Origin of the sequence: Mesorhizobium sp. M0062 (assembly GCF_040323125.1) — a bacterium.
Classification (GTDB): Bacteria; Pseudomonadota; Alphaproteobacteria; order Rhizobiales; family Rhizobiaceae; genus Mesorhizobium.
This window is the reverse complement of the sequence record NZ_JAMYUO010000019.1, coordinates 57,672-111,914: the sequence shown is the minus strand read 5'-3', so window position 1 is coordinate 111,914 and position 54,243 is coordinate 57,672. Positions and strand designations below refer to the sequence as shown.

The window sequence follows — 54,243 nt, the reverse complement described above, 5'->3', positions numbered from 1 at the left end:
CCACTGGAACTTCTTCCTATGGGAGCGCATATAAGGGCCAACGTGGATTTAACTCATTTTCCAGGGCAGGACGCATGCGCGACCCCTATGAGGTGCTGGGCGTGGCCAAGAACGCATCGGCCAAGGACATAAAATCGGCCTACCGCAAGCTCGCCAAGAAGTATCATCCGGACCAGAATCCGAATGATCCAAAGGCCAAGGACCGTTTTGCCGCCGCCAATCAGGCCTATGAGGTCGTCGGCGACGAGAAGAACCGTGCGGCCTTCGACCGCGGCGAGATCGACGCCGACGGCAAGCCGAAATTCCAGGGCTTCGAGGGCGCGGCCGGTGGCGGCGATCCGTTCGGTGGCTTCCGCCGCCAGCAGGGCGCCGGCGGCTCGCGCTTCGAATTCCGTTCGGGCCGCCCGGGCGGCGATCCTTTCGACGGCAACAGCGACATCTTCAGCCAGATCTTTGGCGACGCTTTTTCCGGTGCGCGCGGCGCTGGCGCCGGCGACCGCCGCCAGCAGGCGACAGCCGCCGATCTCAACGTCACGCTCGACGTCACCATCGAGGAGATAGCGACCGCCGAAAAGGTGACGGCGATGTTCCCCGACGGCCGCAAGATCGCGGTCAAGCTGCCGGTCTATGTCGAGGATGGCCAGACCATCCGGCTGAAGGGCCAGGGCGAGCAGGGGCCGGGACAGCCGGGCGATGCGCTGGTCAAGATCCGTATCCGCAGGCACCCGCGCTACCGCATCGAAGGCCGTGACCTGCATGCCGATCTGGAGGTAGCGTTGGCCGACGCGGTGCTGGGCGCCAAGGTGCCGGTCGACACGCCGACCGGCAGGCTGGCGGTCAACATTCCGGCCTGGTCGAGTTCCGATAAGGTGCTGCGCCTGAAGGGCAGGGGCTTGCCGGAAAAGGCCGGCGGCCATGGCGATCTCTACGCCCATGTTCGCATCATGCTGCCGGAAGGCGGCGACAGCGAACTCGAAGCGCTGATGCGCAGCCGCAAAGGCTGATGCGGCTCGACTTGGCTGGCTAGCTGCCGGGCGCCGCTTCCTCCATCCGCCGGATGGTTTCGCCGAAGCGGCGCAGCGCCTGCCGCACCGGGACATGCGGGCCCTCGATCTCCAGCAGGATCATCGTCTCGCTGCCGAGGAAGGCGGCGCTGACCAGACTGGTTACTTCGGCGGCGGAGAATGGCCCGAGGCCGCCGAACCGCTGCTCCGCCTCTTGCGCCAGTCCGTCCAGCAGTTCGAACCAGCCGCGCAGGTCGCGGCGCACCGCCTTGGCGATTTCGGGGCTCGACAGGCTTGCCGCGATCATCTCGTGCAGGATCCGGACATAGCCGGACGCCAGATCATCGTCGAGGAAATCGCAAGCGCGCTCCCAGCGTTGCCACAGCGGCATCGGTGCCGCAAAGGTCTCCGCCTGGCGCTTCAGCAGGCCCTCGTTCAGATGGTCCAGCAGGGCCAGGAACAGCCGTTCCTTGGAGCCGAAATGGTAATGGATCTGGCTGAGCGGAACGCCGGCGATCTCGGCAACGCGGCGCGTCGACAGATCGGCATAACCGCCTTGATGGAGGCATAACTCGGCGGCCGAAATCAGTTCGGCGCGCGTGTCGCGCTTTTGCTTGTTCTGCGGCGGGGTAACGGCTTCGGCAGCGTCCGTCATGCGGCGTGGCTGCCGCTGTTAGCGGTGCAATCTGGGCGGATCATAGCTTCTCCTGTCCGGGGCTGGATGTCCCTCCACTCTATCTCGGTCGAGCGACCGATCAAGTTGACTCGTCAGAGAATTTATGGTTTTTGACACTGAATTCGGTCGACCGACCGAATCCTGATGCTTGCATGGAGGGGCAGTCATGGCGGGCGTAATCACCCTTATCTACGGCGTTGCCGCATACCTGATTTTTCTCGGTTCGTTTCTCTATGCGGTCGGTTTCGTCGGCAACATGGTCGTGCCGAAATCCATCGATTCCGGAGTCGCTGGAAGTCCGGTCGAAGCCGTCATCGTCAATGCGCTGCTGCTCGGCCTTTTCGCCGCCCAGCACAGCATCATGGCGCGGCCGGTTTTCAAGCGCTGGTGGACACAGATTGTCCCGCACGCGGCCGAACGCAGCACCTATGTGCTTTTGGCCAGCCTCATCCTGCTGCTGCTCTACTGGCAATGGCGGCCGATCCCCGGTCTCGTCTGGACGGTCGAGAACCCGGTCTGGGTCGCCGTCATCCATGGCGTGTTCTGGCTCGGCTGGGCGGTATTGTTGACCAGCACCTTTCTGATCAACCATTTCGAACTGTTCGGCTTGCGCCAGGTTCTCGCCGCTTTGCGCAAGAGCGAACCGGCGCCGCCCGTGTTCAGGACGCCGCTGTTCTACAAATGGGTCCGGCACCCGCTCTATGTCGGCTTTCTCCTGGCCTTCTGGGCGACGCCGTCGATGACATGGGGCCATCTTCTGTTCGCGGCGGGCAGCACCGGCTACATCCTGCTCGGCATCTTCCTCGAGGAACGCGATCTCGTCGCGATGTTTGGCGATCAGTACCGCCTCTACCGCAAGCAGGTGGGAATGCTCATTCCCTGGCGCAAAATGGCTGGATAGGGCCGATGCGGTGCCGGCCAGCCGATTCGGCTGCCCGGCCTGGGCCGTCAAGGCGCGCTGGCCGCAGTGAGGCGTTCGAATCTCACAACAACCTTATTATCCCCCATTCGTTGTCACGCCGAGTGTCTGAATTGAACGCGCGCCCCGTCTGTGCTTGATGCGCCTTTCTGCGTGTGCGATAGGCACTCCAAAGCAGAAAACCTTTCGGAGAGCGCTGACATGGCGGGTGGACAGGGCCTAATGGCCGGCAAGCGCGGGCTTATACTGGGCGTCGCCAACAACAGATCGATTGCCTACGGCATCGCCAAGGCCTGCGTCGACCATGGCGCCGAGATCGCGCTGACCTATCAGGGCGAGGCGTTCAAGAAGCGCGTCGAGCCGCTGGCTGCGGAATTGGGCGCCTTTGTCGCCGGTCATTGCGATGTCACTGATCCGGCGAGCCTCGACGACGTGTTTGCCAATGTCGCCAGGCATTGGGACGGCAAGCTCGACTTCCTCGTCCATGCCATCGCCTTTTCCGACAAGGACGAGTTGACCGGACGCTATGTCGAGACGACGCGCGACAATTTCCTGCGCACCATGGACATTTCGGTCTATTCCTTCACCACCATCGCCAAGCGCGCCGAAGCGCTGATGACCGATGGCGGCTCGCTGCTGACGCTGACCTATTATGGCGCTGAAAAGGTCATGCCGCATTACAACGTCATGGGTGTCGCCAAGGCCGCGCTGGAAGCCAGCGTGCGCTATCTCGCCGTCGACCTCGGCGGCAAGAAGATCCGCGTCAACGCCATCTCGGCCGGGCCGATCAAGACCTTGGCTGCTTCGGGCATCGGCGACTTCCGCTACATCCTCAAGTGGAACGAATACAATTCGCCGCTGAAGCAGACCGTCACCCAGGAAGAAGTCGGCGATTCCGCCGTGTATTTCCTGTCGGACCTGTCGCGTGGCGTCACCGGCGAGGTGCACCATGTCGATTCCGGCTATCACGTCGTCGGCATGAAGGCGGTCGACGCGCCGGATATTTCGACCGTCAAGGAATAGTTCTGCCGCGGTTTCCGCCTGCCTGTCCTGATTTCCGGAAGACCCGATGGTTCCGCTCGTCTACATCGTGCGCCATGGCCAGACGCAGTGGAATGCCGAGTCGCGGCTGCAGGGCCAGGCCGACACCGATCTCAACGCGCTCGGCCGCGAGCAGGCGACCCGCAATGGACGGCGGCTGGCCGAACTGATCCAGAACCCTGAGGATTTCGACTTTGTCGCCAGCCCGATGAAGCGGACGCGCGAGACGATGCAGCGGCTACGCTTGGCGATGCAACTCGATCCCGATGCCTACCGCACCGACCCGCGTCTGGTCGAGGTGCACTTTGGCGACTGGCAGGGCTTTACCTATGCCGAACTCGATGCGCGAATGCCGGGCTCGGCGAAGGCGCGACGACGCAACAAATGGAATTTCCAGCCGCCGGGCGAGGGCGCCGAAAGCTACCAGATGCTGCTCGAACGGGTGAAGCCGTGGTTCGAGGCGCTCGACCGCCAGACGGTCTGCGTCACGCATGGTGGCGTCGTGCGGACTCTGTTTCGGATGGTCGAAGGTGTTTCCGAACATGAAGCGGCAAACCTGGAAGTGCGGCAGGACCGGGTGCTCAGGCTGCAGGACGGGCGTCTGGATTGGCTTTAGGTTCGAGCAGATAAAAACAGGACGACCGTCCTGTTTATCCGGGCAGGGCTCCGCCGAGCGGCAAGACCCTGTTCGGCGTCGGTGTTACTCGGTGTCGGGCAGTTCCATGTCGGTGACGACGTTCTCGCCATTCGTCACGTCATAGGCAATGACGATATCCATGCCCGGCTTCAGCGAATCGAGATCGGTCTCGGCGTTGAGCTTGAAGGACTTGCCGTCCTCCAGCGTCAGCGTCAGCGCGTCCTTGTCGACCTTCTTGATCAGGCCTTCGGTCTGGCCGGCATAGGCGGCGGTGGAAATCAGCAACATGGCGGCAGCAGCGCCAATCAGGGTACGCATCGTCGTCCTCTTTGTCATTGCGCCTGCACGGATGGCGGCGAGCTTTCAACGGGCGGATGGAAGAGAGCAGAAACCAACCGAATGTGTCAAAACTAAAACCGCCGGATCACAGTTTGACCGCTGTGGAAAACGCCAATAGAACGCACCTTTGATCCGGTCCGCTGCCGGGCAGGGCTAAAATTCATGTCTCACAACACGTTCGGCCATCTGTTCCGCGTCACCACCTGGGGCGAAAGCCATGGCCCGTCGCTCGGCTGTGTCGTCGACGGCTGCCCGCCCGGGATCCGCTTCACACGGGCCGAAATCCAGGCCGAACTCGACAAGCGCCGTCCCGGCCAGTCACGTTTTGTGACCCAGCGCCGCGAGCCGGACGAGGTGAAGGTGCTGTCCGGCTTCATCCTCGACGAGGACGGCGAGACGATGATCACCACCGGCACGCCGGTCTCGATGCTGATCGAGAATGTCGACCAGCGCTCCAAGGACTATGGCGAGATTGCCCGCCAGTACCGTCCCGGCCACGCCGACTACACCTATGAAGTCAAATACGGCCTGCGCGACCATCGCGGCGGCGGTCGTTCCTCGGCGCGCGAGACGGCCGCGCGTGTGGCCGCCGGCGCGCTCGCCCGTAAGGTGGTGCCCGGAATGGTGGTGCGCGGCGCGCTGGTCTCGATGGGCGAAAAATCGATCGACCGCGCCAACTGGAACTGGAATTTCATCGGTGACGTCGAAAACCCGTTCTTCACCCCCGATCCGGCCTCCGTTCCGGTCTTCACCAGCTATCTCGACGGCATCCGCAAGTCCGGCTCCTCGGTCGGCGCGGTGATCGAGATCGTCGCTGACGGCGTGCCCGCCGGCCTTGGCGCGCCGATCTACGCCAAGCTCGACCAGGACATCGCGTCCGGCCTGATGTCGATCAACGCCGTCAAGGGCGTCGAGATCGGCAACGGTTTTGAAGCCGCCCGCATTACCGGCGAACAGAATGCCGACGAGATGCGCATCGGCAATGACGGCAAGCCGGTCTTCCTGTCCAACAATGCCGGCGGCATTCTGGGCGGCATCTCGACCGGCCAGGCGATCGTCGCCCGCTTCGCCGTCAAGCCGACCTCGTCGATCCTGACGCCGCGCAAATCCATCGACAAGGACGGCAACGACGTCGACGTCATGACCAAGGGCCGCCACGATCCCTGCGTCGGCATCCGTGCCGTGCCGATCGGCGAAGCCATGGTTGCCTGTGCCGTCGCCGACCATTATCTCCGGCACCGGGGACAGACAGGCCAGGGATTAGGCAGTAGGGATTAGGCAATAGGCCAGCCCATCCTTCCTTCCCTAACTCCTACTGCCCAACCCCTATTCCCTGCGAGCGAAGCGAGCCAATGCCATACGATCAGAAGAAAATCGTCGAAGCCATCCGCGCCTTCGAGCGCGGCGAGATCGTCGTCGTCATGGACGATGACGGGCGTGAGAACGAGGGCGACCTGATCGTTGCCGCCGTGCATTGCAGCCCGGAGAAAATGGCCTTCATCATCCGTCACACCTCCGGCATCGTCTGCACGCCGATGCCGCGCGAGGAGGCCAAGCGGCTCAATCTGCAGCCGATGGTCGCCGACAATGATTCCGCCCACACCACGGCCTTTACCGTCAGCGTCGATTTCAAGCATGGCACCACCACCGGCATTTCGGCCGAGGACCGCACGCTGACCGTGCGCAACCTGGCCAACGGCAATGTCGGCGGTTCGGATTTCGTGCGGCCCGGCCACATTTTTCCACTGATCGCGAGGGAAGGCGGCGTGCTGATGCGTTCGGGCCATACCGAAGCCGCCGTCGACCTGTGCAGACTTGCCGGCCTGCCGCCGGTTGGCGTGATCTCGGAGCTGGTCAATGACGACGGCACCGTCAAGCGCGGCCCGCAGGTTGCGAGCTTTGCCGAGGAACACGGCCTCAAGCAGGTCTCGGTCGCCGACCTCATCGCCTACCGGCAGCGCAAGGAAACGCTGGTCGAACGCGTCGCCTGCTCCGAAATCGACACACTCGGCGGCAAGGCACAGGTCTTTACCTACACGCTGCCCTGGGATTCCATGCACCATGTCGCGGTCGTTTTCGGCGACATCCGTGACGGCGAGGACGTGCCGGTGCGGCTGCATTCGGAGGATGTGGTGACCGACGTGTTCGGCACCAGCCACCGGCTCGACGCCATTATGAAGGCGATGGGCGAACGCAAGCGCGGCGTCATCGTTTACCTCCGAGAGGGTTCGGTCGGCGTCGCCCATCAGGAGCGCAACCGGCCGATGAGTGCCGACCGTGAGGACCACGAAGAGGCCCGCCGCCGTGAGAACGAGTGGCGAGAAATCGGCCTCGGCGCGCAGATTCTCAAGGATCTCGGCATCTCCTCGATCAATTTGATCGCCTCGCGCGAACGCCACTATGTCGGGCTTGAGGGCTTTGGCATTCATATCGCCAAGACCGAGATTTTCTAGGGGACAGGGGGCGGTCGGATGAGCTTCGAGGCCTATCTCAATTGCTTTGAAGATGGCGAAGAGAGCTACTTCCCCACATCGATCGTCGAGGATGCCTTCGCGCCGTTCGTCACCAGGCGTGAACCTGAATTCACCTGCTGGGTCGTCGCCTATGACGATGCGTCGTCGGCCGACCTCTATCTCAATTTCGACCCCGGCGATGCCTCGCGATGTTCAGGCTTCACCGTCGCGCGGCCGCCCGACGATCCGCGCCTCTACGAAGCGCTGTGGAAAATCCTGCGTGTCACCAGCTCGGTCGTGTATTGCGCCGGAGAATGTCCGCCGATGGTCGGGCGCGCTGAAACCATACCCCATCTGAACCCGGATATGGTTGAGACACTGGGAAGTCCTGTTGTCGTTCTCGATGGAAACGAGATCCGCAAGAGGCTTGAACAGTCGTAGGGAGCCGCGCTCCTTTGGAGAAGCTGCGTCCGATCCGCGTTCCCGACCGGACGCTTGTGCGTTTATTCCGCGGGAACGGCGGCTGCACCGCAGCCGTCCAGCTCGCAGGCGCGGGTGGCCAGGCTGCGCTGGCCCACCAACACCGTGACCAGTGCGATAGTGCCTGAAACCACCGAGACCCAGAACCCGTTCCTGGCGCCGAACTCATCCACCACCGCGCCGGCGGCAAACGAACCCAGCGCCATGCCGATGCCGATGCCGGTCATCACCCAGGTGATGCCTTCGGTCAGCATCGCTTCCGGCACGTGGCGTTCGATCAGGCCGAAGGCGGTGATGAAGGTTGGCGAGATCGCCACGCCGCTGATGAAAACGGTCAGCGCCAGCAGCGGCACCGTGTCGGCGGTGAGCGGCAGCAATGTGCCGAGCGCAACGAGGGCGACCGCGAGGGCCAACTGGCGCTGCAGCGGCGCTTTCAGGTTGAGCGCACCGACGACGAGGCCGAGCACGAACGATCCCAGCGCATAGACGCCGATGACGAGGCTGGCGGCGCCCGGCTGGCCGAGTTCCTTGGTGATCGCCACCGTGCTCACTTCCGTCGTCGCGAAGGTGGCGCCGACGAAGATCAGGGCGAAGGTGATGATCTGCACCGGCCTGAGCCGGATTGCCGAGCCGCTCGAGACATGATTCACCGGCCGCACTTGTGGTTCGGTCGAACGCTGCAGGATGAAGGCTGCCGAGCCAAGGGCGAGGAATAGCGTGCTGACCAGGACACCGGCTTCCGGGAACAGAGCGGCACTCAAGCCCACCGACAGCGATGCGCCTGCAATGTAGACGAGTTCGTCCGCCGCCGATTCGAAGGCGAATGCGGTGTTCATCTGCGGCCGGCCGCGAAAAATCTCGGTCCAGCGCGCGCGCACCATCGCCGGCATGCTGGGCATGGCGGCGGCCGCCAGTGCCGACACAAACAGCGTCCACACCGGCCAATCCTGATTGGCTGCGGCAATCAGCACCGCGAAGGCGAGCACGGTGAGGATGGTGGTCGGAACCACGATCCGCGTCTGGCCGAGGCGATCGACCAGCCGTGATATCTGCGGCGCCACGAAAGCGTTGCTCAGCGCGAACGTCGCCGAGACAGCTCCCGCCAGCCAGTATTCGCCACGTGTCTGCGACAGCATGGCCACGATGCCGATCGGCGCCATGGCGATCGGCAGCCGCGCGAGGAAGCCCGCGGCGGCAAACCCCTTGGCTCCAGGGGCACGAAAGATTTCCGAGTATGGGTTTTGCATGGCTGGTTCCTCGACAAAGGCCAATTCGACAATTACATACGGTGCGTATGAATATAGGTAGTCGATACGCCGCGTATGTCAATTGGCATACGAAGCGTATGTGAATAAGGCCAGAACCATGCACAGACCCCGCAAGGAGATGATTGCCGAAACGCGCGCCAAGCTGATCACGGCGGCCCGCCACGCTTTCGGCACGATCGGCTATGCCGACGCGTCGATGGACGACTTCACCGCCTCGGCCGGGCTGACGCGCGGTGCGCTCTATCATCATTTCGGCGACAAGAAGGGCCTGCTGCAGGCCGTCATCGCCGAAATCGATGGCGAGATGGCCGTCCGCATCCATGAGATTGCGTCGCGGGCGCCAAGCCGCTGGCAGCGTTTCGTCGACGAATGCACGACCTATATCGAGATGGCGCTGGAGCCGGAAATCCAGCGCATCATGTTTCGCGACGGTCCGGCTGTGCTCGGCGATCCGGCGCAATGGCCGAACGCCAATGCCTGCGTCGGCTCGATGACCGATCATCTGACGGCTCTGCAGCAGGAGGGGGTGGTCGTCCCCGGCGTCGACCCCGAAACCGCCGCCCGGCTGATCAACGGCGCCAGCAGCCAGGCGGCGCAGCGCATCGCCAATTCGAACGACCCCGAAGCGACGTCGAAGACCGTGGTGGCAGCCTTCCAGCAACTGCTTGAAGGGCTTCTCAAAAAACAGGGTTCGCAGCCGGCCTGAAATCTGGTCGGCCGAGACCCGGCATTTGCCGAGATTGACAATTCCCGGCCCGGGTTCATCCTCGCCGTCCATCTCTGAGGGGAGATTCGGGCGCATGTGGGATTTCGAAATCGGCAGGTCGGTGTCCATCATGATCAGGACATGGCCATTCATCGTCTTTCGCATGATCGTCTATTTCGGCATCACGCTCGCCTATATCGTGGCGACCGGCAGCGGCGCCTCGGTCGGCTATGGCGTCGGCCATATCTCCACCGATCCCGACGGGCCGCTTTCCTTTGCACTGTGGGGCGGCATCGTCGGCATCGGCATCGTTTCGATCGCGCTCTACTGGATCCGCGAATACATCCTCTACGTCGTCAAGGCCGGCCATATCGCCGTCATGGTGCATCTGATCGATGGCCGGGACGTTCCCAGTGGGCAGGACCAGATCGCCTACGCCAAGGACGTGGTGAAGGAGCGTTTCGCCGAGGCCAACATCCTTTTCGTGGTCGACCAGCTGGTCAAGGGCGCCATCCGCGCCATCACCGGCCTGATCGGCGGCATCGCCGCCTTCCTGCCCATTCCGGGCCTCGGCGGTCCGGTCGCTTTCATCAATACGGTGATCCGCCTGTCGCTGACCTATGTCGACGAGATCATCCTCGGCTACAACATCCGCATCAATTCATCATCGCCCTTCGAGACAGCCCGGCAAGGCGTCGTGCTCTACGCCCAGAACGGCAAGACCATGGTCAAGAACGCCATCTGGCTGGCGGTCATCATGTGGGGTGTGTCCTTCGTCATCTTCCTTTTGATGCTGGCGCCGGCCGCCGCCATCATGTGGTTCATTCCGGGGCAGCTCGGCGGCTGGGCCTTCGTGCTCGCCATCCTCCTTGCCTGGGCCTTCAAGGCGGCCTTCATCGAACCCTTCGCCATAGCCTGCCTGATGCAGGTCTATTTCAAGACCATCGAAGGCCAGGTGCCGAACGCCGAATGGGACCAGCGGCTGGCCGAGGGGTCGTCCAAGTTCAGGGAACTCAGGGATAAGGCGCTGGCCTCCTTCGGCGGCTCGCGCTGGACGCAGCCGGCGCCCGGGGTGTAATCCCTGTTGAACGTCGGGGCGGTGCGGCGTCAAACCATGGTCAAAGCGGCCGGGCGCGCCTATATCGGGTCATGGTCACCAGGCTCTACACCCATCCGATCTTCCTCGAACATCTGACGCCCCCCGGTCATCCGGAGCGGCCGGACCGCTTGCGCGCTATCGAGCGCGTGCTCGACGACGAGGCCTTCACCGCACTCGATCGGGTAACGGCGCCGCAAGGCGACGAGGCCACAATCCTCTACGCCCACCCCGAGGATTTCGTCGCCCGCGTCCGCGCCGCGATCCCTGAAAGCGGCATTGCCTCGATCGACGCCGACACGAGCGCCAGCCCGAAAAGCTGGCAGGCGGTGGTCACTGCCATCGGTGCGGCCAACGCTGCCGTCGACGATGTTTTCGAGGGCAGCGTTGCCAATGCCTTCGTCGCCGCGCGTCCGCCCGGCCATCATGCCGAAAAGACCACGGCCATGGGCTTTTGCCTGTTCAACACCGCGGCGATCGCGGCCCGCTACGCGCAGAAGAAACACGGCGCCGAGCGTGTCGCCATCGTCGACTGGGACGTGCATCACGGCAATGGCACGCAGGACATTTTCTGGGACGATCCCTCGGTGCTCTATTGTTCGACGCACCAGATGCCGCTCTATCCCGGCACCGGGGCTAAAAACGAAACCGGCGCCGGCAACATCGTCAACGCGCCGCTGGCGCCGCAGACCGGCTCGGACATGTTTCGCGATGCCTTGCTGTCGCGCGTCCTTCCGGCACTCGACAATTTCGCGCCCGATCTGATCATCATTTCCGCAGGCTTCGACGCTCACCATCGCGACCCGCTGGCCGAGATCAACCTCAGCGAGGACGATTTCGACTGGGCGACAGGCCAGTTGCTGGAACGCGCCGGGCGCCACAGCGGCAACCGGCTCGTCAGCCTGCTTGAGGGCGGCTACGATCTGCAGGGACTGGCATTTTCGGTCGCCGCCCATGTCGGGCGGCTGATGAAGGGGTAAAGTATGGCTGGCGAAGCAAATGAAGACGTGAAGGCGATGAGCTTCGAGCAGGCACTCGACGCGCTGGAAAAGATCGTCGATGATCTGGAACGCGGCGACGTGCCGCTCGACCAATCGATCAAGATCTATGAGCGCGGCGAGGCGCTGAAGGCCCATTGCGACCGGCTGCTGAAGGCGGCCGAAGACAAGGTCGAGAAGATCAGGCTGTCGCGTGATGGCAAACCGGTGGGAACGGAGCCGCTCGACGCGGAGTAGTGGAATGGGGCGGGCATAAAGCAGATAGGAGTTCAAGCATGTGCAGAAACATCAAGACCCTGTTCAATTTCGAGCCGCCGGCGACCCATGACGAGATCCGCGACGCCGCCCTTCAATTCGTGCGCAAACTGAGCGGAACGACGCGGCCCTCGCAGCGCAACCAGGCAGCCTTCGACCGTGCCGTCGAGGCGATCGCCGAATCGGCGCATGAATTGCTGCATTCGCTGGAAACCACGCATCATCCGCGCAATCGTGAAGAGGTGGCGGCCAAGGCAAAAGCCAAATCGGCGCTCCGCTTCGCCTGAGGACATCCAGATGAGTTTCTTCCCCGGCAAGGACCCTGAGCCTGGCGATGCCTTCGCCAGCGACCAGATCGAGCTCATGGTCATTCCAAACGCCAAGGACATTGGCGGCTTCCAGGTTCGTCGCGCTCTGCCCACGGCAAAGCGGCGGCTGGTCGGTCCCTTCATCTTCTTCGACCGCATGGGGCCGGCGATCTTGCGCGCCGGCCAGGCGATGGATGTGCGCCCGCACCCGCATATCGGGCTTTCCACCGTCACCTATCTGTTCGACGGCAATATCAGGCACCGCGATTCGCTCGGCACCGAGATGGTCATCCAGCCCGGCGACGTGAATTTGATGACCGCCGGCCGCGGCATTGTCCATTCCGAGCGCACGCCCGAAGAACTGCGCGGCGCGCCGATGTCGGTCTCCGGCCTGCAGACATGGCTGGCTTTGCCCGACGGCAAGGAGGAAGTGGCGCCGGTGTTCGAGAACACGGCCGCGCTCCTTCTGCCCGAGATCGACGCCGAAGGTGTTTCCGGCCGCGTGGTGATCGGCGATTTCCAGGGACTGCGCTCGCCGGTAAGAGCCGACACCGAGACGCTCTACGCCGATCTGAGGCTGGCGCCCGGCGCCAGCGTCAAAATTCCCGCCGACGCCGAGGAACGCGCCATCTACACGCTGGACGGCGATGTCTCAATCTCGGGCGACCGTTTTCCGGCCGAACGGCTGCTGGTGTTCCGGCCTGGCGACGAGATCGTCGTGTCGTCCGAGCGCGGCGCCCATTTCATGCTCTTCGGCGGCGCTTCGCTCGGCTCTCCGCGCCACATCTGGTGGAACTTCGTCTCGTCGTCGAAGGAACGCATCGAACAGGCCAAGCAGGAATGGAAGACGGGCCGCTTCGATATCGTTCCTGGAGATGAGGAAGAGTTCATTCCGTTACCGGACAATTAACGTCAGCATCACCCGCGTCACTGACACGCATTTACATTCGGGCGACGCAGGCATATTTCGCCATGATCGACGCGCATCATAGCTGAGCAGGCCCTTAACAGTGAACGCAACGCTGCATACGCCGCTTCTCGACAAGGTCCGCATTCCAGCCGACCTGAAGAAGCTTGACGAAAGCGAGCTGCCGCAGCTGGCCTCGGAGCTGCGCGCCGAGCTGATCGATGCCGTCTCGCATACGGGCGGGCATCTCGGCGCTGGCCTAGGTGTCGTCGAACTGACGGTGGCGCTGCACTATGTCTTCAACACGCCGGAAGACCGCGTGATCTGGGATGTCGGCCACCAGGCCTATCCACACAAGATCCTGACCGGCCGCCGCGACCGCATCCGAACGCTCAGGCAAGAAGGCGGCCTGTCCGGCTTCACCCGTCGCGCCGAGAGCGAATACGACCCGTTCGGCGCCGCGCACTCCTCGACCTCCATTTCCGCTGGCCTCGGCATGGCCATGGCGCGCGACCTCTCCGGCGGCCACAACAATGTCATTGCCGTCATCGGCGACGGCGCCATGTCTGCCGGCATGGCCTATGAAGCCATGAACAACGCCGGCGCGCTCGATGCTCGCCTGATCGTCATTCTCAACGACAACGACATGTCGATCGCGCCGCCGACCGGCGCCATGAGCGCCTATCTGGCGCGGCTTGCCTCTGGCAAGACCTATCTTGGCCTGCGCGACTTCGGCAAGAAACTGACCTCCTATCTCGGCAAGCGTGCCGATCGCGCCATCAAGCGGGCGGTCGAGCATGCGCGCGGCTACGTCACCGGCGGCACGCTGTTCGAGGAGCTTGGCTTCTACCATATCGGCCCGATCGACGGCCACAATCTCGAGCATCTGATCCCGGTGCTGAAGAACGTCCGCGACCATGCCGACGGTCCGGTGCTGATCCATGTCGTGACCCAGAAGGGCAAGGGCTACGCGCCGGCCGAGGCTGCGGCCGACAAATATCATGGCGTGAACAAGTTCGACGTCATCACCGGCGCGCAGACCAAGGCCCCGGCCAATGCGCCGGCCTACACCAAGGTGTTTGCCGAAAGCCTGGTCCAGGAAGCCCGCCTGGACGAACGTATCGTCGCCGTCACCGCCGCCATGCCGAACGGCACCGGCCTCGATTTGTTCGGCGAAGCGTTTCCGACCCGGACCTTCGATGTCGGCATTGCCGAGCAACATGCCGTGACCTTCGCCGCCGGCCTCGCCAGCGAGGGCTACAAGCCCTTCGCCGCCATCTATTCGACCTTTCTGCAGCGCGCCTACGATCAGGTCGTCCATGATGTGGCGATCCAGAAACTGCCGGTGCGTTTCCCGATCGACCGCGCCGGTTTCGTCGGCGCCGACGGCGCCACTCATTGCGGCGCCTTCGACACCACCTTCCTGGCGACGCTGCCGGGCTTCGTGGTGATGGCGGCCGCCGACGAGGCGGAGCTTCGCCACATGGTGCGCACCGCCGCCTATTATGACGAAGGCCCGATCGCCTTCCGCTATCCGCGCGGCAATGGCGTCGGCGTCGACATGCCGGAGCGCGGCTCGGTGCTCGAAATCGGCAAGGGCCGCATCGTCAGGGAAGGCACCAAGGTGGCGCTTCTGTCCTTTGGCACAAGACTGCAGGACTGTCTGCTGGCGGCCGAGGAACTCGGCGCGGCAGGGCTTTCGACGACGGTTGCGGACGCCCGTTTCGCCAAGCCGCTGGACGAGGATTTGATCCGCCGTCTCGCCCGCTCGCACGAAGTGCTGGTGACGGTGGAAGAGGGCGCTGTCGGCGGTTTCGCCAGCCACGTGCTGCAGTTCCTCGCCCATGAAGGCTTGCTGGAAAGCGGTCTGAAAGTTCGGCCGCTTGTGCTGCCGGACGAGTTCACCGACCACGCCAAGCCGGAAAAAATGTATGCCGATGCCGGGCTCGACGCGGCCGGCATCGTGCGCACCGTGTTCGTCGCGCTCGGCCATTCCGCGCGCGCGCAGCGCGCCTGAATCAAACCTCACGCCTCTGAAGCGGTTGTCGGCAGCAACCCTAACGCTGTGTTAACGCTTCCTTTTGGCGTTTTGCTTACCGTGTCTTTTGGCCGTTTTTCAACGCCCCCCTGCTAGAACGAGAGCCAGGCAGGGAGTTAAAAACAATGCGAACGCTTCTGTGCGGCGCGGCCCTTTTGGCCGTCATCGCCGCGCCGGCCATGGCCGAGACGCGCTATGACCGCAAGCTCGAACAGGCGGTGGCAGGCATCGTCGCCGGCAAGATGGGCGATATCAGGGGCGCTTTTTCCTACAAGCAGGTTCCGCAGCTTGTCGTCGTGCCGGACGCACCAGTCGTTGCTGTCGAGCGCCCGCGCAAGCAGGCTTCAGATGACGTAAGCGACGGCCTGATGCCGGCCGTTGAACGGCAGGTCTCACGGACGATCTTCTAAAACCACATATCGCGCACGCAGCGCCCATCGCGCGGCAGGTCGTCATAAGTGTCCAGCCCGTCGAAATGGTCGATCGGCAGGTCGGCGACCGCCTCCGGCGGTGCCAGCCTGACATTGACGGCGATCCGCGTGCGGCCGCTGTCGCTGCGGCGCAAACCGCGCCAGGCAAGCACACAGGCACATGTCGGGCAAAACAGTATTTCCAGCGACGGCGTCTCCTTGCCAGCGCGGGTGTAGGACTGCACAGGCCCCACAAGCCGGATACGCTCGTCGACAAAGTCATAGGCCCAGAGTGTGCCATAGCGGCGGCAAAGCGTGCAATTGCAGGCCGTGATCGGGCCGGGATCGCCTTCCAGGGTCCAGTGGGCGGCGCCGCAATGGCAGGTTCCCGTCAGCATTCGTCTTCCTCCGCATTGCCTGAGCCTCTACATCTTGCCGGACTGGCTGCGCTATTCAACCGGGCGGACTGGCTTGCGGCCCGGGTCTCGACGTCCTCCTATGCCAATGTCCTTGCCTTCGCGGCCGGCTTTCGCCATGAAGGCCGATGAACTCCCCTCTGCCAGCCAGCACACGCCAGCGGCTCGACGAATTGCTCGTCCAGCGCGGCCTGTTTGCGAGCCGCTCGCGCGCCCGCGACGCGGTCGAGCGCGGCACCGTGACGGTCGACGGCGTGGTCGCCCGCAAGCCCGGCCAGACGGTTCTGCCGCACTGTCTCATCGTCATCGACGACCCGGCGCAGGGTTATGTCTCACGCGCGGCGCTGAAGCTGATCGCCGGGCTCGACCATTTCAGTCTCGATCCCGCGGGCAGTGAAGCCCTCGATATCGGCGCCTCGACAGGCGGCTTCACCCAGGTGCTGCTCGAACGCGGCGCGGCCCATGTCACTGCCATCGATGTCGGCCACGGCCAGATGCATCCCGGTGTCTCGTCCGACCCGCGCGTCACCGTGATCGAGGGCCTCAACGCTCGCGAGCTCGCGGCTGCCGATCTCGGCGGCCGTATCCCCGATTTCATCGTCTCCGATGTCAGCTTCATCTCGTTGAAACTGGCGATGCCACCGGCGTTGGCATTGGCACGGGACGGCGCTCGTGCGGTGTTTCTGGTCAAGCCGCAATTCGAGGCCGGCCGCGAGGCGATCGGCAAGGGCGGTCTTTTGAAAGACCCTTATGACGCCGCCCGTGTGGCCGGCTTGCTGCAGGAATGGCTCGAAGGCGTCCCTGGCTGGCGTACATTGGGCTTGCACATGTCGCCGATCGAAGGCGGGGACGGCAACCGCGAATTCCTGCTTGCCGGGATCAAGGATGCCGGGACCAAGGATGCCGGGACCAAGGACCGATGAGCACGGGCTTCACCATCAAGAGACTGGGTTCGCAGGGCGACGGCGTCGCCGAGACGGAAACCGGCGAGCTGTTCATTCCCTTCACCCTGCCCGGCGAGACCGTCACCGCCGCGCGCGAGAGGGATCGCGCCATGCTGATGGCGGTATTGGAGACGTCGCCGCTGCGTATCGATCCGGCCTGCCGGCATTTCACCGAATGTGGCGGCTGCGCCGTCCAGCATCTGCAAGCCGACGCTTACCAGCAATGGAAACGCGACAAGGTCGTGCATGCCTTGAAAGGCATTGCCGGCGACATCGGCGCCCTGGTGCCGTGTGCGCCACACACACGCCGCCGCGTCGTGCTTGCCGCCAGGCGCGCCGACACAGGCATGCTGCTTGGCTTCCATCGCCATCTTTCGCCGGAAATCATCCCCATCGAGGAATGTCCGATCTCGCTGCCGGAGATCGTTGCCGCGCTCGATCGCTTGAGGTCGGTCGCCGACCTGGTTTGCGCCACCACCAAATCGTTCCGGATGGCGGTCACTGTGACGGGCTCGGGGCTCGACGTCGCTGTCTATGAGTCGGGCAAGCTGGGCGAGAACCAGCGCCGGGTCGCCTCCAACTTCATCATGGCCAATGGCTTTGCCCGGCTTTCGATCGACGACGAGATCGTCATCGAGCCGAAAAAGCCGGTGGTCATGTTCGGCACCGTCGCTGTCGCCATACCGCCTGGCGCCTTCCTGCAGGCAACGCAAGCCGCCGAACAGACGATGGCCGATCTCGTTGGCGGACATCTGAAGCGGGCCAGGAAAGTCGCGGATCTTTTCGCCGGCTGCGGCAGCTTTGCGCTTCGGCTGGCGGCCAAATCCGAAGTCCACGCGGTCGAAGGCGACGCGGCAGCCCTTTCGGCGCTCGACCGCGGATCGCGCTTCGCCACCGGCCTGAAGCGGGTAACCGGCGAACGCCGCGACCTGTTCCGGCGGCCGCTGACGTTCAAGGAGCTGAATGCTTTCGATGGCGTCGTCTTCGACCCGCCGCGCGCCGGCGCCGAGGACCAGTCGAAGCAGATCGCCCGCTCGGATGTGCCGTTCGTCGCCGCCGTCTCCTGCAATCCGGTGACGCTGGCACGCGACCTGCGCATCCTGATCGACGGCGGCTACATCTTGAAGAGCGTCACGCCCATCGACCAGTTCCTGTGGTCGCCGCATGTCGAGGCCGTGGCGCTGCTGGAGAAGCCGAAACGGCGACGTTAATCCGCCGATTTTCACAAGGCCGTGCTTGAGTTTGCCGCCCCCCGCAAGACGTAGCCGGCTGGCAAACTAGCCTTCGCGAACGCTTTCGTACCCGGCCGCTTGTGCGGCCTTGATGAACTTACGGTCGAAGGACACAAATGCTGAGCAGTGCGAGGACTTGCCCAGATGGAGCGCATCGGCGAAATCCATTCCCGTCTCGGCTAGATCGACCGCGGAAGAGACGATCGCAGCATCCTCTATCTCGACAGTGGGAAGCCCGCCGAACACCCGCAGTGCATTGACGATCGAGGCCTGATCATAACCATAGCCGCTGCGCAGCACCCACTCAGCCTCCAGGATCACCGTGACGGCGACGAAAACGGGCTGACCGTCGATCAGCCGCCGGGCTCGCGGGGACTGCTCGGGATCGTCGTTCGTCAGATACCTGACGACAACGTTGGTATCAATCGCGAGCATGGCGCCGCCGTGCTTCAGCAAGGACGGCCGCGTCCATCTCCTCCAAGGTCTTCGGTCTGCCACTGTGCGGCAGGACACCAAAGACATCTTCTGGTCGTGTCGGGGCAAAGGCAGGCGCCGGTCTCAAAAGTACACCGTCCGGTGTGTCTTCGACCTGCAGGCGCGTGCCCGCGCCCCAGTCCCTCCGTTTGCGGATAGCGCTGGGCAGGATGACTTGTCCCTTGGTCGAGACGGTCGTTATAAGCTTTTCTATTGCACCCATTGCGGTATTACCCTTGTGTAAGACAAAGGTAAGATATCCCTGTGAGGGGAACTATTCAAGCCCGCCGACGTCTCCTCGCTCAAACCCTGGTGCCGCCGACGGTCATCTGGTTCATCCTGAGATGCGGCTGGCCGACGCCGACCGGCACGCCTTGTCCGGCCTTGCCGCACATGCCGATGCCGGTGTCGAGTTTCATGTCGTTGCCGATCATCGAAACGCGGTGCATGGCGTCCGGTCCGTTGCCGATCAGCATGGCGCCCTTGATCGGCTGCGTCACCTTGCCGTTTTCGATCATGTAGGCCTCGGTGCAGCCGAACACGAACTTGCCCGAGGTGATGTCGACCTGGCCGCCGCCGAAGGATACGGCATAGATGCCGTTCTTGACCGAGGCGATGATCTCGTCCGGCTCCATGTCGCCTGCCGTCATATAGGTGTTGGTCATGCGCGGCATCGGCTGGTGCGCATAGCCTTCGCGCCGGCCGTTTCCCGTGGCTTTCATGCCCATCAGCCGGGCGTTCTGGCGGTCCTGCATGTAGCCGACAAGCTTGCCGTCCTCGATCAGCACATTGCGGGCCGAAGGCGTGCCTTCATCGTCGACGGTCAGCGAACCCCGCCGCTCCGGCATGGTGCCGTCATCGACCACGGTAACGCCCTTGGCGGCGACCTGCTGGCCGAGCAGGCCGGCAAAGGCGGAGGTCTTCTTGCGGTTGAAGTCGCCCTCCAGCCCGTGGCCGACGGCTTCGTGCAGCATCACGCCCGGCCAGCCGCTGGACAAAACGATGTCGAACGTTCCGGCCGGCGCGGGAATGGCTTCGAGATTGACCAGCGCCTGCCTGAGGGCCTCCCTGGCAGCATGCTTCCAGGCGTCCTCGACCAGGAACTCGCCGAACGCCTTGCGCCCGCCCATGCCATAGGAGCCGCTTTCCTGGCGGTCGCCGTCGCCGACGACGACGGAAACGTTGATGCGGACCAGCGGGCGGATGTCGCGCACGATCTGGCCGTCGGCGCGCACGATCTCGACATGCTGCCAGGACGCCGCGAGCGAGGCCGTCACCTGGCGCACGCGCGGGTCCTCGGCACGCAGCCATGCGTCGATCTCCTGCAACAGCTTGGCCTTGACCTCGAAGGAAGGCGAGGGGATCGGGTTCTCCTCGCCATAGAGATGGCGGTTGGTGCGCGCGGGTGCCGCGGCAAGCGTGCCGGAATAGCCGCCCTTGACGGTCGAGACCGCGTCGGCGGCGCGCAGCAGCGACGCCTCCGAAAGATCGCTGGAATGGGCGTAGCCGCTGGCCTCGCCGGCCACGGCGCGCAGGCCAAAACCCTGGTCGGTGTTGAAATTGGCGGTCTTCAGCCTGCCATTGTCGAACATCAGCGCTTCGCTCTCGCTGTATTCGAGGAACAGTTCGCCATCATCGGCGCCGTTCAGTGTGTCGGCGACGATCCGCTTGATGCGATCGTCTGAAATGTCGAATTGGCCGGTCAGGCTGTTCATGGCAGGTCCGCTCACAAGAGGAATGGTGTTGCCACGATGTAGGCGCGAAGACGCGCCTGCACAATCCGCAATGACGATCCGCAGCCGGACAGTGGAGCGCTAATGCATGTCGCCCAGAAGTGTGCCGCGGTTCTGGGATAACGACATGCATCAAACAAAGACCTAAAGCGCGTCGTATGAATCCGTTTCAGCGCGACGCGCTTTAGGGCTCTACTTCTCGTCCACGAACGATTTGATGTCGCTGGTCATGGAATCCCAGTTCGAGAACTGCTCTTCGAGGTAGGAGCGGGTAACCCCGCCCCTGAACATGACATCCATCTTGAAGTTCGACCCGTCACCCGAAAAGGCCTTCACCCAGCGGTATTTCTTGTTCCATTCATTGGCCTAGTCGGCCGTGAAGGGGTCGGTATAGCCCGAGGAGAACTGGATCGACTTGCACTTCTCATGGTTTTCGCAGCCATAGAAGTAGATGACATATTTCATGCCCTGAAGCCGGCCCGAGACCATCGGATCGCCGCCGTCGTCCTTGTCCATCTTTGCCGAGCCATAGCCTTTCGCAAGCTCGAAAATGACGGCCGGATCGGGCGCCGTGATGATTTCGGTATCCTCGGCAAAGGCGACGGAAACGGCGCCGGTCAGGATCAGACCGGTCGACAAAAGCACAGAACAAGCACGCATGATGACCCCCACAGCCAAAGATCAAACCCGTGGGAATTGTGCGTCAGGAAAGACGGTTTCGCAAGCATCAAGCTCAGGGCAGGGCGGCAAAACCGTCGGCGAAGCCCTTGAGGTCGACGGGGATGCCGATGCCTTCTTCCGGCGTCTGGAAGACGATGAAGGTGGCCGACGTCCCGGTCTTCAGCGTATCGAGCAGCGGCTTTTCGAGAATGACCTCGGCATAGCAGCCGTCCTGGAAGCAGCGCACGAAATAGGCGCGGCCGATATCCTTGCCGTCGACATTGAGGCCCAGGCCATTGGGCAGCAAAACGCCGAGCGGGGCCAGCACGCGCAGGATCTCGGCCTTGTTGTCGGCGGTGCGCAGGACGACGACGGACAGTCCCATTTCCGGGCGATCCTCGGCAACGACGTTCTGCATCATCACGCATTGTTCCGAGGTGGCGCCGGCCGGCGTGTCGCAGATGATCGACCACGCGCCATGCGTTGACTTGACCGTGCCGCTGGGCTGCGCTGCATTGGCGACGCCGGTTGCGGACGAGCCGATACCGATCAGGGCGGCGAGAAAAACGACCTTCGCCCCGCTTCTCGAAAGCCAAGCGCTTTTCGAATGCCAGGCGCTCTTCGAATGCCAGGCGTTTCTCGAAAGCCAAGAGGTCATGACGGCTCCATTGCGAATCACGGCACTTTAAGCCGCGCCAAGGCCAAGTAAAGGATAGGGCGACCGCCGGTCAGCCCCGGCAGGCGCAATAATGCGCTTTTCCCTAGCAAATTCGCCCGAATTGCGACCGTCGGGCGCATTCCGGACACAAGCCCGCATAGCCTGTCTGTCGACCACCCGCGCGGGCCACGAGGCCGTCGAAACAGCGCGGCAGCACTTGCGCGCAAAAATGCCGCACGGTTTCGCCCGCTCCTTTCTTGCGGAGGGAAATAGAGTATGGTTTGAACCACCCTTGGGACTGTCCGGGATTCCCATCCCGGCATTGTTCGATATTCTTGCGTCGCGATCGCGAGGAACCGGGAGATGAAGAGGGCGATGAGAAAATTCCCAGCAAGCGCCAAATTGATGGCAACGGCAGGCGCCGCCGCCGCATTTTTCGCCGGTGCCTCCGCCCATGCGGCCCAGCCGCAGCCGTGGGAGATGACTTTTCAGCCGCCGGCGACAGACATGATGCGGCAGATCGAGTGGTTCGGGAACTACACGATGTGGTTCGTCGTCCCGATCACTGCTTTGGTTCTGGCGCTTCTCGCCTGGTGCATCTTCAGGTTCCGCGCCAGCAAAAACCCGGTTCCGTCCAAGACCAGCCACAACACGCTGATCGAGATCATCTGGACAGTCGGGCCGGTCGTCGTCCTGCTGTTCATCGCCATTCCCTCGTTCCAACTGCTGACGGCGCAGTACACGCCGCCGGAAGAGGCCAAGCTGACCGTCAAGGTAACGGGCAATCAGTGGAACTGGGACTATGAGTACCAGACCGAGAACACGCTCTCCTTCAACTCGGCCATCCTGCAGGACGCCGACCGCGCCGCGTTCGGCAAGGAAGACCGCAAGGTCTATCCGCGCCTGCTGGCGGTCGACAACGAGCTGGTCGTGCCGGTCAACACCATGACGCGCGTCCTGGTTACCGCAGCCGACGTGATCCATTCCTTTGCCGTTCCGGCCTTCGGCATCAAGATGGACGCGGTTCCCGGCCGCACCAACGAGACGTGGTTCAAGGCGGAAAAGGAAGGCATCTATTACGGCCAATGCTCGCAGCTCTGCGGCAAGGACCATGCCTTCATGCCGATCGCCGTCCGCGTCGTATCCGACGCGCAGTACAAGACCTGGCTGGCAGCAGCCAAGACCGACCTCCCCGGCGCCAACAAGGCGCTGATGGCCGAGGTCGACGGTACCAACAAGGTAGCGGCCGCCGGCAATTGATGCCGCGGGTTAGCAAGAATTAGGGAACGGAGCCGACCATGGCAGAAGCTGCAGCTCACGACGACCACGACCACAAGCCCTATCATGGCTGGGTCCGGTGGGTGTACTCCACCAACCACAAGGACATCGGCACGCTCTACCTGATCTTCGCGATCTTCGCGGGCATCGTCGGCGGCGCGCTTTCGGTCGTCATCCGCATGGAGCTGCAGGAGCCGGGCATCCAGATCTTCACCGGTCTGGCGCAGATGGTCTATGGCATGAACGGCGATGCCGCCATCGACGGCGGCAAGAGCATGTACAACGCCTTCGGAACCGCGCACGCGCTGATCATGATCTTCTTCATGGTCATGCCGGCGCTGATCGGCGGCTTCGCCAACTGGATGGTGCCGATCATGATCGGCGCCCCCGACATGGCCTTCCCGCGCATGAACAACATTTCGTTCTGGCTGCTGCCGCCGGCCTTCCTGCTGCTCATCGCTTCGGCTTTCATGCCGAGCGCGCCCGGCGCCTATGGCGTTGGCGGCGGCTGGACGCTCTATCCGCCGCTGTCGACCTCCGGCCAGCCCGGGCCGGCCATGGATCTGGCGATCCTGTCGATCCACATTGCCGGCGCGTCCTCGATCCTCGGCGCCATCAACTTCATCACCACCATTTTCAACATGCGCGCGCCGGGCATGACGCTGCACAAGATGCCGCTATTTGCCTGGTCGGTTCTGATCACCGCCTTCCTGCTGCTATTGTCGCTTCCGGTTCTGGCCGGTGGCATCACCATGCTGCTTACCGACCGCAATTTCGGCACCACCTTCTTCGCCCCGGATGGCGGCGGCGATCCGATCCTGTTCCAGCATCTGTTCTGGTTCTTCGGTCACCCCGAAGTGTACATCCTGATCCTGCCGGGCTTCGGCATCATCAGCCACATCGTCTCGACCTTCTCGAAGAAGCCGGTGTTCGGCTATCTCGGCATGGCCTACGCCATGGTCGCGATCGGCGCCGTCGGCTTCATCGTCTGGGCGCACCACATGTACACGACCGGCCTGTCGCTCGACACGCAGCGCTATTTCGTCTTTGCCACCATGGTCATCGCCGTGCCGACAGGCGTGAAGATCTTCTCCTGGATCGCGACGATGTGGGGCGGCTCGATCTCGTTCAAGACGCCGATGCTGTGGGCGCTGGGCTTCATCTTCCTGTTCACGGTCGGCGGTGTCACCGGCGTCCAGCTCGCCAATGCGGGCCTCGACCGCTCGCTGCATGACACCTATTTCGTCATTGCCCACTTCCACTATGTGCTGTCGCTTGGCGCGGTCTTCGCCATCTTCGCCGGCTGGTACTACTGGTTCCCCAAGATGACCGGCTACATGTACTCGCCGGTGATCGCCAACACCCACTTCTGGGTCACCTTCGTCGGCGTCAATTTGATCTTCTTCCCGCAGCATTTCCTCGGCCTGGCCGGCATGCCGCGCCGCACCATCGACTATCCCGACGCGTTCGCCGGCTGGAACATGGTGTCGTCCTACGGCTCCTATATATCGGCCGTCGGCGTGGTGATCTTCCTCTATGGCGTGTTCGAGGCCTTCCAGAAGAAGCGCGTCGCCGGCGCCAATCCGTGGGGCGAGGGTGCAACGACGCTCGAATGGCAGCTGCCTTCGCCGCCGCCCTTCCACCAGTGGGAACAGCTGCCGAAGATCAAGTAAGGCAGCCCGAATACGAAACCGCCGGCCCGCCGGCGGTTTCGGCCAACGGAATGATTGGACTTATGTACGCATGGCCCTTGTCGACGACCCAATGATTGACGAAGCGGGCTTTCGCATGTCGGAAGCCACGTCGGGCGATTTCTTCGCCCTGCTGAAGCCGCGCGTCATGTCGCTGGTGGTGTTCACGGCCTTTGTCGGCATGGTCGCTGCGCCCGTGACCATCAACCCGCTGCTGGCGGTGATCGCCATCCTGGCCATTGCCATCGGCGCCGGCGCCTCTGGTGCGCTCAACATGTGGTACGACGCCGACATCGACGCAGTAATGAGCCGGACCGCCGGCCGCCCGGTACCCTCCGGCCGCATCCTGCCCGGCGAAGCCCTGAGCTTCGGCCTTGTGCTTTCGGTGCTATCGGTGATGACGCTGGGCGTGCTGGTCAACTGGCTGTCGGCGGCGCTGCTTGCCTTCACCATCTTCTTCTACGCCGTCGTCTACACGATGTGGCTGAAGCGCTCGACGCCGCAGAACATCGTCATCGGCGGTGCCGCCGGCGCCATCCCGCCGGTCATCGGCTGGGCCGCGGTGACCGGAACGGTGAGCCTGGAAAGCCTCGTCCTGTTCCTGATCATCTTCCTGTGGACGCCGCCGCACTTCTGGGCGCTGGCACTGTTCAAGTCCGACGACTACGCCAAGGCCGGCATCCCGATGATGCCGAACGTCGCCGGCCAGGCCTCGACCCGCCGCCAGATCTTTGCCTACGCCCTGATCCTGGCGCCGATCGGTGTGCTGCCCTGGGTGCTCGGTTTCACTACCGCCTTCTATGGCGTCGCATCAGTGGCTCTCGGCGCCGGCTTCGTCTGGTATGCCTGGAAAGTGCTGTGCATGACCGATAGCGACCGCGTCATGAAGCCGGCCAAGGCTCTGTTCGCCTATTCGCTGCTCTACCTCTTCGCCATCTTCGCCATTTATCTTGCCGACTGTGTCGTCGGTCGCGCTTTGGCCATCGGTGGAGCATGACCATGATCGACAAGAAGCTTGAACTGGTCACGCTGACCGAAAGCCAGAAGAAGGCGCGGCGCAACCGTTCGGCGGCGATCGGCGTCGCGCTGGCGATTCTGGTCGTCATCTTCTACGTCGCGACCATCGTGAAATTCGGCCATACCGGATGAGGCCGATGATGACCCGCCAGACCGTGATCGATCCCAGGAAGAAGAACACCAACCGCGCCGTCGCCGCCGTCTGCGTCGCCTTCTTCGGCGGCATGATCGGCATGGCCTACGCCGCGGTGCCGCTCTACAAGATGTTCTGCCAGGCTACCGGCTATGGCGGCACGACGCAGCGCGCCGAAAAGCAATATGCCGGCCGCATCCTCGACCGCGACATCACCGTGCGCTTCGACGCCAACACCAACGGCATTCCGTGGCAGTTCCAGCCGGTCGCCCGTTCGGTCACCATCAAGATCGGCGAGACCACGCAGGCGCATTACAGCGCCACCAACAAGTTCGACCGCGCCGTTACCGGCCGCGCCACCTTCAACGTGCAGCCGGAACTGGCGGGCCCCTACTTCAACAAGGTCGAGTGTTTCTGCTTCACCGACACGACGCTGAAGCCCGGCGAGACGCTGGACATGCCGGTCGTGTTCTATGTGGATCCCGATATCGTCAACGTGCCGGAACTGAAGGACTTGAAGACCATCACCCTGTCCTACACCATGTTCCCGGTCCAAAAGAACAAGCCGGTGGCGTCATCGACGCCGGACAGCAGTAGCAAAGTTTCAGATACCGAAGCAAATCTCGGGGGTTGATATGGCAGACGCGCACGCAAAACCACAACACGACTACCATCTCGTCAACCCGAGCCCGTGGCCCTTCCTGGGGTCGATAGGCGCACTGGTGACTGCAGTCGGCGGCGTCGCCCTGATGCAGTATCTCAAGAACGGCGATTTCCCGATTTTCGGCCACAACATCGCCAATCCATGGCTGTTCTTCATCGGCCTCGTCATCGTCCTCTACACGATGTTTGCCTGGTGGTCGGACACCATCAAGGAAGCGCATGAGGGCCACCACACGCGCGTCGTGTCGCTGCATCTGCGCTACGGCATGATCATGTTCATCGCTTCGGAAGTGATGTTCTTCGTTGCCTGGTTCTGGGCCTATTTCGATGCCAGCCTGTTTCCGAGCGAAGTGCAGAATTACGCCCGCACCGCTTTCACTGGTGGCGTCTGGCCGCCGAAGGGTCTCGAAGTCCTCGATCCCTTCCATCTGCCGCTCTACAACACCATCATCCTGCTTCTGTCGGGCACCACGGTGACATGGGCGCACCATTCGCTTATCCATGGCGACCGCAAGGGCCTGATCAACGGCCTGGTGCTGACCGTCGGCCTCGGCATGCTGTTCACCATGGTGCAGGCCTACGAGTACATGCACGCTCCGTTCGGCTTCAAGGATTCCATCTACGGCGCCACCTTCTTCATGGCGACCGGCTTCCATGGCTTCCACGTCATCATCGGCACCATCTTCCTGCTGGTCTGCCTGATCCGCGCCTGGAAAGGCGACTTCACGCCCAAGCAGCATTTCGGCTTCGAGGCGGCTGCCTGGTACTGGCACTTCGTCGACGTGGTCTGGCTGTTCCTGTTCGCATCGATCTACGTCTGGGGATCGGTCGGCGCGGTGATCGAAGGCCACTGACGGCTTTCACCGAACCGACAAATCAGAAGGGCGGTCGCGGCAACGCGGTCGCCTTTCTTCTTTTCGGCGCCCCATCAATGGCCAACGGATTCGGCTGGTCGGGCTGGCTGCTTCAATTGGTCGACTGGCCCGATGGCTGCATTGGGGTTACCGACTGCGACATGGACGAAATCTGGACTATGGTGCCGGATGGAACGCTGATCGAAATCGAGCCGTAAAGCATGACTATCCATGAGTGAAGATAGGGCGATCTGGCCACCCATTGAGCCGATCTCGGCCGGCCTGCACGGACGCTGCCCGCGCTGCGGCGAAGGACGGCTGTTTTCCGGCTTCCTCACCGTCGGCAAGCGCTGCAACAATTGCGGCCTCGACTATTCCTACGCCGATGCCGGCGACGGCCCGGCGGTGTTCGTCATCCTGATCATCGGCTTCATCGTCGTGGGGCTGGCGCTGTGGGTGGAGGTCACGCTGAGCCCGCCGCTCTGGCTGCATTTCATCATCTGGATACCGCTGGCCGTGGGACTGTGCCTGACGGCGCTGAGGCTGATCAAGGGGGTGCTGCTGACGCTTCAATACGCCAACAAGGCGGCCGAAGGCCGCCTGGACCAGGGGCAATGAGCGAGGCGCTGACCAAGCCCGCCGGCCGCTCGCGGCCGAAGACGGCATTGCTGCTCGGCCTCGGCCTGGTGGTGTTCGTCATCCTGCTCGGGCTTGGCACATGGCAGGTGCAGCGCCTGTACTGGAAGGAAGCCCTTCTGCAGACCATCGACCAGCGCACCCATTCAGCGCCGCAGCCGCTGGCGGACGTCGAGAAGGAATTCGCCGCCACCGGTGATGTCGACTACACGCCGGTCACCGTCAGCGGGACGTTCCTGCACTCCGGCGAGCGGCATTTCTACGCCACATGGGACGGCGACGCCGGCTTCAACGTCTATACCCCGCTGGCCCTCGACGATGGCCGCTATGTCCTGATCAACCGCGGCTTCGTTCCCTATGATGTCAAGGATGCCGCCAAGCGCCCGCAAGGGCAGGTGACCGGCAAGGTCACGGTCACCGGCCTGGCGCGCAACCCGCTGCCGGCCAAGCCGTCGATGATGCTGCCCGACAATGACGTGGCCAAGAACATCTTCTATTGGAAGGATCGTGACGTCATGGCGGCGAGTGCCGGCCTGCCGGCCGGTGCCGTGCTGGTGCCGATCTTCATCGACGCCGACAAGACGCCGAACCCGGGCGGGCTGCCGGTCGGCGGCGTCACCATCATCGACCTGCCGAATTCTCATCTGCAATATGCCTTCACCTGGTATGGCCTGGCGGCGGCTCTTGCCGCGGTTCTGATCATCAGGCTGCGCCGTCCGGCAAAGACTGAATGATCCAGAGCATGATCCCGAAAAGTGGGAACCGGTTTCGGACAAGATCATGCTCCAACAAAGAGTTAGATCAGGTTGACCATTCAACCTGATCCAACTGCCCTTGACAGGGCAGGGGTGCACACCTCATTTCGCCAAACGATACGATCAACCGATCTGGAATCATGCTGCAGACCGCCACAAAACCACCGCTGACGATCCGGCTCTGCCAGCCGCGCGGCTTTTGCGCCGGTGTCGACCGCGCGATCCAGATCGTCGTGCTGGCGTTGAAGAAATACGGCGCGCCGGTCTATGTCCGCCACGAGATCGTGCACAACCGCTATGTCGTCGAGGGCCTGCAAAGCCTTGGCGCGGTTTTCATCGAGGAACTCTCGGAAATCCCGGCCGAGCACCGCAAGTCGCCGGTTGTCTTCTCAGCCCACGGCGTGCCGAAATCGGTGCCGGCCGACGCCAAGGCACGCGAGCTCTTCTATCTCGACGCCACCTGCCCGCTGGTGTCCAAGGTGCACAAGCAGGCGATGCGCCATCAGCGGCTCGGCCGCCATGTGCTTCTGATCGGCCATGCCGGCCATCCCGAAGTGATCGGCACCATGGGCCAACTGGCTGAAGGCGCCGTCACGCTGATCGAGACCGAAGCCGACGCTGGGACCTTTGCCCCCGCCGACCCGGAAGCGCTCGGCTTCGTAAGCCAGACAACGTTGTCGGTCGAAGACACTGCCGGCATATTGCGGGTGCTGCAGGAGCGCTTCCCGCAACTGCATGCACCGGCCGCCGAATCGATCTGCTACGCCACCACCAACCGCCAGGAAGCGGTCAAGGAAACCGCCGCCGGCGCCGATCTCTATCTGATCGTCGGTGCGCCCAATTCCTCCAATTCGCGCCGTCTTGTCGAAGTGGCGGAGCGCGCCGGCGCCACCATGTCGCTTCTCGTACAGCGCGCCGCCGAAATTCCGTGGAATGACATCACGAATATCTCGACGCTCGGCCTGTCTGCCGGCGCGTCGGCGCCGGAGATCATCGTCGACGAGATCATCGACGCCTTCCGCCAGCGCTTCGAGGTGAACATCGACCTGGCGATCACGGCCACCGAAACGGAGGATTTTCCAGTCATGCGGGTTCTGCGCGATGTCGAACTGACGCGGGCCGACATGGCCTTCGTCAACGGAGCCGCGTGAACAGCCCATGGCGGTCTACACCGACGTCAATGAGGGCGAACTCGGCGCGTTCCTGAGGGCATATCCAGTCGGCGAACTCTTGTCCTACAAGGGTATCGCCGAAGGCACGGAGAATTCGAATTTCCTGCTGCACACCTCAAGCGGCTCTTACATACTGACGCTCTACGAGAAGCGCGTCGACAAGGCCGACCTGCCGTTCTTCCTCGGCCTGATGGGCCATCTCGCCCGCAAAGGCATTTCCTGCCCGCTGCCGGTGACCGCGCATGACGGCACCGTCATCGGCACGCTGGCCGGCCGTCCCGCGGTCATCATCACCTTCCTCGAAGGCCTGTCGCTGCGGCGGCCGACAGCGGCGCATTGCGCCGAGGTCGGCAAGGCGCTCGCCGCCCTGCATTTGGCCGGGCAGGATTTTGCGATGACGCGTGACAACGCACTGGCCATCGAGGGCTGGCGCAAATTGTGGAACGCCTCGCGCGACCGAGCCGACGAGGTCGAGCCGGGACTGGCGGCCGAGGTCGACGCCGATTTCGCGGATTTCGAACGCCATTGGCCGCAGGGCCTTCCTGCCGGCATCATCCATGCCGATCTGTTTCCCGACAATGTCTTCTTCCTCGGCGAGAAACTGTCCGGCCTCATCGACTTCTATTTCGCCTGCCACGACCTCTACGCCTATGATGTCGCCACCTGTCTCAACGCCTGGTGTTTCGAGAAGGATTTCTCCTTCAACCTGACCAAAGGCACGGCGCTGCTGGCCGGCTATCAGAGCGTGCGGCCTTTGAGCGATGGCGAGAAAGCAGCGCTGCCGATGCTTTCGCGCGGTTCGGCGCTGCGCTTCATGCTGACCCGGCTCTATGACTGGCTGACGGTTCCAGAGGGCGGGCTGGTCATGAAGCGCGATCCGACCGAATATATCCGCCGCATGCGCTTCCACCGCGCGATCAGGTCGCCTTCGGAATACGGACTGACATGACCAAGCAGGTTGAAATCTTCACCGACGGCGCCTGCTCGGGCAATCCCGGTCCCGGCGGCTGGGGCGCCATCCTGCGCTTCAACGGCAAGACCAGGGAATTGTCGGGCGGCGAGGCCGAGACGACCAATAACCGCATGGAGCTGCTGGCCGCCATCTCGGCGCTGAATGCGCTGAAGGAGCCGTGCGCCGTCGAGCTTCACACCGACAGCAAATATGTCATGGACGGTATCTCCAAATGGATCCACGGCTGGAAGAAAAACGGCTGGAAGACCGCTGACAAGAAGCCGGTCAAGAACGGTGAACTGTGGCAGGCGCTGGATGAGGCCAATCGGCGCCACAAGGTGACCTGGAACTGGGTCAAGGGCCATGCCGGCCACACCGAGAACGAACGCGCCGACGAACTCGCAAGGGAAGGCATGGCGCCGTTCAAGAGGGGCTCAGCCAAACCTGCGGCGCCGAAAGTGGCGCTGAAGCCGGGGGCATCCGAGAAGCAGCCGGCGCCACGGGCACGGCGCTCGACCCAAAGCTATTGAGCTCAAGCTATCGGCAGGGGATCTCACTCATGCCGATCGTATACTACATCACCCATCCCCAGGTTCAGATCGATGCCAACGTTCCCGTGCCGCACTGGGGGCTGTCCGAGATCGGACGAGCGCGAGCATCAGCTATGCTCGATCAGCCATGGGTCGGATCGATCCGCCGTGTCGTCTCGTCGGCCGAGCGCAAGGCGATCGAAACCGCCGAGATCCTTGGCAAACACCTCGGCCTCGCGGTCGAGGTGAAGGAGCGCATGCATGAGAACGATCGGTCGGCAACCGGCTTCCTGCCGCCGCCGGAGTTCGAGGCGGTCGCCGACCAGTTCTTCGCCAATCCGCACAAAAGCATTCGCGGCTGGGAACGGGCCATCGACGCCCAGCAACGCATTGTCAGCGAGGTCGAAACGGTGCTGGGTGCTGCCGACGGCGGCGACATTGCCTTCGTCGGCCATGGCGGCGTCGGAACGCTCTTGCTGCTCTCGCTCAGCGGCCGCGCAATCAGCCGCGCGGCGGATCAGCCGGCCGGCGGCGGCAATTACTTCGCCTATGATGTCGGCACGCGCCGCGTCGTCCACGGATGGCGGCCGATAGACAGTCTGGCGCCGCGCTAAAGCGGATGTCAGGAGATCATCGATACCGTAGCCGCGATGAAGCCGCTGGCGACCAGCGGATAGAACCTGTCCTCAGCGGATCAGCAGGGCCGTGCCGTAGAGGCCGAGCGCGAACACCGTGTGCGAGATCACATTGAAGGCGCGGATCTGCATCGCGTTGGGGCGCTTTGAGGCAGCCCAGCCGGCGCCCATGCCGGGCGCCAGCAGGAACCAGCCGGCGCCGATGGTGACCATGCCGAGGATGAAGGCCGGCAGGAAGGTCGGCGCGTCCAGCCATGCCGTGCCAACCAGCGCCACCAGGATGAAGCCGTAGACGATGCCGGTGACATAGTGGAAAGCCCAGCCCAGCGCCTGCTCATGCGCATAAGGTGCGGCTTGGGCGATATCGTCGTGGAAAACCTTGCCTTCCCTAAGGTGCCAGACCCAGCGGCCGGGCGGCCCCAGTTCGGCCGCGGCTGGCTGAGCGCCAGATGCAGGAACAGCGCCCAAAGATCCATCAGCACCGTGGCGCCGATGCCGATCGCAATGCTGCGCCAGATGATGTCAAACATCGTCGATGTCCCCCAAAGCAGGCAATCCGGCTGGAAGCGCGTGGTCGTCAGGCCATGGCGTTCATAAGCCGACGCGGCCGCTGCGGTTTAGAGCTGGCTCAGAATGTGAGCGGCACCCGATGTGTCGACTCCTGGCTTGGTCTCGACATTGAGCGCCGTGACCTTGCCGTTGTCGACGATCATCGAGAAGCGCTTCGAGCGCAATCCCATGCCGCCGCTGGAATAGTCGGAGTCGAGGCCGATCGACTTGGCGAAGTCGCCATTGCCGTCGGCGAGATAGAGGATCTTGCCTTGACCGCCGGTGAAATTCGCCCAGGCGCCCATGACATGGACATCGTTGACCGACACGACGGCGATGGTGTCGACGCCGCGGGCCAGGATGGCATCGTGGTTCTCGAGATAGCCCGGCAGATGATTGTTGCTGCAGGTCGGCGTGAAGGCGCCGGGAACACCGAACAGCACGACCTTCTTGCCCGCGAAAATCTCGGCCGAGGTGATCACCTTGGCTCCGTCGGTGGTCATTTCCTTGAAGGTCGCATCGGGCAGTTTGTCGCCAACGGCAATCGTCATGATGGTCCTCGTGTGAAAAGCAGGGAAGGTTTCTTGCGATAGCGAAATCGGGCATCTCCCGCAACCGCCGACAAGGCCTGGATCAAGGGAAAGCCCGGATCGGGTTCGGTATCAGGGGAACGGCAGAACGCCCTCGACCGCGCCTTCGGCACTTGTCAGGGTGTAATACAACCCGCCATCGGTCGGTGTCGTCGACGGCCGGTCGAGGATCGGAATGGTAAATACCAGCCGGCCGTCCTTTTCGCTGCGTGCAGGCGCCCCGAACATATAATCGCGTCCCCCGGCGACGAATAAATCCGCCGCCTCCGGATCTCCGGGAAAAGTCGCCTCGACCATCAGCGTCTCATGGTCGCCCGGCAGCACCTTGATCCCGAAATCGGGCTTGGCAGGCGCGGGCAAGGTGGCGAGTGCAGCCTTCACCAGCGCCGCGTCCTCGGCATTGTCGGGATCGGCGGCGGGATCGACGCTCAGCCGCGTCTGCACCGGAATACAGATCGTCTCGCAGATGCCAAGAAAGATGTCGGCATCGATGACGGCCGCATCCCCAGGCGACGACAAAGTGAATGTCACCGGCAGCGAGACCGGATGGTTGTAGCCGGCCCATTTGCCGTAGCCGTCGTCATGGCGCTGCGGCGGCGGGAAGGAAAACGCCGCATCGGTGATGTTGGTGCTGGCCGAAACGTCGATCTGCGGCGGCACGCCGGCGTCGCCCGGATCGCGCCAATAAGTTTTCCAGCCGGGCTTGAGCGCGATGTCGAGCACGCCCTGTATGCGGCCGGCCTCGTCGGCCTTGCCTGTTGTCACCAGCCGCACCCTGCCGCCTTCGCTGTTGTACCAGTCGGAAGACGAGGCGGCGGCGGGAAGGGCTACTCCGCATCCGATGGCGGCGCCGAGCAGCAGGATTTTCAAGCTTTGCATGGCGTTGATTTGATCGTCAGTTCATGGCCGCGCAATGTTTTCATGGCGCTCTGCGTATCATATTTGCGTGACCTTCGGGCAAGGAACAGTTGGTTCAAGCAATCGGCCGAGCAAAGTTTACAGCCAGGAATCCGTTGTTCCAACCGTCGGGCTTTGGCCGAATCCCACGCCACGCATCTTTTCGGCGTCCCGGAAACGCGTTACGCTCCCGTTCATGGACTTTTTGCGCCACAAAAAGACGGCCGGTGGACGCGGCTTTCTTGACGACCAGTTTCTGATTGCCATGCCCGGCATGAAGGACGATCGCTTCACGCGCTCGGTCATCTACATCTGCGCGCACAGCGATGAAGGCGCCATGGGCCTGATCATCAACCAGACGCAGCAGATGCTGTTTCCCGATCTTCTGGTGCAGCTCGGCATCATGAACGAACAGGAGGCGATCAGGCTGCCTGCGCAGGCCCGCGACTTCGTCGTGCGCAATGGCGGCCCGGTGGACCGCAGCCGCGGCTTCGTCCTGCACTCGGGCGACTACCGGGTGGAATCCTCGCTCACCGTCTCCGACGATATCTGCCTGACCGCGACGGTCGACATATTGCGCGCCATCTCGTCCGGCCGCGGCCCGCGGCGCGCGTTGATGGCGCTCGGCTATTCCGGCTGGGGCGCCGGCCAGCTGGAAACCGAGATCGCCGAGAATGGCTGGCTGACCTGTCCGGCCACGCCGGAGCTGCTGTTCGACGCCGACATCGAGCGGAAGTACGACCGCATCCTGGCATCGATCGGGATTGATCTGGCGCATTTGAGCCTGGCCGCGGGGCACGCCTGAGGCCTCGCCTTCGCCGACGTTCCGCCGAACCTTCGCGACTAGCCGAAGCCGCCCGCCACTTTCGTCATCCTAGGGTCTGCGCTGCGTCGCTGCGCTCCTTGCTTCGCCCCAGGATGACGAAGGCGCGGTCGCTTCAGCTAATTTTCGGGGTTCATTCCAATGTAACCACGCGCCTGCACGACGCATGCCTCACCCATCACGCCTGCGTCATCGGGTACTGCTCTTTCAACGCCTTCAGCACCTGGTCGCCTGGCATCGGCGCGCCGAACATGAAGCTTTGCACATATTCGCAGCCCATCTGGCGCAGTTCCAGCGCATCGCTTTCGTCGGAGATGCCCTCGGCCACCACCGACAGGCCGAGTTCATGCGCCATGTTGACCATGGATTTGAGCAGCACCGCCCGCTTCGGCGTCGCGTCGTCGACGAAGCTCTTGTCGATCTTGATGGTGTCGAAGGGGAAGCGGGTCAGATAGGCGAGCGAGGAATAGCCGGTGCCGAAATCGTCCAGCGACAGGCCGATGCCGAGCTGCTTGAGCTTGGTCAGCACATGCGAGGTTTGCTCTGGATTGTCCATGACCAGCGATTCGGTAAGTTCGAGCCGGAAGCAGCGCGGCTTCAGATTGGCGCGGGCGATGACCGAGCGGACATCGCTGACCAGGTCGCGGCGGATCAGCTGGCGGCTGGACAGATTGACCGACACCGACAGCGGGGTGTCGCCGATCTGCTTTTGCCAGCCGGCGAGGTCTTCGGCAGCCTGCTGCATGGCAAACAGCCCAAGCTGCACGATCAGGCCACAGCTTTCGGCGACCGGAATGAAATCGCCGGGCGGGATCATGCCGCGGCGCGGATGGTCCCAACGCAGCAGCGCTTCGAAGCCGGCAATGCTGCCGTCCTCCAGCCGCACGATCGGCTGGTAGGCAAGGGTGAATTCGCGCCGCTCGATGGCGCGGCGCAGATCGGATTCGAATTGCAGCCGGTCGGTGCCGACGGTGCGGAAGGCCGGCCGGAACGGCTCGATCCTGTCGCCGCCGAAGCGCTTGGCCTGGTGCATGGCAAGCTCGGCGTCCTTGACCATGTCTTCTGCCGAAGTCTGCGCCGAGGTCCAGGTGATCAGGCCGATCGAGGCAGTCAGCACGATCTCGCGCTTGGCGAAGGTGATCGGGTTGTTGATGGCGTGCTTGATGGCGTCTGCCACCGCCGCGATGCGGGAGGGTTCCTGTTCCGAGAGCAGCATCAGGGCGAACTGGTCACCGGCAAAGCGCGACAGCGAATCCTTCGGTTTCAACAGCCGGTGCAAGCGGCGCGCAATGGTGAGCAGGATGGTGTCGCCGGCCGAGATGCCAAGCCCGTCATTGACCTGCTTGAAGCGGTCGATGTCGATGACGAAGACGGTGGGGCGCACCTTCTCTTCGGTGCGCGCGATCGAGATGATGGCTTCCAGCCGGTTCATCAGAAGTTCGCGGTTGGGCAGGCCGGTCAGATTGTCGTGAACGGCATCGTGCAGCAGCCTTTCCTCGGACTTTTTCTGCTCGGTGACGTCGACCATGGTGCCGACGCAGCGAATCACTTCGCCGTCCGAGCCGATCACCGGCCGCGCCCGAAGCAAGAACCAGTGGTAGTGCCCGTCGGCGCCGCGCAGGCGGAAATTCTGCGAGACCCGGCCGCGCCGATGTTCGAGCACCACGTCGAGGGTGGTGCGGAACGTGTCGCGGTCGTCGGCATGCAGCACCGGCAGCCAGTTGCGGGCCGCACCCCCCAGGCTGTTGGGCGCCAGGCCAAGCTGGATGCTGACGTCGGGCTTGGTGACGACGCGGTCGCGCAGCACGTCCCAGTCCCACACCGTGTCGCCGGAGCCGGCGACGGCCAGCGCCTGGCGCTCAAGATCGGAGAACAGGCCCTGATGCAGCGCGCCGCCGGCAAAGGCATGCTGCATGACGGTGAAGCCGATCAAAAGGATGATCAGGATCAGCCCGCCGCCCAATGCCGGCTGGGCGATGTCGTTGTCGAGCATGCCGGTGATCGCCATCCACGACCCGCACAGCCATAGCAGCACCATCACCCAACTGGGCACCAGCATGATCGCACGGTCGTAACCACGAAGACCGAGCAGGATGATGAGGCCGAGCCCGGTCAGCGCGGTGGCGGCAAAGGACAGCCGGGCAATACCGGCGGCGACGGCCGGATCGATGATGGCCACACCCGCAATCAGCACCAGACCGAGGATCCAGACCAGCGCGCCATAGCTGAAATGGCCGTGCCACCGGTTGAGGTTGAGATAGGCGAACAGGAACACCACGAAGGTCGCCGCAAGCGCCACCTCCGTTCCCGCCCGCCACATCTGCTCGTTCCCGGGCGATATCTCTATGATCTTGTTTAGAAAGCCGAAATCGACGCAGATATAGGCAAGTACCGCCCACGCAAGTGCGGCTGTCGCCGGAAACATCGAGGTTCCCTTGACGACGAAAAGGATGGTCAGGAAGAGCGCCAGCAACCCGGCGATGCCGATGACGATGCCACGGAACAGCGTATAGGAATTGACCGAGTCCTTGTAGGCTTCCGGCTCCCATAGATAGACCTGCGGCAGCTTCGGCGAGGCGAGTTCGGCGATGAAGGTGATCACCGTTCCCGGGTTCAGCGTCACCCGGAACACGTCGGCGTCGGAGCTTGACTGGCGGTCGAGCGCGAAGCCCTCGCTGGGGGTGATCGCGGCGATGCGGGTGGCGCCGAGATCGGGCCAGAAGATGCCGGAATTCACCAGCCGGAAATGCGGCGCCACGATCAGCCGGTCGAGCTGCTGGTCGGTGGTGTTGGCGAGCGCGAACACCGCCCAGTCGCCGCTCGAGCGCGCGTCATTGGCCTCGACCTCGATGCGCCGCACGATGCCGTCGGGGCCGGGCGCGGTCGACACCTGGAAGTTTTCGCCCTGGTTGCGGTAGATCTCGACGGCGCGCGACAGGTCGAGCGCTACGTCGTCGCGGGCAATCTTGATCGGTTCGACGGCGAAGGCTGGGAGCGCCGCGCAAAGCGTGACGACAGCCGCCAGAACAAAGGCCAACAGCGACCCGTTTCGCAGGAAATTCGTCAAAAATCAGTCCTTCGTTCCAGCGCCCGGCGGATCGTCCGCGATCCGGGCGTAGAGGTAGTGGTCCTGCCAGATGCCGTTGATCCTGAGGTAGGATCGCAGAAGTCCTTCGCGCCGGAATCCGGCTTTTTCAAGCACGCGGATCGACCGGACATTGTCGGGAATACAGGCAGCTTCGATCCGGTGCAACCTCAGCGTATCGAAGGCGAAGCGGCAGACCACCTTGACCGCGTCAGTCATCAGGCCGCGGCCGCCGAACCGCTCCCCGATCCAGTAGCCGACATGGCCGCTTTGCGAGACGCCGTGGCGGATATTGCCGAGCGTAATGCCGCCGGCAAGCTTGCCGCTCGCCTTCTCGAAGATGAAGAAGGCGATGGCTGTCCCCTGCGCATAGTCTTCGCGGTAGCGGCCGATGCGCAGCCGCCAGGCGGTGCGGTCGAGTTCATCGGGCGTCCAGCGCGGCTCCCACGGTTCGAGGAAGGCACGGCTTTCGCCGCGCACCGCCGACCATTCGCGATAGTCGTTGGTGTAGGGCACGCGCAGCATGACCCGGTCGCCTTTCAGTGCCGGCAGGTCACGGCGAAAGAAAGGGAGCGCGAACACCGGCGCTTGAAGGCTTAGACGGCGAGCTTGCGGGCCGTGGTGTGCGTGCCCGCAAGCGAATCGAGAATCGCCTCATAGGGCGCGAGCGTACCCACCGGTCCAACCGCAGTCAGCGTCGGCTTGGTCGAAAACAGCCGGGACGAAAGGTCGGTCAGCCGCTCGACGGTCAGCGCCGACAGCCGTTCCATCAATTCCTCCTTGGCGATCGGCCGACCGAACAGAAGCAGCTGCCTGGCGATCTGCGAGGCGCGGCTGGCCGGGCTTTCAGCCGACATGATCAGGCCGGCGCGATATTGCGCGCGGGCGCGGTCGAGCTCTTCCTGAAGGATATTCTCGCCGGCCTTCTGCAGCTCGTCGATAATGACCGGCACCAGTTCGGCAATGTCGCTCTGCCCGGTCGCGGCATGAACGCCGAAGATGCCGGTATCGGAAAAACCCCAGTGGAAGGCATAGACCGAATAGCACAGGCCACGCTTTTCGCGGACCTCCTGGAACAGCCGGGACGACATGCCGCCGCCGAGGATCATCGACAGCACCTGCGAAGCGTAGAAATCGCGCACATGATAGGCTCGGCCTTCGAAGCCGAGCACGATCTGCGCGTCCATCAGGTCGCGATCCTCGCGGAAATCGCCGCCGACATACTGCGCATATTGGGGCATCGTGCTGTCGGACTTGCTGCGGAAACCGCCGAGCTGTTTTTCGACCTCGCGCACGAAATTGTCATGCTTGATGTCGCCGGCCGCGACGATCACCATCTTCTCGGCGCCATATTGGCGCTCGATGAAATCATGCAGCTGTTTGGAGGTGAAGGATTTGACGGTTTCCGGCGTGCCGAGGATCGAGCGGCCGATCGTCTGGTGGCGGAAGGCGGTCTCGGTGAAACGGTCGAAGACGATGTCGTCGGGCGTGTCGTGCGCGGCGCCGATCTCCTGCAGGATCACATGCTGCTCGCGCTCCAGTTCCTCTGGGTCGAATTCGGACTCCTGCAGGATATCGGCAAGGATATCCACCGCCAGCGGCACATCGTCGGACAGCACCCTGGCGTAATAGGACGTCGTCTCGACTGATGTGGCGGCATTGATCTCGCCGCCGACATCCTCGATTTCCGAGGCGATCTCGAAGGCCGTCCGCCTTTTCGTACCCTTGAAGGCCATATGCTCGAGCAGATGGGCCATTCCGTGCTCGTCGTCACGCTCATTGCGGGCGCCGGACTTGACCCAGGCGCCAAGGGCAACGGATTCGATGCTTGGAAGGGTTTCGGTGGCGACTGTCAGGCCGTTCGACAGACGGCTTACCTCAACACCCATATGGCAAGTACTCCCTAACGCGCTGCCCTTGAGTGGCGGCTCACGTAATCTTCCACCATTTTCAGGTCGGATGGAAGTACCGTGTACTTTTCGTCGGCTGACATCAAGGACCCCAGCCATGCGGGCAGGGCCGGCGACACGCCGCAGGCGGCTTCGACCGCGGCCGGGAACTTGGCCGGGTGCGCCGTGCCCAGCACCACCATCGGCACTGCACCGTCAGCCTTGCCGGCGGCGACATGCACGGCCGCGGCCGTGTGCGGATCGAGCAGATAATTGCTGGATTCGAGCGTTGAACGGATGGTGGCGGCAACCTCGTCCATATCAGCGCGTCCGGCGTCGAATTCGGACCGCATCCGGTCGATTTCCGCGGTTTCGATGGTGAAGGCGCCGGATTGCTTGAGGCCGGCCATGTAACGCCGCACCGTCTCTGCGTTACGGTCGCAGGCCTCGAACAGCAGTCGCTCGAAGTTCGACGATACCTGGATGTCCATCGATGGCGACGTCGTCGCAAACACACCCTTGGTGCGGTATTCACCGGTCGCGAAAGTGCGCGCCAATATGTCGTTGTCGTTGGTGGCGACGATCAGCCGCTCGATCGGCAGGCCCATCTTCTTGGCGGCGTAACCGGCGAAAATATCGCCGAAATTGCCGGTCGGCACGGTAAAGGAGACCGGCCTGTCCGGCGCGCCGAGCGAAAGCGCCGAGGAAAAATAATAGACGATCTGGGCCATGATGCGGGCCCAGTTGATCGAATTGACGCCCGACAGCGACACGCGATCACGAAAACGATGATCGTTGAACATATCCTTCAGCAGGCCCTGGCAATCGTCGAAATTGCCTTCGATCGCCAGCGCCTGGACGTTGGCGGCAGTCGATGTCGTCATCTGCCGCTGCTGCACCGGCGAGACGCGGCCATGCGGGAACATCACGAAAATGTCAGTTCGGTCGCGGCCGGCGAAGGCATCGATGGCGGCGCCGCCAGTGTCACCCGAGGTCGCGCCGACGATGGTGGCGCGCTGGCCACGCTCAGTCAGTACATGGTCCATCAGCCGGGCAAGCAGCTGCATGGCAACGTCCTTGAAGGCCAGCGTCGGACCGTGGAAGAGCTCGAGGATGAACGTGTTGGCGCCGGTCTGCACCAGCGGGCAGACGGCCCGGTGGCGGAAGGTGGCATAGGCTTCTCGCACCAGGCGCTCGAAGACGGGTGCGGCGATCTCGCCGCCGAGGAAGGGCGTCAGCACGCGGATGGCGAGGTCCGCATAGGGCAGGCCGCGCATGGCGCGGATCTCGGCTGCCGAAAACTGCGGCCATGTCTGCGGCACATAAAGCCCGCCGTCGCGGGCCAGCCCCGCCAGCACCGCATCGGCAAATCCAAGCACGGGCGCATCCCCGCGGGTACTCACATAGCGCATCGTCAAAGGTCCATTGCTGCCGCCGGTTTCATCCACGGCAATTGGTTAATTTTCCGAGCCGCCTCAGTCGCATTTTTGCCGTGGCGTTGCTATACGTCACCAACTTTGCGAGAGGGAAGTGCAGTTTCATGGCGTTTCATAAATTCAACCGTCGCTTTGTCGCGGGTCTGGCGCTCACCGGCTTTATGCTTGCCGCCGCCGGTTGCCAATCGAGCGACAATGGCATCCTCAATCTCGGTTTCGGCAAGAAGACCGACCCGAATGCGCCAATACCGCCTCAGGATCCCAAGGTTCTCGCCAGCCAGTTGCAGGCCTACTGCCCGAAAGTGACGGTGCGTGACGGCACCGCATACTTCAATACCTACGCCAAGGGCGCGCCGCAGCCGAAAAAGAAAAAGGCTGATGCAACACAGGATGCCGAGGCCGCTGCCGCCGCGCAGACGGCGCCTGACGGCTCCATCGTCGATCCGAACAAGGATCCGGCCAAGATCATCTACCAGGCCTCGATCAGCGATGTGAGCCGCGATTGCAGCCGTGCCAACGGCCAGTTGACGATGAAGGTTGGGGTTGCCGGCAAGATCGTGCCGGGACCGCTGTTCGCCCCCGGCACCATCACCATGCCGATCCGCATTGCCGTCATGCACGGCCCCGACGTACTTTATTCGCAGATCCACCCCTATCAGATCCAGGTCAGCGATCCCTCGACCGCCACCCAGTTCGTGTTCACCGATCCCAACGTCGTCGTGCCCGAACCCTCCGCCCGGGATTACACTGTATATGCCGGCTATGACGACACCGCGCCGGCGGCGGTGGACAAGAAGTCCGGCAAGAAAAAGAAGCGCGCTCCGGTGACGAACTAAGCGCCTGGGCGCCGTCGCTGCTGCGACGGTGCCGGTCAACTCTTTGAAAGATCCAAACGATCCGATCGTAATCCTGCAGGCGTGCGCCTGCGGCAGGTCGCGTCTGCGCTTTAATCTCGATCCATTCCGCCAGCGCACTTGACTCATCCATATCCCGGCGGTTATACGTCAATCAATAGCTCGCAGGTTATTGATCCCGATGCCGGACGCCCACGATACTTTGTTCAGAACGCTTGCCGACCCGACCCGGCGGGCCATCTTCGAGCGCTTGTGCCGCCAAGGTGAGCAGACCGTGGGGGCCCTGACGGCGGAGTCCGGGGTTTCGCAACCGGCGGTGTCGAAGCATCTCGGCGTCCTGAAGCTGGCCGGGCTGGTGCGTGATCGCCACGCCGGACGCCAGACCCACTACAGCGCCCAGCCCGCGGCACTTGGTCCGCTGACCGACTGGACAGTTCAAATGACAGGATTCTGGGAGGGCCGCTTCGATGACCTCGAGAACCTGCTGAAAAGGATGGACCAGTGAGCAATCCCGAACTGCGCACCGTCGTCGTCGAACGTGAAATATCCTGGCCGGCGGAGAAGATCTGGCGCGCGTTGACGCAGCCGCATCTGATGGAGGAATGGCTCATGAAGAACGATTTCAAGCCTGTCATCGGCCACAGCTTCAATCTTCGCGGCGACTGGGGCGGCGTGCTCGATTGCGAGGTCCTCGCCGTCGAGCAAGGCAGGACGCTGTCCTACAGCTGGGATTTTGCGCATGAGGATGCCGCCTACAATCTGAAGAGCGTGGTGACGTTCACGCTCACGCCCACCAGCACGGGGACCCATCTGCGCGTCGAGCAGTCGGGTTTCCATCCGAGCCAGAAGCAGGCCTATGGCGGAGCCAGGGCCGGGTGGCAGCAATTCCTCACCAAGCTGGAGCAGCTTCTGGCGAAGCCGGATTGAAGCCTGTCGGTACCATGCCCTGATCGCGGGGCACCGAATGCAAAAAGGAGGAAATCGATGAAGATCAAGCTGACCAGCGTCTATGTGGACAACCAGGACAACGCACTGCGCTTCTACACCGACGTGCTGGGCTTTGCCGTGAAGGCCGACTTCAGCAATGGGCCTTTTCGTTGGCTGACCGTCATCTCACCCGATGAGCCCGAGGGAGCCGAGCTACAGCTGGCGCTCAACGACAACCCGGCCGCCAAGGCCTACCAGCAGGCCATCTTCAAGCAGGGGCAGCCCGCGCTCATGCTGTTCACCGACGACGTAGAGGGTGATTACGAGCGCATCAAGGGACGCGGCGGTGCGTTCGCCATGGCGCCGACAGAAGTGACCGGCTCGACCATCGCCCAGCTCAACGACAGCTGCGGCAATCTCATCCAGATCACCCAACTGGCGCGTTGGTAGGCGCTGGTTTCAAGAGGAAGTTGCAATGAACTTGAGCAAATGGATACGTCAAACCCATCGTTGGCTGTCGATCATCTTCACGCTGACCGTGGCAGCCAATTTCATCACCATGGCGTTCGGGCAACCTCCGGCCTGGGTAGTCTATTCGCCGCTGCTGCCGCTATTCCTGCTGCTGTTCAGCGGCCTCTATATGTTCGTGCTGCCTTACGTCGCGAGATCGCGTGGCGAGCAGGGCGCGCAAGGGTAAGACATGGCCAAGGCGCCGGGAAAATCGAAGGTCGCAAAACCGGCCCCAGACAAGCCGGAAAAGCCGGTCCTGCTTTCGGGCGGCAACCCGCAGATCCCGAAGGCCTATGGGGACGCTCCGGTGCAGGCATATATTGCTGCCATGCCGGGCTGGAAAAGCGATGTCGGGCGCCGGATCGACGCACTTATCGTCAGCGCCGTCCCCGGCGTCTACAAGGCGGTGAAGTGGAACTCACCGTTCTATGGCATCGAGGGCGAGGGTTGGTTCCTCAGCCTGCATTGCTTCACCAGATGCGTCAAAGTCGCCTTCTTTCGCGGCACGTCGCTCGATCCTGCGCCTCCCGGCTGTTCCAGGCAAAAGGAAGTGCGCTATCTCGACATCCATGAAGGCGAAGAGATCGACGAAGCCCGCTTCGCCTCCTGGGTGAAGCAGGCCAGCCGATTGCCCGGCGAGAAGATGTGAACGGAGGCAGACCATGAAGATCAGCATGTCGAGCAAGGACGAGGGAGGCGCCTCTGCCTCCGAGCGGATAGATGCCCGAATCCGGGAGCTGGACGATTGGCGGGGCAAGACGTTGGCCAGCCTGCGCAAGACCATCCTCGACGCCGACCCGGAAATCATCGAGGAGTGGAAGTGGATGGGCAGCCCGGTATGGTCACGCGACGGCATGATCGCCGTCGGCAACGCTCACAAGGACAAGGTGAAGCTGACCTTTTCTCACGGCGCCAGCCTGCCGGATCCCAACAGGCTGTTCAACAACGGGCTCAACGGCAAGGTGTGGCGCGCCATCGATGTGTCGGAGGGCGACGAGATCGATGCGGATGCGCTGAAAGCGCTCGTCCGTGCCGCGATTGCCTACAACAGGGCAAAGAAGAAACCGGCCAAATCGGCCAAAGCCAAGGACTGATCGGTTCAGGCGTCCGACCACTCCGACAGAGCGGCAATCACACTTTTCAGTTCGGCCCAGCGGCGGATGACGGTTTCGGCGCCGGCTTCAGTCAGCACATCGGCATGGCCGGGATAGCTGTGCGCGGCGCCGGTGAAGCCGATCACGCGCATGCCGGCGGCCCTGGCGCCAGTGACGCCGTGCACCGAATCCTCGATGACGAAGGTGTTTGCCGGATTGGCGTTGAGTTGCTCCGCCGCAATCAGGAACACATCCGGCGCGGGCTTGGTTTTCTTGCTTGGTATTTCCAGCGCTGAAAAAATCCGGCCGGCGAAGAACGGCAGCAGGCCCACTTTCTCCAGCATGAACTCGATCCGCTCCAAGCGTGAGTTCGAGCAGACGCAGCGCGGCGCGGTCACCGCCGCGACCGCCTCGCGCACGCCGTCGATGGCGCGCACGTCGCTGCGCAGTTTGCGGTCGACGAGCTCTTCGGCCCGGTCGATCATCGAGGCCTGGAACGGGATCGCGGACTTTGCCTCGACCCGCATCATTATGTCCTTGAAAGTCAGTCCGGCATAGGTTTCGGCGTATTCCTCGGCCGAGATTTCATATCCGGCCAAGGTCAGCAATTCGGCCTCGACACGGGCAGCGATGATTTCGGAATCGACGAGCACGCCGTCGCAATCGAAGATGACAAGGTCTGGCTGGGGCATGGCAATCCGAACGAGGGAGGGTGATGGAGGCCCGGCAAGGCTCAAGCGGCGCGACATACACCAACGGGCCGGGCTGCGCAAACTGACGACCTCAGGGCTGCCTGGCCTGTTGCGTCCTTCACCGAATATTTACGCTGATCGGTAACCATAACGGGGAGTAAACAGTAACGCGTGCCTTGGGTGTAAAAATGTCTGCCGTGCGTCTTCTCGCCGACCTCTCCCACGCCCCCCAGCAATCCGAGTGGCTGGACACGATCCTCAAGGGCGATTGCGTCGCCGCGCTCGACCGGCTGCCGGAAAAATCCATTGACGTCATCTTCGCCGATCCGCCTTACAATCTGCAGCTCGACGGCGATTTGCACCGGCCCGACCAGTCCAAGGTCGACGCCGTCGACGACGACTGGGACCAGTTCGAGAGCTTCGAGGCCTATGACGCCTTCACCCGCGCCTGGCTCCTGGCGGCGCGCCGCGTGCTGAAGCCCAATGGCACCATCTGGGTCATCGGCTCCTATCACAACATCTTCCGCGTCGGCGCCAAGATGCAGGATCTCGGCTTCTGGATTCTCAACGATGTCGTCTGGCGCAAGACCAACCCAATGCCGAATTTCCGCGGTCGCCGCTTCCAGAACGCGCATGAGACCATGATCTGGGCCTCGCGCGACCAGAAGGGCAAGGGCTATACCTTCAATTACGAAGCCATGAAGGCATCGAACGACGACATCCAGATGCGCTCCGACTGGCTGTTCCCGATCTGCACTGGCGGCGAGCGGCTGAAGAACGACAATGGCGACAAGCTGCATCCGACGCAGAAGCCGGAAGCGCTGCTCGCCCGCATCATGATGGCCTCGACCAAGCCGGGCGACATCGTGCTCGACCCGTTTTTCGGCTCCGGCACCACCGGCGCCGTGGCCAAGCGGCTTGGCCGTCACTTCGTCGGCATCGAGCGCGAACAGGCCTATATCGACGCCGCCAATGAGCGCATCGACGCCGTGCGGCCGCTGGAAAGCGCCGATCTCGCCGTGCTCACCGGCAAGCGCGCCGAGCCGCGCGTCGCCTTTGTCAGCCTCATCGATACAGGGCTTATGCAGCCCGGCGCCACGCTTTACGATGCCAAGAAGCGCTGGTCGGCCAAGGTACGCGCCGACGGCACGGTTGCCATCGGTGACAGCGCCGGCTCGATCCACAAGATCGGCGCCGAAGTGCAGGGCCTGGACGCCTGCAATGGCTGGACCTTCTGGCACTATGAGCGCTCGGGCGGCCTGACCCCGATCGACGAACTACGCCGCATCGCCAGGCTCGGCATGGAACGGGCAGGGGCCTGACGCTACCACATAAAGGTCGGCGCCCTACGGCGCCCCCCTCTGGCCTGCCGGCCATCTCCCCCACGAGGGGGGAGATCGCGCGCTTCATTGTTTTCGCCAACCTTCAACGTTGTAAGAAAGAGCCGTCGGCGAGGCTGCCAATCTCCCCCCTCGTGGGGGAGATGCCCGGCAGGGCAGAGGGGGGCGCCATAAAGCGCTACCTTCGACCCCTCTGCGTAGCTCAGGTCGCGATGCCATACCGCTCAAGGTCCGCCTTGAGCGTTTTTGCATCTGTGAACAGCACAGCATTCCAGCCGGCCACCCTGGCGCCATCGACATTTCTGGGGCTGTCGTCGATGAACAGCGTGGCTGACGGTTCGAGACCGAACGCGGCGACGTGATGGTCGTAGATGGCGCGGTCGGGCTTGATCTCACGGATATCGGCCGACACGGTCACGCCGCGCGGGCGGCTAAGGAAATCGAAGCGCAGTCTTGCCTCGGCAAGCGTGTCGGCGGCGAAGTTCGTTAGCATGGTCACGTCGCGGCCGCTCTCGATCAGGCCGAGCATGATGGCGACGCTGTCCTCATAGGCATGCGGCACCATGTCGTTCCAATAGCGTCGGAAATTGCGGATGTTTTCAGCATGATCCGGGTAATCCGCGATCAGCAGCGCTTCCGCCTCTTCCCACGTCCGGCCACGGTCCTGCTCGATGTTCCAGTCATGCGTGCAGACATTGTCGAAGAACCACTTGCGCTCTTCGGCATCGGGAATGAGGCGGCTGAACGGAATGTTCGGATCGTAGTGGAGCAAGACGCGACCGATGTCGAACACGATATGGCGGATTTCAGTCATTTCGGGCCTTTCAAAGCGAATGCTAGTCAATGGGGCGGTGCTTTTTGGTTGCGCCCGGTATCGCTGCTTCGATGACCTTTTTCATGACCGTCGGCAGCGCTTCTCCGGAAATGTCATGGGCCAGCGACCAGAAATGCCCTTCCGGCGCATCACTTTTCACTTGAGCGTGAAAAACTTCGAGCTCGAGCGCGAAATGGGTGAAGACATGCGCGATCTCTCCAGCGCGCCGCCAGTCGGCAGGGAAGGGCGCTGCCTCCGAAGTGGTTGCACCGTCGATCCGTGCTGTCCAACCTGTGGTCGGCACCTCGGTCATGCCGCCGAGCAGGCCCTTGTCAGGCCGCTTGCGCAACAGGATGGCGCCGTCGCCGCGCTCGGCGACGAAGGCGGCACCCCGCCTGAGTGGTTTGTCGACCTTGGGCAGGCGGACCGGAAAGCGCTCGGGGTCGCCGGACAGGATGGCGCTGCAATCCTCGCGCACCGGGCACAGCATGCAGCGCGGCCGTCTTGGCGTGCAGATCGTGGCGCCGAGGTCCATCATTGCCTGGGCGAAGTCGCCCGGCCTTGTCTGCGGAACCAGTCTTTCGACGAGCGCGCGGATTTCAGGCTTTGCCTCGCTGAGCGGCGTTGCGATCGAATAGAGCCGCGAGATGACACGTTCGACATTGCCGTCGACGACCGCCGCCGGACGGTTGAAGGCGATCGCCGCGATCGCCGCCGCCGTATAGGCGCCGATCCCCGGCAATTCCCTCAATCCCGTTTCGTTGTCGGGAAAACGGCCGCCCTGGCTCGCAACCAGATCGGCGCAGGCCTTGAGGTTGCGCGCCCGTGAATAATAGCCGAGCCCGGCCCAGGCCTTCATCACATCCTCGGCCGGCGCAGCCGCCAGCGCCTTCACATCAGGCCATTTCTCGACAAAGGCGCGAAAATAGGATTTTACCGCTTCGACCGTGGTCTGCTGCAGCATCACTTCCGACAGCCAGATGCGATAGGGGTCCGGCCGTGCACCGCCGGCCGCCGCGCGCGGCGTGATCCGCCACGGCAGTTCGCGATGGTGCGCGTCATACCAGGCAAGCAGACGCGCGGCGATCTCTCCTGATAGAGTTGGTTCGGATGCGGCCTTGCGGGTCTGTTCGTGCAGTGCCATTGATCGCGGGCTGGCTCTAGGCTGGTGAGGAGCGTGGCTGGAGAACGTACATGGCAGGGAGAACGCCTTACGGCAATCCCGTTCCGGTGAGCGATCTCGCGACCGCGATCCTCGACCCCGTGCTGCGCAAGCGGGCCGGCATTTCGATCGGGCTGGTGCAGTCATGGGAAGAGATCGCCGGCCCCAGGCTCGCCGGCCATTCGCGCCCCGAAAAAATCCAGTGGCCGCGCCGCATGCATGAGGACGATCCGTTCGAGCCGGCGGTGCTGGTCATCGCCTGCGAGGGCATGGCCGCGCTGCACCTACAGCACGAGACCGGCGAGATCATCAACCGCGTCAATGCCTTTCTCGGCTTCAACGCGATCGGCAGGATCCGGATCGTGCAAAAGCCGGTGCTGAGGGACAAAGCCCGGCCGAAACCGACGCCGAGAGCACTGACTTCCGTCGAAAAGGCCAAATTGTCCGATACCGTCGGCAAGATCGAGGATGAAGGCTTGCGCGCCTCGCTGGAGCGTCTTGGCGCCACAATTCTTGGCCAAAGGAAGCGGCCAAGGTAATCAACCGGTAATCAGTCGGTCATGAACGCGTCATCTATCTCGCGCATTCGTGATCCTGCATGTAGAGTTTGGCGATTGGAATGGGGACGGCGATGCCTTAATTCCCGCCAACTCTCGCCTTTTCTAGCCTTTGCGTTGCAAAATCAAACCACAGTCAGGTGATTCGCATGAACCGTAGCTTGTCCCGCAGAAACCTCCTGTCTTCGCTGGCCGTCATTCCGGCAGTGGCTATGCTCGCCGCATGCAGCGATTCAGGCGAGGATGCCAAAGCAGCGGATGTGAAGCCTGCGGCTCCCGCGGTGCCTGCTTCGACGCCTGCCACTCCGGCCGCCGTCAAGGTCCCGGAGTCTTCCGGCAATGTCGACATGGCCGAACTGCTGAAGCCCGGCGCTTTGCCCGACAAGCAGCTCGGCAAGGATGACGCCAAGGTCACCATCGTCGAATATGCCTCGATGACCTGCCCGCATTGTGCGCATTTCGCCGCGACCACCTTCCCTGAGTTGAAGACCAAATACATCGACACCGGCAAGGCGCGTTACATCCTGCGCGAATTCCCGTTCGATCCGAGCGCCGAGGCCGGTTTCATGCTGGCGCGCTGTTCGAAGGACAATTATTTCCCGATGGTCGACGTGCTGTTCAAGCAGCAGGCCAACTGGGTCGGCGTCAACAATACCAAGGATGCGCTGCTGCAGATCTCCAAGCTCGCCGGTTTTACACAGGAGTCCTTCGAGGCCTGCTTGACGGACCAGAAACTTCTGGACGATGTGAGATCGGTCCAGAAGCGCGGCGCCGATGAATTCAAGGTCGACTCGACACCGACCTTCTTCATCAACGGGAAAACCTACAAAGGTGCGATGTCGATTGAGGAAATATCGGCCATCATCGACCCTCTGCTCTGACGTCCAGGCGGCGCCGGAGCGACTGCGCTTCGGCGTCAGCGCACCTTTGTGCCTTCCAGGCAGGCGCGAATGAAGTTTTCGCGCCTTCGCCTCCTCGGCTTCAAGTCCTTCGTCGAACCCGGCGAGTTCGTCATCGAACGCGGCCTGACCGGCATTGTCGGGCCGAATGGCTGCGGCAAGTCGAACCTTGTCGAGGCGATGCGCTGGGTGATGGGCGAAAGCTCATACAAGAACATGCGCGCATCCGGCATGGACGACGTGATCTTTTCCGGCTCGGGAACGCGCCCGGCCCGCAACACCGCCGAAGTCACGCTGTTCCTCGACAATAGCGACCGGACCGCGCCCGCCGCCTTCAACGACGCCGATGAATTGCAAGTGTCGCGCCGAATCGAGCGCGAAGCCGGCTCGCTCTACCGCATCAACGGCAAGGAAGCCCGCGCCAAGGACGTGCAGCTTCTGTTCGCCGACCAGTCGACCGGCGCGCGCTCGCCATCCATGGTCGGACAGGGCCGCATCGGCGAACTGATCCAAGCCAAGCCGCAGGCGCGCCGCGCGCTGCTCGAAGAAGCCGCCGGCATTTCCGGCCTGCACACGCGCCGTCACGAGGCCGAGCTTCGGCTGAAGGCGGCCGAACAAAATCTGGAACGGCTGGACGATGTCGTCGGCGAACTGGAGAGCCAGATCGAAAGCCTTAAGCGCCAGGCGCGCCAGGCATCGCGCTTCAAGAACCTGTCGGCCGATATCCGCAAGGCGGAAGCCACGCTCTTGCATCTGCGCTGGACGCTGGCCAAGACCCAGGAGGGCGATGCGCGGTCGGCGCTGGCGGTTGCCACAGCTCTGGTCGGCGACCGCGCCGCCGCCCAGATGGCTGCCGCCCGGGAGCAAGGCATCGGCGCCCACCGGCTGCCCGATCTGCGCGATGCCGAGGCCGCCGCGGCTGCCGCCTTCCAGCGCCTGTCGATCGCCAAGGCGCAGATCGAGGAGGAGGCAGGCCGCATCCGCGCCCGCCAGGCCGAACTCGAGCGCCGGCTGCAGCAGCTCGACGGCGACATCGCCCGCGAGGAGCGCATGGTCCGCGACAATGCGGATATTCTTGAGCGCCTGCGCGAGGAAGAAGCCACGCTCAACTCAGACAATGCCGGCGCCGCCGAGCGCGAAGCCACGACGCGGGCCGCTTTCGAGCAGGCCGGCGCAACGCTTATAACAAGCGAAGCAAAGCTCGCGGCGCTGACCGCCGAACGAGCAGAGGCCGCCGCCTCGCGCAACCAGATCGAGCGCACGCTGCGCGACACCGCCGAACGCCGCGATCGCTTTGCCCGCCAGCTGGCCGATGTCGACCGCGAGCTATCGGAGATCGTCTCGAAAGTCGCCGGCCTGCCCGATCCCGCCGAGAAGCGCGCTTTGGTCGAGGACGCGCTCGCCCGGTTGGAGGAAGCCGAGGCCGGCGCCATTGCTGCCGAACAGGCGGTCGCCGAGGCGCGCGCCACCGAGAGTGCCGCCCGTCCGCCGCTGCAGGATGCCAGGGCCGAACTCGCCGGCATCGAGACCGAAGCCCGCACGCTGGCCAAGATCCTCAATGCCGCCAGCGGCGATCTTTTCCCGTCGGTACTGGAGCAACTCAGCGTCGAACGCGGCTATGAGACGGCCCTCGGTGCTGCGCTTGGCGAGGATCTCGACGTGCCGCTCGACCGCAGCGCGCCGGTGCATTGGGGCGAAAGCCAGGTTGAACCAGGCGATGCGGCTTTGCCGGAAGGCCTCAAGAGCCTCGCCAGCGTGGTGCGCGCGCCTTCGCAGCTTGCCCGCCGGTTGGCGCAGATCGGCATCGTCGATGCGGCGGACGGCAAACGCCTGCAGACGCTGCTTGCCCCCGGCCAGCGGCTGGTCAGCCGTGACGGCGCGCTGTGGCGTTGGGATGGCTTGACCGCCAGCGCCGATGCACCGACCGCGGCCGCGCAGAGGCTGGCGCAGAAGAACCGGCTGGCCGAGCTCGATGCCGAGGCGGTGCAGGCGACGCAGATGATGCGTGAGGCAGAGGCTGCCCTTGCCCAGGCCGAACAGGCGCTGCGTGAGGCGAGCGAGGCCGAACGCAACGCCCGCCAGGCCGGGCGCGATGCCCAGCACGGCCTGGACGCCGCCCGCAGCGCGCTGGCCGAGGCCGAAAAGGCCGGTGGCGAGCTGGCAAGCCGCCGCGCCGCCCTGGACGAGGCGCGCGCGCGAATCGTCGACAGCCATGAAGAAACGGCCGCCGCCTTCGCCGAGGCCGAAATGCTGCTGCAGGACGCCCCCGATCTCGGCGACCTGCAATTGCAGCTTGAACAATCCGCCGCCAATGTCAGCCGCGATCGCGCAACCTTGGCCGACGCGCGCGCCGTCCATGAAGGCCTGCGCCGCGAAGCCGAGGCGCGCACGCGCCGGCTCGACGCCATCGGCGCCGAGCGCAGCAACTGGTTGCAGCGGGCCGAAAACGCCTCGACGCAGATTGCCTCGCTGGGCGAGCGCAGGGCCGAGGCCGAGGCCGAGCGCGAAACGCTGGCCGACGCCCCCGACGAGATCGACGCCAGGCGGCGCGCGCTGCTGTCGCAGCTGACCGAGGCCGCGACCTTGCGCAAGGCGGCCGCCGACCGTTTGCAGGAGGCCGAGAACAAGCAGGCCGAGCTGGACAAGGCCGCCACCGCGGCCATCCAGTCGCTGGCCGATTCCCGCGAAACCCGCGTCCGCGCCGAAGAGCGATTGACCGCCGCCGATGAGCGCCGGCTCGAGGTCGAGGCGCGCATCCAGGAAACGCTGAACACGCCGCCGCATCTGGTCATTCGCCATACTGGCCTGGAAGCCGACAGCCCGATGCCGGAAATGGCCGAGATCGAGCGCCAGCTCGACCGGCTGAAGGTTGAGCGCGAGCGGCTCGGCGCCGTCAATCTGCGCGCCGAGGAAGAGCAGAAGGAATTGTCGGACCGGCTGGAGACCATCGTCTCCGAGCGCGAGGACATCATCGAGGCGATCCGCAAGCTCAGGCAAGCGATCCAGAGCCTGAACCGCGAAGGCCGCGAACGGCTGCTTGCCGCTTTCGAGGTGGTCAACGGCCATTTCCAGCGGCTGTTCTCGCATCTGTTCGGTGGCGGCACGGCCGAACTGCAGCTGATCGAATCCGACGACCCGCTCGAAGCCGGGCTCGAAATCCTGGCACGTCCGCCCGGCAAGAAGCCGCAGACCATGACGCTGCTGTCCGGCGGCGAGCAGGCACTGACGGCGATGTCGCTGATCTTTGCCGTGTTCCTGACCAATCCGGCGCCGATCTGCGTGCTCGACGAAGTCGACGCGCCGCTCGACGATCACAATGTCGAACGCTTCTGCAACCTTATGGACGAAATGGCCGCGACCACCGAGACGCGCTTCGTCATCATCACCCACAACCCGATCACGATGGCGCGCATGAACCGCCTGTTCGGCGTGACCATGGCCGAGCAGGGCGTCAGCCAACTGGTCTCGGTCGATCTGCAGGCCGCCGAGGCGATGCGCGAGGCGAGCTGACGCAGCATGCTTTGTTGATTTCGTCGGCGATGGCGTCGATCCGACTGTTGCAATAGGACCGTCGCCCTTGCGACCTGCTTGCGACGCGCATTCTGTAAGGTTCGAAGAGAAGGAATTTAAGCGCCACCTGAGAGCGAACGCCAAAGCCCACATGCAAAGCGCCCGGCCAACGCGAAAGCGATGCCTACAAGGCGCAGATGGCAATAGGCTCCGACCGCAATTCAGCTGCCACGTTTATCGGAAGCCCAGGAAGCTCAGTATCGCAATCACGATAACGACTGCTCCGATGAGCCAGATTATGTTGTTCACCGTATCTCTCCCGAACTAGTTGCTGGGAGTGAACTCGTAAGAGCCTACTAATGTTCCCGCATTTTCTGCATCGAAACAAAATGGCGGCCATCGCTTCGTCGATTGCCAGACCAAGGTCCGAACAGGGTATGACTGAAGTCCTGACGTCGGAGCCATAGGCCTGAAGGCGGGCAACCTATGCCCTCCCGATACATTGGAACCGGGCTGCCGAGCATGAGTCCCTTCATCGGTGGTCAATCGGGTGCCCGCCATTCCTGAGAGGTTAGCGGGCACCCGATTGTCGTGACACCGCCAACGGCGTGCGTTTCAATAGCGAGGCTAACAGTGACCTTTGTCCA

60 protein-coding genes and 2 pseudogenes are annotated in these 54,243 nt (G+C 63.3%); 42 read left to right on the top strand and 20 right to left on the bottom strand.

What is annotated here, in order from left to right; translation table 11 throughout:
• The first annotated feature begins 74 nt into the window (after positions 1-74).
• Positions 75-1,004, top strand: coding sequence for a DnaJ C-terminal domain-containing protein (locus tag NKJ64_RS21470; RefSeq protein WP_023687130.1), 930 nt, complete (start codon positions 75-77; stop codon positions 1,002-1,004).
• Positions 1,005-1,023: 19 nt separating this feature from the next.
• Here the strand turns inward: NKJ64_RS21470 and NKJ64_RS21465 are convergent, their stop codons facing one another.
• Positions 1,024-1,659 carry a TetR/AcrR family transcriptional regulator gene (locus tag NKJ64_RS21465; RefSeq protein WP_023743671.1) on the bottom strand — a complete coding sequence of 212 codons (636 nt, stop codon included), beginning with the start codon at positions 1,657-1,659 and terminating at the stop codon, positions 1,024-1,026.
• A 187-nt stretch (positions 1,660-1,846) separates the two neighbouring features.
• Here NKJ64_RS21465 and mddA point away from each other — a divergent pair, with 187 nt between their 5' ends.
• From mddA to NKJ64_RS21450, 3 genes are all read left to right on the top strand, one after another.
• Positions 1,847-2,581, top strand: coding sequence for a methanethiol S-methyltransferase (mddA, locus tag NKJ64_RS21460; protein ID WP_023687132.1), 735 nt, complete (start codon positions 1,847-1,849; stop codon positions 2,579-2,581).
• 219 nt (positions 2,582-2,800) lie between these two features.
• Complete coding sequence (gene fabI / locus NKJ64_RS21455) at positions 2,801-3,622, top strand: enoyl-ACP reductase FabI (RefSeq protein ID WP_023687133.1); 822 nt, start codon at positions 2,801-2,803, stop codon at positions 3,620-3,622.
• Positions 3,623-3,668: 46 nt separating this feature from the next.
• A complete protein-coding gene (locus tag NKJ64_RS21450) occupies positions 3,669-4,256 on the top strand; it encodes a histidine phosphatase family protein (RefSeq protein WP_023685404.1) in 588 nt (195 codons plus the stop codon).
• Between the two features lie 84 nt (positions 4,257-4,340).
• Here NKJ64_RS21450 and NKJ64_RS21445 read toward each other — a convergent pair whose 3' ends face one another.
• The gene (locus NKJ64_RS21445; RefSeq protein WP_023685405.1) at positions 4,341-4,595 is read right to left on the bottom strand and encodes a DUF1344 domain-containing protein; all 255 of its coding nucleotides are present in this window, start codon (positions 4,593-4,595) and stop codon (positions 4,341-4,343) included.
• 183 nt (positions 4,596-4,778) lie between these two features.
• On the opposite strand from NKJ64_RS21445, the gene aroC reads away from it, so the two are divergent.
• From aroC to NKJ64_RS21430, 3 genes are all read left to right on the top strand, one after another.
• The gene (aroC, locus tag NKJ64_RS21440; RefSeq protein WP_023706652.1) at positions 4,779-5,894 is read left to right on the top strand and encodes a chorismate synthase; all 1,116 of its coding nucleotides are present in this window, start codon (positions 4,779-4,781) and stop codon (positions 5,892-5,894) included.
• A gap of 74 nt (positions 5,895-5,968) precedes the next feature.
• Entirely contained in the window at positions 5,969-7,069 is a 1,101-nt protein-coding gene (ribB, locus tag NKJ64_RS21435) for a 3,4-dihydroxy-2-butanone-4-phosphate synthase (protein WP_023709368.1), read from the top strand.
• Positions 7,070-7,087: 18 nt separating this feature from the next.
• Positions 7,088-7,510: a hypothetical protein gene (locus NKJ64_RS21430; RefSeq protein ID WP_023685408.1), complete on the top strand. Its 423-nt coding sequence runs from the start codon at positions 7,088-7,090 to the stop codon at positions 7,508-7,510.
• A 62-nt stretch (positions 7,511-7,572) separates the two neighbouring features.
• Here the strand turns inward: NKJ64_RS21430 and NKJ64_RS21425 are convergent, their stop codons facing one another.
• Positions 7,573-8,796 carry an MFS transporter gene (locus NKJ64_RS21425; protein ID WP_023709369.1) on the bottom strand — a complete coding sequence of 408 codons (1,224 nt, stop codon included), beginning with the start codon at positions 8,794-8,796 and terminating at the stop codon, positions 7,573-7,575.
• A 118-nt stretch (positions 8,797-8,914) separates the two neighbouring features.
• Between NKJ64_RS21425 and NKJ64_RS21420 the strand changes: the two genes are divergently transcribed.
• From NKJ64_RS21420 to NKJ64_RS21385, 8 genes are all read left to right on the top strand, one after another.
• The gene (locus tag NKJ64_RS21420) at positions 8,915-9,523 is read left to right on the top strand and encodes a TetR/AcrR family transcriptional regulator (RefSeq protein WP_023708733.1); all 609 of its coding nucleotides are present in this window, start codon (positions 8,915-8,917) and stop codon (positions 9,521-9,523) included.
• A 94-nt stretch (positions 9,524-9,617) separates the two neighbouring features.
• Complete coding sequence (locus NKJ64_RS21415; RefSeq protein ID WP_352463270.1) at positions 9,618-10,601, top strand: hypothetical protein; 984 nt, start codon at positions 9,618-9,620, stop codon at positions 10,599-10,601.
• A gap of 71 nt (positions 10,602-10,672) precedes the next feature.
• Positions 10,673-11,599 carry a histone deacetylase family protein gene (locus NKJ64_RS21410; RefSeq protein WP_023685412.1) on the top strand — a complete coding sequence of 309 codons (927 nt, stop codon included), beginning with the start codon at positions 10,673-10,675 and terminating at the stop codon, positions 11,597-11,599.
• 3 nt (positions 11,600-11,602) lie between these two features.
• Entirely contained in the window at positions 11,603-11,854 is a 252-nt protein-coding gene (locus NKJ64_RS21405) for an exodeoxyribonuclease VII small subunit (RefSeq protein WP_023668433.1), read from the top strand.
• A gap of 38 nt (positions 11,855-11,892) precedes the next feature.
• Positions 11,893-12,159, top strand: a complete 267-nt coding sequence (locus tag NKJ64_RS21400; RefSeq protein ID WP_023668432.1) for a DUF2277 domain-containing protein — start codon at positions 11,893-11,895, stop codon at positions 12,157-12,159.
• A gap of 10 nt (positions 12,160-12,169) precedes the next feature.
• Positions 12,170-13,090, top strand: a complete 921-nt coding sequence (locus NKJ64_RS21395; RefSeq protein ID WP_023685413.1) for a pirin family protein — start codon at positions 12,170-12,172, stop codon at positions 13,088-13,090.
• A 100-nt stretch (positions 13,091-13,190) separates the two neighbouring features.
• Positions 13,191-15,104: a 1-deoxy-D-xylulose-5-phosphate synthase gene (gene dxs / locus NKJ64_RS21390; protein WP_023685414.1), complete on the top strand. Its 1,914-nt coding sequence runs from the start codon at positions 13,191-13,193 to the stop codon at positions 15,102-15,104.
• Between the two features lie 146 nt (positions 15,105-15,250).
• A complete protein-coding gene (locus tag NKJ64_RS21385) occupies positions 15,251-15,535 on the top strand; it encodes a hypothetical protein (RefSeq protein ID WP_023735582.1) in 285 nt (94 codons plus the stop codon).
• Here NKJ64_RS21385 and NKJ64_RS21380 read toward each other — a convergent pair.
• A complete protein-coding gene (locus NKJ64_RS21380) occupies positions 15,532-15,933 on the bottom strand; it encodes a GFA family protein (protein ID WP_023692079.1) in 402 nt (133 codons plus the stop codon). The genes NKJ64_RS21385 and NKJ64_RS21380 overlap by 4 nt on opposite strands.
• Positions 15,934-16,079: 146 nt before the next feature.
• On the opposite strand from NKJ64_RS21380, the gene NKJ64_RS21375 reads away from it, so the two are divergent.
• The gene (locus tag NKJ64_RS21375) at positions 16,080-16,874 is read left to right on the top strand and encodes a TlyA family RNA methyltransferase (RefSeq protein WP_023702017.1); all 795 of its coding nucleotides are present in this window, start codon (positions 16,080-16,082) and stop codon (positions 16,872-16,874) included.
• Positions 16,871-18,106 (top strand): class I SAM-dependent RNA methyltransferase, encoded by a 1,236-nt coding sequence (locus tag NKJ64_RS21370; RefSeq protein ID WP_023668426.1) that lies wholly within the window; start codon positions 16,871-16,873, stop codon positions 18,104-18,106. Before NKJ64_RS21375 ends, NKJ64_RS21370 begins: the two co-directional genes overlap by 4 nt.
• Before the next feature lie 66 nt (positions 18,107-18,172).
• Here the strand turns inward: NKJ64_RS21370 and NKJ64_RS21365 are convergent, their stop codons facing one another.
• The 6 genes and pseudogenes from NKJ64_RS21365 to NKJ64_RS21340 form a co-directional block, all read right to left on the bottom strand.
• Positions 18,173-18,562, bottom strand: coding sequence for a type II toxin-antitoxin system VapC family toxin (locus NKJ64_RS21365; protein WP_023692077.1), 390 nt, complete (start codon positions 18,560-18,562; stop codon positions 18,173-18,175).
• On the bottom strand, positions 18,549-18,824 hold the full coding sequence (locus tag NKJ64_RS21360) for an AbrB/MazE/SpoVT family DNA-binding domain-containing protein (protein ID WP_081725433.1): 276 nt from the start codon (positions 18,822-18,824) through the stop codon (positions 18,549-18,551). The genes NKJ64_RS21365 and NKJ64_RS21360 overlap by 14 nt, the downstream gene beginning before the upstream one ends.
• 79 nt (positions 18,825-18,903) lie before the next feature.
• Complete coding sequence (gene tldD / locus NKJ64_RS21355; protein ID WP_023738485.1) at positions 18,904-20,316, bottom strand: metalloprotease TldD; 1,413 nt, start codon at positions 20,314-20,316, stop codon at positions 18,904-18,906.
• A gap of 210 nt (positions 20,317-20,526) precedes the next feature.
• Positions 20,527-20,685, bottom strand: a pseudogene (locus NKJ64_RS21350) (type III secretion system chaperone family protein); the annotation flags it as partial.
• 15 nt (positions 20,686-20,700) lie between these two features.
• The gene (locus tag NKJ64_RS21345) at positions 20,701-20,994 is read right to left on the bottom strand and encodes a type III secretion system chaperone family protein (protein ID WP_352463269.1); all 294 of its coding nucleotides are present in this window, start codon (positions 20,992-20,994) and stop codon (positions 20,701-20,703) included.
• A gap of 73 nt (positions 20,995-21,067) precedes the next feature.
• Positions 21,068-21,652 carry an invasion associated locus B family protein gene (locus NKJ64_RS21340; RefSeq protein WP_023668422.1) on the bottom strand — a complete coding sequence of 195 codons (585 nt, stop codon included), beginning with the start codon at positions 21,650-21,652 and terminating at the stop codon, positions 21,068-21,070.
• Positions 21,653-22,015: 363 nt separating this feature from the next.
• Here NKJ64_RS21340 and coxB point away from each other — a divergent pair, with 363 nt between their 5' ends.
• The 13 genes from coxB (at position 22,016) to NKJ64_RS21275 (ending at position 31,947) form a co-directional block, all read left to right on the top strand.
• Positions 22,016-22,912, top strand: a complete 897-nt coding sequence (coxB, locus tag NKJ64_RS21335; RefSeq protein WP_502902881.1) for a cytochrome c oxidase subunit II — start codon at positions 22,016-22,018, stop codon at positions 22,910-22,912.
• Positions 22,913-22,950: 38 nt separating this feature from the next.
• Entirely contained in the window at positions 22,951-24,603 is a 1,653-nt protein-coding gene (gene ctaD / locus NKJ64_RS21330; protein ID WP_023668420.1) for a cytochrome c oxidase subunit I, read from the top strand.
• A 70-nt stretch (positions 24,604-24,673) separates the two neighbouring features.
• On the top strand, positions 24,674-25,618 hold the full coding sequence (locus NKJ64_RS21325) for a heme o synthase (RefSeq protein WP_023668419.1): 945 nt from the start codon (positions 24,674-24,676) through the stop codon (positions 25,616-25,618).
• Complete coding sequence (locus NKJ64_RS21320) at positions 25,615-25,770, top strand: cytochrome c oxidase system small membrane protein (RefSeq protein ID WP_023668418.1); 156 nt, start codon at positions 25,615-25,617, stop codon at positions 25,768-25,770. Before NKJ64_RS21325 ends, NKJ64_RS21320 begins: the two co-directional genes overlap by 4 nt.
• A gap of 8 nt (positions 25,771-25,778) precedes the next feature.
• Positions 25,779-26,405: a cytochrome c oxidase assembly protein gene (locus NKJ64_RS21315; RefSeq protein ID WP_352463267.1), complete on the top strand. Its 627-nt coding sequence runs from the start codon at positions 25,779-25,781 to the stop codon at positions 26,403-26,405.
• 1 nt (position 26,406) lies between these two features.
• Complete coding sequence (locus NKJ64_RS21310; protein ID WP_023668416.1) at positions 26,407-27,288, top strand: cytochrome c oxidase subunit 3; 882 nt, start codon at positions 26,407-26,409, stop codon at positions 27,286-27,288.
• Positions 27,289-27,365: 77 nt separating this feature from the next.
• On the top strand, positions 27,366-27,506 hold the full coding sequence (locus NKJ64_RS21305) for a hypothetical protein (protein WP_352463275.1): 141 nt from the start codon (positions 27,366-27,368) through the stop codon (positions 27,504-27,506).
• A gap of 13 nt (positions 27,507-27,519) precedes the next feature.
• A complete protein-coding gene (locus tag NKJ64_RS21300; RefSeq protein WP_023685423.1) occupies positions 27,520-27,906 on the top strand; it encodes a DUF983 domain-containing protein in 387 nt (128 codons plus the stop codon).
• Positions 27,903-28,658 (top strand): SURF1 family protein, encoded by a 756-nt coding sequence (locus NKJ64_RS21295; protein WP_023692072.1) that lies wholly within the window; start codon positions 27,903-27,905, stop codon positions 28,656-28,658. The genes NKJ64_RS21300 and NKJ64_RS21295 overlap by 4 nt, the downstream gene beginning before the upstream one ends.
• Before the next feature lie 161 nt (positions 28,659-28,819).
• Complete coding sequence (gene ispH, locus NKJ64_RS21290; protein ID WP_023692071.1) at positions 28,820-29,830, top strand: 4-hydroxy-3-methylbut-2-enyl diphosphate reductase; 1,011 nt, start codon at positions 28,820-28,822, stop codon at positions 29,828-29,830.
• Between the two features lie 7 nt (positions 29,831-29,837).
• The gene (locus NKJ64_RS21285; RefSeq protein WP_023668411.1) at positions 29,838-30,800 is read left to right on the top strand and encodes a homoserine kinase; all 963 of its coding nucleotides are present in this window, start codon (positions 29,838-29,840) and stop codon (positions 30,798-30,800) included.
• Positions 30,797-31,333 (top strand): ribonuclease HI, encoded by a 537-nt coding sequence (gene rnhA, locus NKJ64_RS21280; RefSeq protein ID WP_023668410.1) that lies wholly within the window; start codon positions 30,797-30,799, stop codon positions 31,331-31,333. Before NKJ64_RS21285 ends, rnhA begins: the two co-directional genes overlap by 4 nt.
• 29 nt (positions 31,334-31,362) lie before the next feature.
• Positions 31,363-31,947, top strand: coding sequence for a histidine phosphatase family protein (locus NKJ64_RS21275; protein WP_023668409.1), 585 nt, complete (start codon positions 31,363-31,365; stop codon positions 31,945-31,947).
• Positions 31,948-32,019: 72 nt separating this feature from the next.
• On the opposite strand, the pseudogene NKJ64_RS21270 reads toward NKJ64_RS21275, so the two are convergent.
• The 3 genes and pseudogenes from NKJ64_RS21270 to NKJ64_RS21260 all read right to left on the bottom strand — a co-directional run bounded on the left by NKJ64_RS21270 (position 32,020) and on the right by NKJ64_RS21260 (position 33,986).
• Positions 32,020-32,498, bottom strand: a pseudogene (locus NKJ64_RS21270) (DUF2938 domain-containing protein).
• Positions 32,499-32,585: 87 nt separating this feature from the next.
• Positions 32,586-33,068, bottom strand: coding sequence for a peroxiredoxin (locus NKJ64_RS21265; RefSeq protein ID WP_352463266.1), 483 nt, complete (start codon positions 33,066-33,068; stop codon positions 32,586-32,588).
• A 111-nt stretch (positions 33,069-33,179) separates the two neighbouring features.
• Entirely contained in the window at positions 33,180-33,986 is an 807-nt protein-coding gene (locus NKJ64_RS21260) for a protein-disulfide reductase DsbD domain-containing protein (RefSeq protein ID WP_352463265.1), read from the bottom strand.
• Positions 33,987-34,200: 214 nt separating this feature from the next.
• Between NKJ64_RS21260 and NKJ64_RS21255 the strand changes: the two genes are divergently transcribed.
• Complete coding sequence (locus tag NKJ64_RS21255) at positions 34,201-34,809, top strand: YqgE/AlgH family protein (protein WP_023698524.1); 609 nt, start codon at positions 34,201-34,203, stop codon at positions 34,807-34,809.
• 196 nt (positions 34,810-35,005) lie between these two features.
• Here NKJ64_RS21255 and NKJ64_RS21250 read toward each other — a convergent pair whose 3' ends face one another.
• The 4 genes from NKJ64_RS21250 to thrC are packed head-to-tail and all read right to left on the bottom strand — an operon-like array spanning position 35,006 to position 41,213.
• Positions 35,006-37,894: an EAL domain-containing protein gene (locus NKJ64_RS21250; protein ID WP_031203549.1), complete on the bottom strand. Its 2,889-nt coding sequence runs from the start codon at positions 37,892-37,894 to the stop codon at positions 35,006-35,008.
• A 3-nt stretch (positions 37,895-37,897) separates the two neighbouring features.
• Positions 37,898-38,494 carry a GNAT family N-acetyltransferase gene (locus NKJ64_RS21245; protein WP_023668403.1) on the bottom strand — a complete coding sequence of 199 codons (597 nt, stop codon included), beginning with the start codon at positions 38,492-38,494 and terminating at the stop codon, positions 37,898-37,900.
• 14 nt (positions 38,495-38,508) lie between these two features.
• Entirely contained in the window at positions 38,509-39,801 is a 1,293-nt protein-coding gene (locus NKJ64_RS21240) for a M16 family metallopeptidase (protein ID WP_352463264.1), read from the bottom strand.
• A 14-nt stretch (positions 39,802-39,815) separates the two neighbouring features.
• The gene (gene thrC, locus NKJ64_RS21235; protein ID WP_023754850.1) at positions 39,816-41,213 is read right to left on the bottom strand and encodes a threonine synthase; all 1,398 of its coding nucleotides are present in this window, start codon (positions 41,211-41,213) and stop codon (positions 39,816-39,818) included.
• Between the two features lie 128 nt (positions 41,214-41,341).
• Here thrC and NKJ64_RS21230 point away from each other — a divergent pair, with 128 nt between their 5' ends.
• The 7 genes from NKJ64_RS21230 (at position 41,342) to NKJ64_RS21200 (ending at position 44,622) form a co-directional block, all read left to right on the top strand.
• Positions 41,342-42,073: a hypothetical protein gene (locus tag NKJ64_RS21230; RefSeq protein WP_352463263.1), complete on the top strand. Its 732-nt coding sequence runs from the start codon at positions 41,342-41,344 to the stop codon at positions 42,071-42,073.
• A 199-nt stretch (positions 42,074-42,272) separates the two neighbouring features.
• Positions 42,273-42,596 (top strand): ArsR/SmtB family transcription factor, encoded by a 324-nt coding sequence (locus NKJ64_RS21225; protein ID WP_023738492.1) that lies wholly within the window; start codon positions 42,273-42,275, stop codon positions 42,594-42,596.
• Entirely contained in the window at positions 42,593-43,018 is a 426-nt protein-coding gene (locus NKJ64_RS21220; protein ID WP_352463262.1) for an SRPBCC family protein, read from the top strand. Before NKJ64_RS21225 ends, NKJ64_RS21220 begins: the two co-directional genes overlap by 4 nt.
• 57 nt (positions 43,019-43,075) lie before the next feature.
• Positions 43,076-43,468, top strand: coding sequence for a VOC family protein (locus NKJ64_RS21215; protein ID WP_352463261.1), 393 nt, complete (start codon positions 43,076-43,078; stop codon positions 43,466-43,468).
• 25 nt (positions 43,469-43,493) lie between these two features.
• The gene (locus NKJ64_RS21210; protein WP_023668396.1) at positions 43,494-43,715 is read left to right on the top strand and encodes a hypothetical protein; all 222 of its coding nucleotides are present in this window, start codon (positions 43,494-43,496) and stop codon (positions 43,713-43,715) included.
• A gap of 3 nt (positions 43,716-43,718) precedes the next feature.
• Positions 43,719-44,177 (top strand): DUF1801 domain-containing protein, encoded by a 459-nt coding sequence (locus tag NKJ64_RS21205; protein ID WP_352463260.1) that lies wholly within the window; start codon positions 43,719-43,721, stop codon positions 44,175-44,177.
• 13 nt (positions 44,178-44,190) lie between these two features.
• On the top strand, positions 44,191-44,622 hold the full coding sequence (locus tag NKJ64_RS21200; RefSeq protein WP_023806724.1) for a DUF1801 domain-containing protein: 432 nt from the start codon (positions 44,191-44,193) through the stop codon (positions 44,620-44,622).
• A gap of 5 nt (positions 44,623-44,627) precedes the next feature.
• On the opposite strand, the gene NKJ64_RS21195 is transcribed toward NKJ64_RS21200, so the two are convergent.
• Positions 44,628-45,314, bottom strand: a complete 687-nt coding sequence (locus tag NKJ64_RS21195; protein ID WP_023830053.1) for an HAD family hydrolase — start codon at positions 45,312-45,314, stop codon at positions 44,628-44,630.
• A gap of 188 nt (positions 45,315-45,502) precedes the next feature.
• Here NKJ64_RS21195 and NKJ64_RS21190 point away from each other — a divergent pair, with 188 nt between their 5' ends.
• Positions 45,503-46,636 (top strand): site-specific DNA-methyltransferase, encoded by a 1,134-nt coding sequence (locus NKJ64_RS21190; protein WP_023687165.1) that lies wholly within the window; start codon positions 45,503-45,505, stop codon positions 46,634-46,636.
• Between the two features lie 220 nt (positions 46,637-46,856).
• On the opposite strand, the gene NKJ64_RS21185 is transcribed toward NKJ64_RS21190, so the two are convergent.
• Positions 46,857-47,468 carry an HAD family hydrolase gene (locus NKJ64_RS21185; RefSeq protein WP_027050048.1) on the bottom strand — a complete coding sequence of 204 codons (612 nt, stop codon included), beginning with the start codon at positions 47,466-47,468 and terminating at the stop codon, positions 46,857-46,859.
• A 22-nt stretch (positions 47,469-47,490) separates the two neighbouring features.
• Positions 47,491-48,612, bottom strand: coding sequence for an A/G-specific adenine glycosylase (gene mutY / locus NKJ64_RS21180; RefSeq protein WP_352463259.1), 1,122 nt, complete (start codon positions 48,610-48,612; stop codon positions 47,491-47,493).
• 50 nt (positions 48,613-48,662) lie between these two features.
• On the opposite strand from mutY, the gene NKJ64_RS21175 reads away from it, so the two are divergent.
• The 3 genes from NKJ64_RS21175 (at position 48,663) to smc (ending at position 53,596) form a co-directional block, all read left to right on the top strand.
• Positions 48,663-49,169: a DUF721 domain-containing protein gene (locus tag NKJ64_RS21175; RefSeq protein WP_023687168.1), complete on the top strand. Its 507-nt coding sequence runs from the start codon at positions 48,663-48,665 to the stop codon at positions 49,167-49,169.
• A 167-nt stretch (positions 49,170-49,336) separates the two neighbouring features.
• Positions 49,337-50,068, top strand: coding sequence for a DsbA family protein (locus NKJ64_RS21170; RefSeq protein ID WP_023687169.1), 732 nt, complete (start codon positions 49,337-49,339; stop codon positions 50,066-50,068).
• A gap of 69 nt (positions 50,069-50,137) precedes the next feature.
• Complete coding sequence (smc, locus tag NKJ64_RS21165) at positions 50,138-53,596, top strand: chromosome segregation protein SMC (protein WP_352463258.1); 3,459 nt, start codon at positions 50,138-50,140, stop codon at positions 53,594-53,596.
• Positions 53,597-54,243: the final 647 nt, after the last annotated feature.

Bases quoted from the DNA above. Each gene is read 5' to 3' on its own strand.
- NKJ64_RS21470 (WP_023687130.1), top strand. From the start codon at position 75: ATGCGCGACCCCTATGAGGTGCTGGGCGTGGCCAAGAACGCATCGGCC.
- NKJ64_RS21465 (WP_023743671.1), bottom strand. From the start codon at position 1,659: ATGACGGACGCTGCCGAAGCCGTTACCCCGCCGCAGAACAAGCAAAAG.
- mddA (WP_023687132.1), top strand. From the start codon at position 1,847: ATGGCGGGCGTAATCACCCTTATCTACGGCGTTGCCGCATACCTGATT.
- fabI (WP_023687133.1), top strand. From the start codon at position 2,801: ATGGCGGGTGGACAGGGCCTAATGGCCGGCAAGCGCGGGCTTATACTG.
- NKJ64_RS21450 (WP_023685404.1), top strand. From the start codon at position 3,669: ATGGTTCCGCTCGTCTACATCGTGCGCCATGGCCAGACGCAGTGGAAT.
- NKJ64_RS21445 (WP_023685405.1), bottom strand. From the start codon at position 4,595: ATGCGTACCCTGATTGGCGCTGCTGCCGCCATGTTGCTGATTTCCACC.
- aroC (WP_023706652.1), top strand. From the start codon at position 4,779: ATGTCTCACAACACGTTCGGCCATCTGTTCCGCGTCACCACCTGGGGC.
- ribB (WP_023709368.1), top strand. From the start codon at position 5,969: ATGCCATACGATCAGAAGAAAATCGTCGAAGCCATCCGCGCCTTCGAG.
- NKJ64_RS21430 (WP_023685408.1), top strand. From the start codon at position 7,088: ATGAGCTTCGAGGCCTATCTCAATTGCTTTGAAGATGGCGAAGAGAGC.
- NKJ64_RS21425 (WP_023709369.1), bottom strand. From the start codon at position 8,796: ATGCAAAACCCATACTCGGAAATCTTTCGTGCCCCTGGAGCCAAGGGG.
- NKJ64_RS21420 (WP_023708733.1), top strand. From the start codon at position 8,915: ATGCACAGACCCCGCAAGGAGATGATTGCCGAAACGCGCGCCAAGCTG.
- NKJ64_RS21415 (WP_352463270.1), top strand. From the start codon at position 9,618: ATGTGGGATTTCGAAATCGGCAGGTCGGTGTCCATCATGATCAGGACA.
- NKJ64_RS21410 (WP_023685412.1), top strand. From the start codon at position 10,673: ATGGTCACCAGGCTCTACACCCATCCGATCTTCCTCGAACATCTGACG.
- NKJ64_RS21405 (WP_023668433.1), top strand. From the start codon at position 11,603: ATGGCTGGCGAAGCAAATGAAGACGTGAAGGCGATGAGCTTCGAGCAG.
- NKJ64_RS21400 (WP_023668432.1), top strand. From the start codon at position 11,893: ATGTGCAGAAACATCAAGACCCTGTTCAATTTCGAGCCGCCGGCGACC.
- NKJ64_RS21395 (WP_023685413.1), top strand. From the start codon at position 12,170: ATGAGTTTCTTCCCCGGCAAGGACCCTGAGCCTGGCGATGCCTTCGCC.
- NKJ64_RS21385 (WP_023735582.1), top strand. From the start codon at position 15,251: ATGCGAACGCTTCTGTGCGGCGCGGCCCTTTTGGCCGTCATCGCCGCG.
- NKJ64_RS21380 (WP_023692079.1), bottom strand. From the start codon at position 15,933: ATGCTGACGGGAACCTGCCATTGCGGCGCCGCCCACTGGACCCTGGAA.
- NKJ64_RS21375 (WP_023702017.1), top strand. From the start codon at position 16,080: ATGAACTCCCCTCTGCCAGCCAGCACACGCCAGCGGCTCGACGAATTG.
- NKJ64_RS21370 (WP_023668426.1), top strand. From the start codon at position 16,871: ATGAGCACGGGCTTCACCATCAAGAGACTGGGTTCGCAGGGCGACGGC.
- NKJ64_RS21365 (WP_023692077.1), bottom strand. From the start codon at position 18,562: ATGCTCGCGATTGATACCAACGTTGTCGTCAGGTATCTGACGAACGAC.
- NKJ64_RS21360 (WP_081725433.1), bottom strand. From the start codon at position 18,824: ATGGGTGCAATAGAAAAGCTTATAACGACCGTCTCGACCAAGGGACAA.
- tldD (WP_023738485.1), bottom strand. From the start codon at position 20,316: ATGAACAGCCTGACCGGCCAATTCGACATTTCAGACGATCGCATCAAG.
- NKJ64_RS21345 (WP_352463269.1), bottom strand. From the start codon at position 20,994: ATGCGTGCTTGTTCTGTGCTTTTGTCGACCGGTCTGATCCTGACCGGC.
- NKJ64_RS21340 (WP_023668422.1), bottom strand. From the start codon at position 21,652: ATGACCTCTTGGCTTTCGAGAAACGCCTGGCATTCGAAGAGCGCCTGG.
- coxB (WP_502902881.1), top strand. From the start codon at position 22,016: ATGAAGAGGGCGATGAGAAAATTCCCAGCAAGCGCCAAATTGATGGCA.
- ctaD (WP_023668420.1), top strand. From the start codon at position 22,951: ATGGCAGAAGCTGCAGCTCACGACGACCACGACCACAAGCCCTATCAT.
- NKJ64_RS21325 (WP_023668419.1), top strand. From the start codon at position 24,674: ATGGCCCTTGTCGACGACCCAATGATTGACGAAGCGGGCTTTCGCATG.
- NKJ64_RS21320 (WP_023668418.1), top strand. From the start codon at position 25,615: ATGACCATGATCGACAAGAAGCTTGAACTGGTCACGCTGACCGAAAGC.
- NKJ64_RS21315 (WP_352463267.1), top strand. From the start codon at position 25,779: ATGACCCGCCAGACCGTGATCGATCCCAGGAAGAAGAACACCAACCGC.
- NKJ64_RS21310 (WP_023668416.1), top strand. From the start codon at position 26,407: ATGGCAGACGCGCACGCAAAACCACAACACGACTACCATCTCGTCAAC.
- NKJ64_RS21305 (WP_352463275.1), top strand. From the start codon at position 27,366: ATGGCCAACGGATTCGGCTGGTCGGGCTGGCTGCTTCAATTGGTCGAC.
- NKJ64_RS21300 (WP_023685423.1), top strand. From the start codon at position 27,520: ATGAGTGAAGATAGGGCGATCTGGCCACCCATTGAGCCGATCTCGGCC.
- NKJ64_RS21295 (WP_023692072.1), top strand. From the start codon at position 27,903: ATGAGCGAGGCGCTGACCAAGCCCGCCGGCCGCTCGCGGCCGAAGACG.
- ispH (WP_023692071.1), top strand. From the start codon at position 28,820: ATGCTGCAGACCGCCACAAAACCACCGCTGACGATCCGGCTCTGCCAG.
- NKJ64_RS21285 (WP_023668411.1), top strand. From the start codon at position 29,838: ATGGCGGTCTACACCGACGTCAATGAGGGCGAACTCGGCGCGTTCCTG.
- rnhA (WP_023668410.1), top strand. From the start codon at position 30,797: ATGACCAAGCAGGTTGAAATCTTCACCGACGGCGCCTGCTCGGGCAAT.
- NKJ64_RS21275 (WP_023668409.1), top strand. From the start codon at position 31,363: ATGCCGATCGTATACTACATCACCCATCCCCAGGTTCAGATCGATGCC.
- NKJ64_RS21265 (WP_352463266.1), bottom strand. From the start codon at position 33,068: ATGACGATTGCCGTTGGCGACAAACTGCCCGATGCGACCTTCAAGGAA.
- NKJ64_RS21260 (WP_352463265.1), bottom strand. From the start codon at position 33,986: ATGCAAAGCTTGAAAATCCTGCTGCTCGGCGCCGCCATCGGATGCGGA.
- NKJ64_RS21255 (WP_023698524.1), top strand. From the start codon at position 34,201: ATGGACTTTTTGCGCCACAAAAAGACGGCCGGTGGACGCGGCTTTCTT.
- NKJ64_RS21240 (WP_352463264.1), bottom strand. From the start codon at position 39,801: ATGGGTGTTGAGGTAAGCCGTCTGTCGAACGGCCTGACAGTCGCCACC.
- thrC (WP_023754850.1), bottom strand. From the start codon at position 41,213: ATGCGCTATGTGAGTACCCGCGGGGATGCGCCCGTGCTTGGATTTGCC.
- NKJ64_RS21230 (WP_352463263.1), top strand. From the start codon at position 41,342: ATGGCGTTTCATAAATTCAACCGTCGCTTTGTCGCGGGTCTGGCGCTC.
- NKJ64_RS21225 (WP_023738492.1), top strand. From the start codon at position 42,273: ATGCCGGACGCCCACGATACTTTGTTCAGAACGCTTGCCGACCCGACC.
- NKJ64_RS21215 (WP_352463261.1), top strand. From the start codon at position 43,076: ATGAAGATCAAGCTGACCAGCGTCTATGTGGACAACCAGGACAACGCA.
- NKJ64_RS21210 (WP_023668396.1), top strand. From the start codon at position 43,494: ATGAACTTGAGCAAATGGATACGTCAAACCCATCGTTGGCTGTCGATC.
- NKJ64_RS21205 (WP_352463260.1), top strand. From the start codon at position 43,719: ATGGCCAAGGCGCCGGGAAAATCGAAGGTCGCAAAACCGGCCCCAGAC.
- NKJ64_RS21200 (WP_023806724.1), top strand. From the start codon at position 44,191: ATGAAGATCAGCATGTCGAGCAAGGACGAGGGAGGCGCCTCTGCCTCC.
- NKJ64_RS21195 (WP_023830053.1), bottom strand. From the start codon at position 45,314: ATGCCCCAGCCAGACCTTGTCATCTTCGATTGCGACGGCGTGCTCGTC.
- NKJ64_RS21190 (WP_023687165.1), top strand. From the start codon at position 45,503: ATGTCTGCCGTGCGTCTTCTCGCCGACCTCTCCCACGCCCCCCAGCAA.
- NKJ64_RS21185 (WP_027050048.1), bottom strand. From the start codon at position 47,468: ATGACTGAAATCCGCCATATCGTGTTCGACATCGGTCGCGTCTTGCTC.
- mutY (WP_352463259.1), bottom strand. From the start codon at position 48,612: ATGGCACTGCACGAACAGACCCGCAAGGCCGCATCCGAACCAACTCTA.
- NKJ64_RS21175 (WP_023687168.1), top strand. From the start codon at position 48,663: ATGGCAGGGAGAACGCCTTACGGCAATCCCGTTCCGGTGAGCGATCTC.
- NKJ64_RS21170 (WP_023687169.1), top strand. From the start codon at position 49,337: ATGAACCGTAGCTTGTCCCGCAGAAACCTCCTGTCTTCGCTGGCCGTC.
- smc (WP_352463258.1), top strand. From the start codon at position 50,138: ATGAAGTTTTCGCGCCTTCGCCTCCTCGGCTTCAAGTCCTTCGTCGAA.